Annotated in this window: 65 protein-coding genes, 1 rRNA gene, 1 pseudogene and 1 other annotated feature (2 of these 68 running past the window's edge); of the genes and pseudogenes, 64 read left to right on the plus strand and 3 right to left on the minus strand. The window is 44.6% G+C overall.

The window, feature by feature from the left end; all coding sequences use genetic code 11:
- From cysS to NYE62_RS00910, 59 genes and pseudogenes are all read left to right on the plus strand, one after another.
- On the plus strand, window positions 1-58 hold the 3' end of the coding sequence (gene cysS / locus NYE62_RS00620; RefSeq protein ID WP_064107494.1) for a cysteine--tRNA ligase. 1,343 nt of this gene lie to the left of the window's left edge; the window shows 58 of its 1,401 coding nt (coding positions 1,344-1,401); its start codon lies beyond the left edge, outside the window; the stop codon is at window positions 56-58.
- Between the two features lie 4 nt (window positions 59-62).
- Window positions 63-494: a Mini-ribonuclease 3 gene (locus NYE62_RS00625; RefSeq protein WP_003156412.1), complete on the plus strand. Its 432-nt coding sequence runs from the start codon at window positions 63-65 to the stop codon at window positions 492-494.
- Window positions 478-1,227: a 23S rRNA (guanosine(2251)-2'-O)-methyltransferase RlmB gene (gene rlmB / locus NYE62_RS00630; RefSeq protein ID WP_003156413.1), complete on the plus strand. Its 750-nt coding sequence runs from the start codon at window positions 478-480 to the stop codon at window positions 1,225-1,227. Before NYE62_RS00625 ends, rlmB begins: the two co-directional genes overlap by 17 nt.
- A gap of 6 nt (window positions 1,228-1,233) precedes the next feature.
- Window positions 1,234-1,746, plus strand: a complete 513-nt coding sequence (rae1, locus tag NYE62_RS00635) for a ribosome-dependent mRNA decay endonuclease Rae1/YacP (protein WP_003156414.1) — start codon at window positions 1,234-1,236, stop codon at window positions 1,744-1,746.
- A 62-nt stretch (window positions 1,747-1,808) separates the two neighbouring features.
- A complete protein-coding gene (gene sigH / locus NYE62_RS00640) occupies window positions 1,809-2,465 on the plus strand; it encodes an RNA polymerase sporulation sigma factor SigH (protein WP_003156415.1) in 657 nt (218 codons plus the stop codon).
- A gap of 85 nt (window positions 2,466-2,550) precedes the next feature.
- Entirely contained in the window at window positions 2,551-2,700 is a 150-nt protein-coding gene (rpmG, locus tag NYE62_RS00645; protein WP_003156421.1) for a 50S ribosomal protein L33, read from the plus strand.
- A gap of 32 nt (window positions 2,701-2,732) precedes the next feature.
- Entirely contained in the window at window positions 2,733-2,912 is a 180-nt protein-coding gene (gene secE / locus NYE62_RS00650) for a preprotein translocase subunit SecE (RefSeq protein WP_003156422.1), read from the plus strand.
- Between the two features lie 167 nt (window positions 2,913-3,079).
- Window positions 3,080-3,613: a transcription termination/antitermination protein NusG gene (gene nusG, locus NYE62_RS00655; RefSeq protein ID WP_003156423.1), complete on the plus strand. Its 534-nt coding sequence runs from the start codon at window positions 3,080-3,082 to the stop codon at window positions 3,611-3,613.
- 167 nt (window positions 3,614-3,780) lie between these two features.
- Window positions 3,781-4,206 carry a 50S ribosomal protein L11 gene (gene rplK / locus NYE62_RS00660; RefSeq protein WP_003156430.1) on the plus strand — a complete coding sequence of 142 codons (426 nt, stop codon included), beginning with the start codon at window positions 3,781-3,783 and terminating at the stop codon, window positions 4,204-4,206.
- Window positions 4,207-4,300: 94 nt separating this feature from the next.
- Entirely contained in the window at window positions 4,301-4,999 is a 699-nt protein-coding gene (gene rplA / locus NYE62_RS00665; protein WP_003156431.1) for a 50S ribosomal protein L1, read from the plus strand.
- 48 nt (window positions 5,000-5,047) lie between these two features.
- Window positions 5,048-5,190, plus strand: a sequence feature (ribosomal protein L10 leader region).
- Between the two features lie 63 nt (window positions 5,191-5,253).
- Entirely contained in the window at window positions 5,254-5,754 is a 501-nt protein-coding gene (gene rplJ, locus NYE62_RS00670; protein WP_014416746.1) for a 50S ribosomal protein L10, read from the plus strand.
- A 41-nt stretch (window positions 5,755-5,795) separates the two neighbouring features.
- A complete protein-coding gene (rplL, locus tag NYE62_RS00675; RefSeq protein WP_003156436.1) occupies window positions 5,796-6,167 on the plus strand; it encodes a 50S ribosomal protein L7/L12 in 372 nt (123 codons plus the stop codon).
- A 91-nt stretch (window positions 6,168-6,258) separates the two neighbouring features.
- Window positions 6,259-6,864, plus strand: coding sequence for a class I SAM-dependent methyltransferase (locus NYE62_RS00680; protein ID WP_025284098.1), 606 nt, complete (start codon window positions 6,259-6,261; stop codon window positions 6,862-6,864).
- A 244-nt stretch (window positions 6,865-7,108) separates the two neighbouring features.
- Window positions 7,109-10,690, plus strand: coding sequence for a DNA-directed RNA polymerase subunit beta (gene rpoB, locus NYE62_RS00685; protein ID WP_003156440.1), 3,582 nt, complete (start codon window positions 7,109-7,111; stop codon window positions 10,688-10,690).
- Between the two features lie 62 nt (window positions 10,691-10,752).
- Window positions 10,753-14,352, plus strand: a complete 3,600-nt coding sequence (gene rpoC / locus NYE62_RS00690) for a DNA-directed RNA polymerase subunit beta' (protein WP_007410398.1) — start codon at window positions 10,753-10,755, stop codon at window positions 14,350-14,352.
- 168 nt (window positions 14,353-14,520) lie between these two features.
- On the plus strand, window positions 14,521-14,769 hold the full coding sequence (locus NYE62_RS00695; protein WP_003156443.1) for a 50S ribosomal protein L7ae-like protein: 249 nt from the start codon (window positions 14,521-14,523) through the stop codon (window positions 14,767-14,769).
- A gap of 115 nt (window positions 14,770-14,884) precedes the next feature.
- Window positions 14,885-15,301 carry a 30S ribosomal protein S12 gene (gene rpsL, locus NYE62_RS00700; protein WP_003156445.1) on the plus strand — a complete coding sequence of 139 codons (417 nt, stop codon included), beginning with the start codon at window positions 14,885-14,887 and terminating at the stop codon, window positions 15,299-15,301.
- 39 nt (window positions 15,302-15,340) lie between these two features.
- On the plus strand, window positions 15,341-15,811 hold the full coding sequence (gene rpsG / locus NYE62_RS00705) for a 30S ribosomal protein S7 (RefSeq protein WP_003156447.1): 471 nt from the start codon (window positions 15,341-15,343) through the stop codon (window positions 15,809-15,811).
- A gap of 52 nt (window positions 15,812-15,863) precedes the next feature.
- Window positions 15,864-17,942, plus strand: coding sequence for an elongation factor G (gene fusA / locus NYE62_RS00710; protein WP_007410399.1), 2,079 nt, complete (start codon window positions 15,864-15,866; stop codon window positions 17,940-17,942).
- Window positions 17,943-18,061: 119 nt separating this feature from the next.
- On the plus strand, window positions 18,062-19,252 hold the full coding sequence (gene tuf, locus NYE62_RS00715; RefSeq protein WP_007410400.1) for an elongation factor Tu: 1,191 nt from the start codon (window positions 18,062-18,064) through the stop codon (window positions 19,250-19,252).
- Between the two features lie 103 nt (window positions 19,253-19,355).
- Entirely contained in the window at window positions 19,356-20,321 is a 966-nt protein-coding gene (locus tag NYE62_RS00720) for an alpha/beta hydrolase (RefSeq protein ID WP_007410401.1), read from the plus strand.
- Window positions 20,322-20,569: 248 nt separating this feature from the next.
- The gene (rpsJ, locus tag NYE62_RS00725) at window positions 20,570-20,878 is read left to right on the plus strand and encodes a 30S ribosomal protein S10 (protein WP_003156464.1); all 309 of its coding nucleotides are present in this window, start codon (window positions 20,570-20,572) and stop codon (window positions 20,876-20,878) included.
- A gap of 39 nt (window positions 20,879-20,917) precedes the next feature.
- Window positions 20,918-21,547, plus strand: coding sequence for a 50S ribosomal protein L3 (gene rplC / locus NYE62_RS00730; protein ID WP_007410402.1), 630 nt, complete (start codon window positions 20,918-20,920; stop codon window positions 21,545-21,547).
- A gap of 27 nt (window positions 21,548-21,574) precedes the next feature.
- Entirely contained in the window at window positions 21,575-22,198 is a 624-nt protein-coding gene (gene rplD / locus NYE62_RS00735) for a 50S ribosomal protein L4 (RefSeq protein WP_007615239.1), read from the plus strand.
- Entirely contained in the window at window positions 22,198-22,485 is a 288-nt protein-coding gene (gene rplW / locus NYE62_RS00740; RefSeq protein WP_003156467.1) for a 50S ribosomal protein L23, read from the plus strand. The genes rplD and rplW overlap by 1 nt, the downstream gene beginning before the upstream one ends.
- Window positions 22,486-22,516: 31 nt before the next feature.
- Window positions 22,517-23,350, plus strand: a complete 834-nt coding sequence (rplB, locus tag NYE62_RS00745; RefSeq protein ID WP_003156470.1) for a 50S ribosomal protein L2 — start codon at window positions 22,517-22,519, stop codon at window positions 23,348-23,350.
- Between the two features lie 57 nt (window positions 23,351-23,407).
- Window positions 23,408-23,686, plus strand: a complete 279-nt coding sequence (gene rpsS / locus NYE62_RS00750) for a 30S ribosomal protein S19 (RefSeq protein ID WP_003156472.1) — start codon at window positions 23,408-23,410, stop codon at window positions 23,684-23,686.
- Window positions 23,687-23,702: 16 nt separating this feature from the next.
- On the plus strand, window positions 23,703-24,044 hold the full coding sequence (gene rplV / locus NYE62_RS00755) for a 50S ribosomal protein L22 (protein WP_003156475.1): 342 nt from the start codon (window positions 23,703-23,705) through the stop codon (window positions 24,042-24,044).
- Between the two features lie 3 nt (window positions 24,045-24,047).
- Complete coding sequence (gene rpsC, locus NYE62_RS00760; RefSeq protein WP_003156476.1) at window positions 24,048-24,704, plus strand: 30S ribosomal protein S3; 657 nt, start codon at window positions 24,048-24,050, stop codon at window positions 24,702-24,704.
- 1 nt (window position 24,705) lies between these two features.
- On the plus strand, window positions 24,706-25,140 hold the full coding sequence (gene rplP / locus NYE62_RS00765) for a 50S ribosomal protein L16 (protein ID WP_003156478.1): 435 nt from the start codon (window positions 24,706-24,708) through the stop codon (window positions 25,138-25,140).
- Window positions 25,130-25,330: a 50S ribosomal protein L29 gene (gene rpmC, locus NYE62_RS00770; RefSeq protein WP_003156482.1), complete on the plus strand. Its 201-nt coding sequence runs from the start codon at window positions 25,130-25,132 to the stop codon at window positions 25,328-25,330. Before rplP ends, rpmC begins: the two co-directional genes overlap by 11 nt.
- Window positions 25,331-25,352: 22 nt before the next feature.
- Complete coding sequence (rpsQ, locus tag NYE62_RS00775; protein WP_003156484.1) at window positions 25,353-25,616, plus strand: 30S ribosomal protein S17; 264 nt, start codon at window positions 25,353-25,355, stop codon at window positions 25,614-25,616.
- A gap of 40 nt (window positions 25,617-25,656) precedes the next feature.
- Window positions 25,657-26,025 (plus strand): 50S ribosomal protein L14, encoded by a 369-nt coding sequence (gene rplN / locus NYE62_RS00780; RefSeq protein WP_007410404.1) that lies wholly within the window; start codon window positions 25,657-25,659, stop codon window positions 26,023-26,025.
- Between the two features lie 36 nt (window positions 26,026-26,061).
- The gene (rplX, locus tag NYE62_RS00785) at window positions 26,062-26,373 is read left to right on the plus strand and encodes a 50S ribosomal protein L24 (RefSeq protein WP_003156486.1); all 312 of its coding nucleotides are present in this window, start codon (window positions 26,062-26,064) and stop codon (window positions 26,371-26,373) included.
- A 26-nt stretch (window positions 26,374-26,399) separates the two neighbouring features.
- On the plus strand, window positions 26,400-26,939 hold the full coding sequence (gene rplE, locus NYE62_RS00790; RefSeq protein ID WP_003156487.1) for a 50S ribosomal protein L5: 540 nt from the start codon (window positions 26,400-26,402) through the stop codon (window positions 26,937-26,939).
- Window positions 26,940-26,961: 22 nt separating this feature from the next.
- A complete protein-coding gene (gene rpsN / locus NYE62_RS00795; RefSeq protein WP_003156488.1) occupies window positions 26,962-27,147 on the plus strand; it encodes a 30S ribosomal protein S14 in 186 nt (61 codons plus the stop codon).
- A gap of 31 nt (window positions 27,148-27,178) precedes the next feature.
- Window positions 27,179-27,577 carry a 30S ribosomal protein S8 gene (rpsH, locus tag NYE62_RS00800; protein WP_003156489.1) on the plus strand — a complete coding sequence of 133 codons (399 nt, stop codon included), beginning with the start codon at window positions 27,179-27,181 and terminating at the stop codon, window positions 27,575-27,577.
- 30 nt (window positions 27,578-27,607) lie between these two features.
- Window positions 27,608-28,147, plus strand: a complete 540-nt coding sequence (rplF, locus tag NYE62_RS00805; protein ID WP_003156490.1) for a 50S ribosomal protein L6 — start codon at window positions 27,608-27,610, stop codon at window positions 28,145-28,147.
- Between the two features lie 34 nt (window positions 28,148-28,181).
- A complete protein-coding gene (rplR, locus tag NYE62_RS00810) occupies window positions 28,182-28,544 on the plus strand; it encodes a 50S ribosomal protein L18 (RefSeq protein ID WP_003156492.1) in 363 nt (120 codons plus the stop codon).
- Between the two features lie 24 nt (window positions 28,545-28,568).
- Entirely contained in the window at window positions 28,569-29,069 is a 501-nt protein-coding gene (gene rpsE / locus NYE62_RS00815) for a 30S ribosomal protein S5 (RefSeq protein ID WP_003156493.1), read from the plus strand.
- Between the two features lie 13 nt (window positions 29,070-29,082).
- On the plus strand, window positions 29,083-29,262 hold the full coding sequence (gene rpmD, locus NYE62_RS00820; protein ID WP_003156497.1) for a 50S ribosomal protein L30: 180 nt from the start codon (window positions 29,083-29,085) through the stop codon (window positions 29,260-29,262).
- Window positions 29,263-29,292: 30 nt separating this feature from the next.
- On the plus strand, window positions 29,293-29,733 hold the full coding sequence (gene rplO / locus NYE62_RS00825) for a 50S ribosomal protein L15 (protein WP_007410405.1): 441 nt from the start codon (window positions 29,293-29,295) through the stop codon (window positions 29,731-29,733).
- Between the two features lies 1 nt (window position 29,734).
- Window positions 29,735-31,030, plus strand: a complete 1,296-nt coding sequence (secY, locus tag NYE62_RS00830) for a preprotein translocase subunit SecY (protein WP_007410406.1) — start codon at window positions 29,735-29,737, stop codon at window positions 31,028-31,030.
- A gap of 51 nt (window positions 31,031-31,081) precedes the next feature.
- Window positions 31,082-31,735, plus strand: a complete 654-nt coding sequence (locus tag NYE62_RS00835; RefSeq protein WP_007410407.1) for an adenylate kinase — start codon at window positions 31,082-31,084, stop codon at window positions 31,733-31,735.
- Window positions 31,732-32,478, plus strand: coding sequence for a type I methionyl aminopeptidase (map, locus tag NYE62_RS00840; RefSeq protein WP_007410408.1), 747 nt, complete (start codon window positions 31,732-31,734; stop codon window positions 32,476-32,478). The genes NYE62_RS00835 and map overlap by 4 nt, the downstream gene beginning before the upstream one ends.
- A 64-nt stretch (window positions 32,479-32,542) precedes the next feature.
- A pseudogene (locus NYE62_RS00845) lies at window positions 32,543-32,825 on the plus strand (RNA-binding protein).
- Entirely contained in the window at window positions 32,803-33,021 is a 219-nt protein-coding gene (gene infA, locus NYE62_RS00850; RefSeq protein WP_003156508.1) for a translation initiation factor IF-1, read from the plus strand. Before NYE62_RS00845 ends, infA begins: the two are co-directional and overlap by 23 nt.
- Before the next feature lie 33 nt (window positions 33,022-33,054).
- Window positions 33,055-33,168 (plus strand): 50S ribosomal protein L36, encoded by a 114-nt coding sequence (gene rpmJ, locus NYE62_RS00855; RefSeq protein WP_003156543.1) that lies wholly within the window; start codon window positions 33,055-33,057, stop codon window positions 33,166-33,168.
- Between the two features lie 22 nt (window positions 33,169-33,190).
- The gene (gene rpsM / locus NYE62_RS00860; protein ID WP_003156545.1) at window positions 33,191-33,556 is read left to right on the plus strand and encodes a 30S ribosomal protein S13; all 366 of its coding nucleotides are present in this window, start codon (window positions 33,191-33,193) and stop codon (window positions 33,554-33,556) included.
- 20 nt (window positions 33,557-33,576) lie between these two features.
- Entirely contained in the window at window positions 33,577-33,972 is a 396-nt protein-coding gene (gene rpsK, locus NYE62_RS00865) for a 30S ribosomal protein S11 (RefSeq protein ID WP_007410409.1), read from the plus strand.
- 176 nt (window positions 33,973-34,148) lie between these two features.
- On the plus strand, window positions 34,149-35,093 hold the full coding sequence (locus NYE62_RS00870) for a DNA-directed RNA polymerase subunit alpha (protein ID WP_003156549.1): 945 nt from the start codon (window positions 34,149-34,151) through the stop codon (window positions 35,091-35,093).
- Window positions 35,094-35,170: 77 nt separating this feature from the next.
- The gene (gene rplQ / locus NYE62_RS00875; RefSeq protein WP_003156550.1) at window positions 35,171-35,533 is read left to right on the plus strand and encodes a 50S ribosomal protein L17; all 363 of its coding nucleotides are present in this window, start codon (window positions 35,171-35,173) and stop codon (window positions 35,531-35,533) included.
- A gap of 131 nt (window positions 35,534-35,664) precedes the next feature.
- Window positions 35,665-36,510: an energy-coupling factor ABC transporter ATP-binding protein gene (locus NYE62_RS00880; protein WP_007615256.1), complete on the plus strand. Its 846-nt coding sequence runs from the start codon at window positions 35,665-35,667 to the stop codon at window positions 36,508-36,510.
- A complete protein-coding gene (locus NYE62_RS00885) occupies window positions 36,486-37,355 on the plus strand; it encodes an energy-coupling factor ABC transporter ATP-binding protein (protein ID WP_032870977.1) in 870 nt (289 codons plus the stop codon). Before NYE62_RS00880 ends, NYE62_RS00885 begins: the two co-directional genes overlap by 25 nt.
- Window positions 37,352-38,149 (plus strand): energy-coupling factor transporter transmembrane protein EcfT, encoded by a 798-nt coding sequence (locus tag NYE62_RS00890; protein ID WP_007410412.1) that lies wholly within the window; start codon window positions 37,352-37,354, stop codon window positions 38,147-38,149. The genes NYE62_RS00885 and NYE62_RS00890 overlap by 4 nt, the downstream gene beginning before the upstream one ends.
- Before the next feature lie 12 nt (window positions 38,150-38,161).
- Window positions 38,162-38,905, plus strand: coding sequence for a tRNA pseudouridine(38-40) synthase TruA (gene truA / locus NYE62_RS00895; RefSeq protein WP_033575233.1), 744 nt, complete (start codon window positions 38,162-38,164; stop codon window positions 38,903-38,905).
- Window positions 38,906-39,064: 159 nt separating this feature from the next.
- Entirely contained in the window at window positions 39,065-39,502 is a 438-nt protein-coding gene (rplM, locus tag NYE62_RS00900) for a 50S ribosomal protein L13 (RefSeq protein WP_003225844.1), read from the plus strand.
- A 20-nt stretch (window positions 39,503-39,522) separates the two neighbouring features.
- Window positions 39,523-39,915 (plus strand): 30S ribosomal protein S9, encoded by a 393-nt coding sequence (gene rpsI / locus NYE62_RS00905; RefSeq protein ID WP_003225846.1) that lies wholly within the window; start codon window positions 39,523-39,525, stop codon window positions 39,913-39,915.
- A 137-nt stretch (window positions 39,916-40,052) separates the two neighbouring features.
- The gene (locus tag NYE62_RS00910) at window positions 40,053-40,820 is read left to right on the plus strand and encodes a class I SAM-dependent methyltransferase (protein WP_007410414.1); all 768 of its coding nucleotides are present in this window, start codon (window positions 40,053-40,055) and stop codon (window positions 40,818-40,820) included.
- Window positions 40,821-40,833: 13 nt separating this feature from the next.
- Here the strand turns inward: NYE62_RS00910 and NYE62_RS00915 are convergent, their stop codons facing one another.
- On the minus strand, window positions 40,834-41,307 hold the full coding sequence (locus NYE62_RS00915; RefSeq protein WP_053573811.1) for a DinB family protein: 474 nt from the start codon (window positions 41,305-41,307) through the stop codon (window positions 40,834-40,836).
- Window positions 41,308-41,437: 130 nt separating this feature from the next.
- Here NYE62_RS00915 and NYE62_RS00920 point away from each other — a divergent pair, with 130 nt between their 5' ends.
- The 3 genes from NYE62_RS00920 to NYE62_RS00930 all read left to right on the plus strand — a co-directional run bounded on the left by NYE62_RS00920 (window position 41,438) and on the right by NYE62_RS00930 (window position 43,787).
- Entirely contained in the window at window positions 41,438-41,881 is a 444-nt protein-coding gene (locus NYE62_RS00920) for a DUF2521 family protein (RefSeq protein ID WP_061861089.1), read from the plus strand.
- A gap of 60 nt (window positions 41,882-41,941) precedes the next feature.
- Entirely contained in the window at window positions 41,942-42,655 is a 714-nt protein-coding gene (gene cwlD, locus NYE62_RS00925) for an N-acetylmuramoyl-L-alanine amidase CwlD (protein WP_007410417.1), read from the plus strand.
- A 79-nt stretch (window positions 42,656-42,734) separates the two neighbouring features.
- Window positions 42,735-43,787 carry an Mrp/NBP35 family ATP-binding protein gene (locus NYE62_RS00930; RefSeq protein ID WP_007410418.1) on the plus strand — a complete coding sequence of 351 codons (1,053 nt, stop codon included), beginning with the start codon at window positions 42,735-42,737 and terminating at the stop codon, window positions 43,785-43,787.
- A gap of 32 nt (window positions 43,788-43,819) precedes the next feature.
- Here NYE62_RS00930 and gerD read toward each other — a convergent pair whose 3' ends face one another.
- A complete protein-coding gene (gerD, locus tag NYE62_RS00935; RefSeq protein ID WP_007410419.1) occupies window positions 43,820-44,377 on the minus strand; it encodes a spore germination lipoprotein GerD in 558 nt (185 codons plus the stop codon).
- A 107-nt stretch (window positions 44,378-44,484) separates the two neighbouring features.
- Between gerD and kbaA the strand changes: the two genes are divergently transcribed.
- Window positions 44,485-45,081 (plus strand): KinB-signaling pathway activation protein, encoded by a 597-nt coding sequence (kbaA, locus tag NYE62_RS00940; protein ID WP_007410420.1) that lies wholly within the window; start codon window positions 44,485-44,487, stop codon window positions 45,079-45,081.
- On the opposite strand, the gene pdaB is transcribed toward kbaA, so the two are convergent.
- Entirely contained in the window at window positions 45,082-45,846 is a 765-nt protein-coding gene (pdaB, locus tag NYE62_RS00945; RefSeq protein ID WP_011996204.1) for a polysaccharide deacetylase family sporulation protein PdaB, read from the minus strand.
- A 339-nt stretch (window positions 45,847-46,185) separates the two neighbouring features.
- Between pdaB and NYE62_RS00950 the strand changes: the two genes are divergently transcribed.
- Window positions 46,186-47,157: ribosomal RNA gene (locus NYE62_RS00950) — 16S ribosomal RNA — on the plus strand; it runs 578 nt beyond the window's last position.

Below are 47,157 nucleotides of genomic sequence, written 5' to 3' on the forward strand. Positions count from 1 at the left end.
TATGAATATCATTCTTGAAGATACGGCCCAGGGAACTCGCTGGAAGCGGGGAGAGTAAGCGGATGCTTCAATTTGAACAAATCAAAGATTCAAAGCAGTTAAACGGTCTTGCGCTTGCTTATATGGGTGATGCCATTTTTGAAATATACGTCCGGCATCACCTGCTTAAGCAGGGCTTTACGAAACCGAATGACCTTCATAAGAAGGCGAGCCGGATTGTATCGGCAAAATCACAGGCAGACATATTGTTCCGCCTTCAGGACGAATCCTTTTTCACGGAGGAAGAGGAAGCCGTGCTGAGAAGAGGCAGAAACGCGAAATCAGGGACGACGCCTAAAAACACAGATGTACAGACGTACCGCCATAGTACAGCTTTTGAGGCTTTACTCGGATACCTTTTTCTTGAGAAAAGAGAAGAAAGACTGAATCAGCTGATTGCTGAGGCTATACAAGTCGGGACGTCAGGGAGGAAAACAAATGAGTCAGCAACATGATTACGTCATAGGAAAAAACGCGGTGATTGAGACGTTAAAGTCAGATCGCAAGCTGTATAAGTTATGGATGGCGGAAAACACAGTAAAAGGACAGGCCCAGCAAGTTATGGAGCTTGCTAAAAAGCGCGGCGTCACCATTCAATTTGTACCGAGGAAAAAACTCGATCAGATGGTGGAGGGTCAGCATCAGGGTGTTGTCGCCCAGGTGGCGGCATATGAATATGCACAATTAGACGAATTATATAAAAGAGCGGAAGAGAGAAACGAACAGCCTTTCTTTCTCATATTGGACGAGCTGGAAGACCCTCATAATCTCGGTTCCATCATGAGAACGGCTGACGCTGTCGGTGCACACGGCATCGTGATTCCGAAACGCAGAGCGGTCGGACTGACTTCGACGGTCGCAAAAGCTTCGACCGGTGCGATTGAACACATTCCCGTCGTGAAGGTGACCAACCTTGCCCGGACACTTGATGAAATGAAGGAGCGGGGGATTTGGGTCGTCGGAACGGATGCATCCGCCCGGGAAGACTACCGCTCTATGGACGGCAAGATGCCTTTGGCGCTCGTTATCGGAAGCGAAGGCAGAGGAATGGGCCGGCTTGTGAAAGAGAAATGTGATTTTCTCATTAAGCTTCCGATGGCCGGAAAAGTCACTTCTCTGAATGCGTCGGTAGCGGCCGGCCTTCTCATGTATGAAGTCTACCGGAAGCGCAATCCTTTAGGGGAATGAAGACAGATGGACATCCTGTTAGTAGACGGATACAACATGATTGGAGCTTGGCCGCAGCTAAAGGATTTAAAAGCGAACAGTTTTGAAGAAGCGAGAGATGTACTGATCCAGAAGATGGCGGAATATCAGTCCTACACGGGAATCAGAGTCATTGTGGTGTTTGATGCACACCTGGTAAAAGGCATAGAGAAAAAACAAACGAATCACAGAGTCGAAGTGATTTTCACACGGGAGAATGAAACGGCGGATGAGCGGATCGAGAAGCTTGCCCAGGCGCTGAATAATATTGCGACACAGATTCATGTCGCAACCTCCGATTATACGGAGCAGTGGGCGATTTTCGGACAAGGGGCTCTCCGCAAATCCGCCCGGGAGCTCCTGAGGGAAGTGGATACGATAGAACGCCGGATTCAAAGGCGGGTTTCAAAGATCACTTCTGAAAAACCACCGGGTAAAATCGAGCTGTCCGAAGAGGTTTTGAAAACGTTTGAAAAGTGGCGCCGAGGCGGTCTGGATTAGGTTGACGCTTTTTCGCCCATTAATGTATAATATTTCTATCTACGTGCGCCGGGGGGATCGCAGTGAATCTACAGAACAGCAAGGGAAAGTTCAACAAAGTGCAATTTTGCCAGTTGGAGGACGAGCAGGTCATTGAAAAGGTTCATGTTGGGGATAGTGATGCGTTAGATTACTTGATTACGAAGTACCGTAATTTTGTACGGGCGAAAGCAAGGTCTTATTTTTTAATAGGGGCCGACAGAGAAGATATTGTACAGGAAGGGATGATAGGCTTATATAAGTCTATCCGAGACTTTAGAGAGGACAAGCTTACTTCATTTAAAGCTTTTGCAGAATTATGCATTACCCGCCAGATTATTACCGCAATAAAGACAGCTACCCGTCAGAAACACATTCCTTTAAATTCCTATGTTTCTTTAGACAAACCTATTTTTGATGAAGAATCTGACAGAACACTGCTTGATGTCATTTCAGGCGCTAAAACGTTAAATCCTGAAGAGATGATTATTAATCAGGAAGAATTTGATGATATCGAAATGAAAATGGGAGAACTGCTGAGCGATCTGGAGAGAAAGGTGCTTGTTTTGTACTTGGACGGAAGAAGTTACCAAGAGATTTCAGATGACTTAAACCGACACGTAAAATCAATCGATAATGCCCTGCAGCGCGTGAAGCGCAAGCTTGAAAAGTATTTAGAAATAAGAGAGATCAGCCTGTAGCAGGTTTCTGTGTCATATTGACAGAATTTTTCTGACTGTGCTATTTTATTAAGATAAATGAATGTTTAGGAAAAGGTGTAACGACATGAGAAAAAAGATTACGCTGGCATGCAAAACATGCGGAAATCGTAATTATACGACAATGAAAAGCTCTGCATCAGCGGCTGAGCGGTTAGAAGTTAAGAAGTACTGCAGCACTTGCAATTCACATACAGCTCATTTAGAAACAAAATAGTGTTCGCTTTTTAAATTGTGGAGGTCTTTTACATGCGCATGATGAGTTTCTTTAAAGATGTTGGGAAAGAAATGAAAAAGGTTAGCTGGCCTAAAGGCAAAGAGTTAACGCGCTATACGATCACGGTGATTTCAACGGTTATCTTTTTTGTTATCTTTTTTGCCCTCCTTGATACAGGAATTTCTCAATTAATTCGTTTAATAGTTGAATAATGATCAGCAATACGTGCTATAATAGATCATAATATCGTTTGCCAAAACCCGTTCAGCGGGTTTTTTATTGTGTTGTTGAAAAAAGGATTCATAGGCCCTGAGCCTATTTTTTGTTTTACACTTCATTTTTAAATGCGGGGAGGGAAGGACTGCAGAGTCCTGATAGAATGGAAAAGAATTGGTATGTTGTTCATACGTATTCCGGTTATGAAAACAAAGTAAAAGCAAACCTTGAAAAACGTGTGGAATCAATGGGAATGCAGGATAAAATTTTCCGCGTTGTCGTCCCTGAAGAAGAAGAGACTGATATTAAGAACGGCAAGAAAAAAGTAGTCAAAAAGAAAGTGTTCCCGGGTTATGTGCTTGTTGAAATCGTCATGACTGATGATTCCTGGTATGTGGTCCGCAACACGCCGGGCGTTACCGGATTCGTCGGATCAGCCGGTTCAGGCTCAAAGCCGACTCCGCTTCTTCCTGGCGAAGCGGAAACCATCTTAAAACGCATGGGCATGGATGAGCGGAAAACCGACATTGATTTTGAATTGAATGAGACAGTCAAAGTCATAGACGGACCTTTCGCCAACTTTACAGGATCAATTGAAGAGATTGATTATGATAAGAGCAAAGTGAAAGTATTCGTTAACATGTTCGGCCGTGAAACGCCGGTTGAACTGGAATTTACCCAGATCGACAAATTGTAATGTGAAAAAACTTGAAATTGCTATATATTAATGATAATATAGCAAAGGTACGTCTTGGACTAATCCAAGGCAGCTAGCTTGATATTTCGTCATTCATATAAAGAATGAAACCTTGAGTGGGAGGGTTTACCCTATTACCACATCACGGACTTAAGGAGGTGTGTCTCGTGGCTAAAAAAGTAGTAAAAGTTGTAAAATTGCAAATTCCTGCTGGAAAAGCTAACCCAGCGCCGCCAGTTGGACCTGCACTAGGTCAAGCCGGTGTAAATATCATGGGATTCTGTAAGGAGTTTAACGCTCGTACAGCTGACCAAGCTGGTTTAATCATTCCTGTTGAAATTTCGGTTTACGAAGACCGTTCATTTACATTTATTACAAAAACTCCGCCTGCTGCAGTATTGCTTAAAAAAGCAGCTGGAATTGAGTCTGGTTCTGGTGAACCAAACCGTAATAAAGTGGCAACCGTTAAGCGCGATAAGGTTCGCGAAATCGCTGAAACGAAAATGCCTGACTTAAACGCAGCAGACGTTGAAGCGGCAATGCGCATGGTTGAAGGTACTGCCCGCAGTATGGGTATCGTTATCGAGGATTAATTTGTTTCTTGTCGGGTTGCGAGTTTTCACAAGTTCGCAACCCTTATTCGTGGGAGGTTATTCCGCTATAACCACATAAGGAGGAAATTTTAAAATGGCTAAAAAAGGTAAAAAGTACGTTGAAGCTGCGAAGCTTGTAGACCGTGCGAAAGCTTACGACGTCGCTGAAGCAGTGGCGCTTACTAAAAAAACAAACACAGCTAAATTCGACGCTACAGTTGAAGTTGCTTTTCGTTTAGGGGTTGACCCTCGTAAAAACGATCAGCAAATCCGCGGTGCAGTTGTACTTCCTAACGGAACTGGTAAAACTCAGCGCGTGCTTGTATTCGCTAAAGGCGAAAAAGCAAAAGAAGCTGAAGCTGCCGGTGCAGACTACGTTGGCGATTCTGATTACATCGCGAAAATCCAGCAAGGCTGGTTCGAATTCGATGTAATCGTTGCGACTCCTGACATGATGGGTGAAGTCGGTAAAATCGGCCGTGTGCTTGGACCAAAAGGTCTTATGCCAAACCCTAAAACAGGAACTGTTACATTCGAAGTGGAAAAAGCAATCGGCGAAATCAAAGCTGGTAAAGTAGAATACCGCGTTGACAAAGCTGGTAACATCCATGTTCCGATCGGAAAAGTTTCTTTCGAGGATGAAAAACTTGTTGAGAACTTCACAACAATGTATGATACAATCCTGAAAGCAAAACCGGCTGCGGCTAAAGGTGTTTACGTGAAAAACGTTGCCGTTACTTCTACTATGGGCCCTGGTGTCAAAGTAGACGCTTCTACTTTCAACGTAAAATAATATTTGACTTTAGATCAGCATTCTGATATGATTCAAAATGTTGTAAAATATAATATGTCATTTATACCGTAGACAGCAGGGGCCGTTGAGGCTTAATATCCTGCCGAGGTGTATATATATCACAGCTATTACGTTACGTATGCTTGTATATACAGCCTCCATGTCCACATGGAGGCTTTTTATATGAAATCGTCGTCACAGTCGTGATCACCTAGCGGTATAAGTGTTACACAAAATCTACAGGAGGTGTAACCATGAGCAGCGCAATTGATACAAAAAAAGTTGTTGTTGAAGAGATTGCTTCCAAACTGAAAGAAAGCAAATCAACGATCATCGTTGACTACCGCGGACTTAACGTTTCTGAAGTAACTGAACTCCGTAAACAGCTTCGCGAAGCTAACGTAGAGTTCAAAGTGTACAAAAACACAATGACTCGCCGTGCGGTTGAACAAGCTGAACTTGATGGTTTGAATGATGTCTTAACTGGACCGAATGCGATCGCATTCAGTACTGAAGATGTTGTCGCTCCGGCAAAAGTTCTTAACGAGTTCGCGAAGAATCACGAAGCTCTGGAAATCAAAGCGGGCGTTATCGAAGGAAAAGTATCTTCTGTTGAAGAAGTGAAAGCTCTTGCTGAACTTCCTTCACGCGATGGCTTACTTTCTATGTTGCTTAGCGTACTTCAAGCTCCAGTTCGCAACCTTGCACTTGCAGCTAAAGCAGTTGCAGAACAAAAGGAAGAACAAGGCGCTTAATCTGATTTTACCCTAAAATAAAACAAATGGAGGAATTTCAAATGGCTTTAAATATCGAAGAAATCATTGCTTCCGTTAAAGAAGCAACTGTACTTGAATTGAACGACCTAGTAAAAGCAATCGAAGAAGAATTTGGCGTAACTGCTGCTGCTCCTGTAGCTGTAGCTGGCGGAGCTGCTGCTGGCGGAGCTGCTGAAGAGCAAAGCGAATTCGACCTTATCCTTGCTGGTGCAGGTTCTCAGAAAATCAAAGTTATCAAAGTTGTTCGTGAAATCACTGGTCTTGGCTTGAAAGAAGCTAAAGAACTTGTTGACAACACTCCAAAACCACTTAAAGAAGGTATTGCGAAAGAAGAAGCTGAAGAGCTTAAAGCTAAACTTGAAGAAGTTGGCGCTTCTGTAGAAGTTAAGTAATCTTCACTTGCCTGTAGGGGAAGCTCGCTTTTATGAGGCGGGCTTTTTCTTTGCTTTTCTTTAAGTGCCATTATAAAAGGAGGTTCTAATAATGAGTGATCACTATTATTCAGAAAAACCTTCAGTTAAAAGCGATAAACAGACATGGTCATTTACACTGCGGAACAGATCTTATACATTCACAAGTGACAGCGGCGTTTTCTCGAAAAAGGAAGTTGATTTCGGTTCGCGTGTCTTAATTGAAGCATTTGAAGAGCCGGAGATCGATGGTGACTTCCTGGATGCAGGCTGCGGTTACGGCCCGATCGGTCTGTCACTCGCCGGTGCATTTACAGACCGGACCGTGCACATGATTGACGTGAATGAAAGAGCCGTAGAGCTGTCAAATGAAAATGCAGAAAAAAACGGAATAAAAAACGTTCGAATTTATCAGAGTGATTTATTTTCAAATATTGATTCTGCTCAAACATTTGCTTCTATTATTACAAACCCCCCAATCCGCGCCGGAAAAAAAGTTGTCCATGCCATTTTTGAAAAAAGCGCTGAGCATTTAAGGGCTTCAGGTGAATTGTGGATCGTTATACAGAAAAAACAGGGCGGGCCTTCTGCCATTGAAAAACTGAAGGAGCTTTTTGACGAAGTTTCTGTGGTTCAAAAAAAGAAAGGCTATTATATCATAAAAGCAAAAAAAGTTTGACTTGAATTTTCAGCTATGTTAATATTGTAAAATGCCAATGTATATATTTTGCATGATATGCTGAAATAATCATAGTGCATGTATAAATTATACAAACATGGAAATGCTAATAAAATCGGTATTTGTTTTTGGATGTGGTTTTCTTAATTAGAAACCCTTTTTTCTTTTGTCTTGTAAAAGTATTTCTTTATCGTAAGAGATGCTTATTACACATATAATACGCATGATTTGAGGGGTGAATCAGTTGACAGGTCAACTAGTTCAGTATGGACGACACCGCCAGCGCAGAAGCTATGCTCGCATTAGCGAAGTGTTAGAATTACCAAATCTCATTGAAATTCAAACCTCTTCTTATCAGTGGTTTCTTGATGAGGGTCTTAGAGAGATGTTTCAAGACATATCACCAATTGAGGATTTCACTGGTAACCTCTCTCTAGAGTTCATTGACTACAGTTTAGGAGATCCTAAGTATCCCGTTGAAGAGTCAAAAGAACGTGATGTGACTTACTCAGCTCCGCTGAGAGTGAAGGTTCGTTTAATTAACAAAGAAACTGGAGAGGTAAAAGACCAGGATGTCTTCATGGGTGATTTCCCTATTATGACAGATACCGGTACTTTTATCATCAACGGTGCAGAACGTGTTATCGTATCTCAGCTTGTTCGGTCTCCAAGTGTATATTTCAGTGGTAAAGTAGACAAGAACGGTAAAAAAGGTTTTACCGCGACTGTCATTCCAAACCGTGGCGCATGGTTAGAATACGAAACTGATGCGAAAGATGTTGTGTATGTCCGCATTGATCGCACACGTAAGTTGCCGGTTACGGTTCTTTTGCGTGCTCTCGGCTTCGGTTCCGACCAAGAGATTCTCGATCTCATTGGTGAGAACGAATATCTCCGCAATACACTGGATAAGGACAACACTGAAAACAGTGACAAAGCGCTTCTTGAAATCTATGAGCGCCTTCGTCCCGGAGAGCCGCCTACAGTAGAAAACGCAAAAAGCTTGCTGGATTCCCGCTTCTTTGATCCGAAGCGATACGATCTTGCGAATGTAGGACGCTATAAAATTAATAAAAAGCTTCATATCAAGAACCGCCTGTTTAACCAGCGCCTTGCAGAAACACTGGTGGATCCGGAAACCGGTGAAATTCTCGCTGAAAAAGGGCAGATTCTTGACAGAAGAACACTTGATAAAGTACTGCCATACTTAGAAAATGGAATCGGCTTCAGAAAACTTTATCCTAACGGCGGCGTCGTCGAGGATGAAGTGATGCTTCAATCCATTAAAATCTATGCTCCTACCGATGCAGAAGGAGAGCAGACGATCAATGTGATCGGCAATGCTTACATCGAAGAGGCGATTAAAAACATTACGCCTGCTGATATTATTTCTTCTATCAGCTACTTCTTCAACCTCCTGCACGGAGTGGGCGACACTGATGATATCGACCATCTCGGAAACCGCCGTCTGCGTTCTGTAGGTGAGCTCCTGCAAAACCAATTCCGTATCGGTTTAAGCCGGATGGAACGTGTCGTACGTGAAAGAATGTCTATTCAAGACACGAATACAATTACGCCGCAGCAGCTGATTAACATCAGACCTGTTATTGCGTCTATTAAAGAGTTCTTCGGAAGCTCACAGCTTTCTCAATTCATGGATCAGACGAACCCGCTTGCTGAATTGACGCACAAACGCCGTCTGTCAGCTCTCGGACCGGGCGGTTTGACACGTGAGCGCGCAGGTATGGAAGTACGTGACGTTCACTACTCTCACTATGGCCGTATGTGTCCGATTGAAACGCCTGAGGGCCCGAACATCGGTTTGATCAACTCATTGTCATCATTTGCGAAAGTAAACCGCTTTGGTTTCATTGAGACGCCATACCGCCGCGTTGATCCTGAAACAGGAAAAGTAACGCCTAGAATCGACTACCTGACTGCTGATGAAGAGGATAACTATGTCGTAGCCCAAGCGAATGCTAAGCTGAGCGATGACGGTTCTTTCTTGGATGACAGCATCGTAGCGCGTTTCAGAGGGGAAAACACCGTTGTAGCCCGCAACCGCGTGGATTACATGGACGTATCTCCTAAACAGGTTGTATCTGCTGCGACAGCATGTATTCCGTTCTTGGAAAACGATGACTCGAACCGTGCCCTCATGGGAGCGAACATGCAGCGTCAGGCTGTGCCTTTGATGCAGCCGGAAGCTCCGATCGTCGGAACGGGTATGGAATACGTATCCGGTAAAGACTCCGGTGCAGCCGTTATTTGTAAACACCCTGGTATCGTTGAACGGGTGGAAGCGAAAAACGTATGGGTGCGCCGCTATGAAGAAATTGACGGCCAAAAAGTAAAAGGCAACCTGGATAAGTACAGCTTGCTGAAATTTGTCCGCTCCAACCAAGGTACGTGCTACAACCAGCGTCCGATCGTCAGTGTCGGCGATGAAGTAGTCAAAGGAGAAATCCTTGCTGACGGACCTTCAATGGAGCTTGGTGAACTTGCTCTCGGCCGCAACGTAATGGTCGGCTTCATGACATGGGATGGTTACAACTATGAGGATGCCATCATCATGAGTGAACGCCTTGTGAAAGATGATGTATACACATCTATTCACATTGAAGAATATGAATCAGAAGCACGTGATACAAAGCTTGGGCCGGAAGAGATCACCCGCGATATTCCAAACGTAGGGGAAGACGCGCTTCGCAATCTTGATGACCGCGGAATTATCCGTATCGGCGCGGAAGTCAACGACGGAGACCTTCTCGTAGGTAAAGTAACGCCTAAAGGTGTAACTGAGCTTACGGCTGAAGAACGCCTTCTGCATGCGATCTTTGGAGAAAAAGCGCGTGAAGTCCGTGATACTTCTCTCCGTGTGCCTCACGGCGGCGGCGGAATTATCCACGACGTAAAAGTCTTCAACCGTGAAGACGGCGACGAACTTCCTCCGGGAGTGAACCAGCTTGTACGCGTATATATCGTTCAGAAACGTAAGATTTCTGAAGGTGATAAAATGGCCGGACGTCACGGAAACAAAGGGGTTATCTCGAAGATTCTTCCTGAAGAAGATATGCCTTACCTTCCTGACGGCACGCCGATCGATATCATGCTTAACCCGCTGGGTGTACCATCACGTATGAATATCGGTCAGGTATTAGAACTTCACATGGGTATGGCTGCCCGCTACCTCGGCATTCACATCGCGTCACCTGTATTTGACGGCGCGCGTGAAGAAGATGTGTGGGAAACACTTGAAGAAGCAGGCATGTCAAGAGACGCTAAAACAGTTCTTTATGACGGCCGTACGGGAGAACCGTTCGACAACCGTGTATCAGTCGGAATCATGTACATGATCAAACTGGCGCACATGGTTGATGATAAACTTCATGCCCGTTCTACAGGTCCTTACTCACTTGTTACGCAGCAGCCTCTCGGCGGTAAAGCCCAATTCGGCGGACAGCGTTTCGGTGAGATGGAGGTTTGGGCGCTTGAAGCTTACGGCGCAGCTTACACGCTTCAAGAAATCCTGACTGTGAAGTCCGATGACGTGGTCGGACGTGTGAAAACATATGAAGCCATCGTCAAAGGCGACAATGTTCCAGAGCCTGGTGTTCCGGAATCATTCAAAGTATTGATCAAAGAGCTTCAAAGCTTAGGTATGGACGTAAAAATCCTTTCAGGCGATGAAGAAGAAATAGAAATGAGAGATCTAGAAGACGAGGAAGATGCGAAACAAGCTGACGGCCTTGCATTATCAGGTGATGAAGCGCCGGAAGAAACAGCATCTCCAGACGTTGAACGTGACGCAGTAACGAAAGAATAGTCTCTGATTGATAAAGGCAAGTGACATCGGTTAATCCGAAGATAAAAAGGGAGGTAGGCCCCTTGCTAGATGTGAACAATTTTGAGTATATGAACATCGGTCTTGCTTCACCGGATAAAATCCGTTCATGGTCTTTTGGTGAAGTGAAAAAGCCTGAAACGATAAACTATCGTACATTGAAACCTGAAAAGGACGGCCTGTTCTGCGAACGCATTTTCGGACCGACTAAGGACTGGGAATGTCATTGCGGCAAGTACAAGCGGGTTCGTTATAAAGGCGTAGTTTGTGACCGTTGCGGAGTTGAAGTAACGCGGGCTAAAGTCCGTCGTGAGAGAATGGGGCATATTGAACTGGCTGCCCCGGTTTCTCACATTTGGTATTTCAAAGGTATTCCGAGCCGTATGGGTCTTGTATTGGATATGTCACCGCGTGCGCTGGAAGAAGTTATTTACTTTGCTTCTTACGTCGTAACTGACCCGGCCAATACACCGCTCGAAAAGAAACAGCTTTTATCTGAAAAGGAATACCGTGCGTATCTGGATAAGTACGGAAACAAATTCCAAGCCTCTATGGGTGCGGAAGCCATTAATAAACTTCTGCAGGACATCGACCTTGTCAAAGAAGTTGATATGTTAAAAGAAGAGCTGAAGACTTCTCAAGGACAGCGCCGTACACGTGCGATCAAACGCCTTGAAGTGCTTGAAGCCTTCCGTAATTCAGGAAACAAGCCGTCTTGGATGATCCTCGACGTGCTTCCGGTTATTCCGCCTGAATTAAGACCGATGGTTCAGCTTGACGGCGGACGTTTCGCAACGTCTGACCTGAACGACCTTTACCGTCGTGTCATCAACCGTAATAACCGTTTAAAACGTCTGTTAGACCTCGGCGCGCCAAGCATCATCGTTCAGAACGAAAAACGTATGCTTCAGGAAGCAGTCGATGCTCTGATTGACAACGGACGCCGCGGCCGTCCGGTTACCGGACCGGGTAACCGTCCGCTTAAATCTCTTTCTCACATGCTGAAAGGGAAACAAGGGCGTTTCCGTCAGAACCTTCTCGGTAAACGTGTAGACTACTCAGGACGTTCCGTTATCGTCGTAGGTCCGCATCTGAAAATGTATCAGTGCGGTTTGCCGAAGGAAATGGCGCTTGAGCTCTTCAAGCCTTTCGTCATGAAAGAGCTTGTTGAAAAAGGCCTTGCTCACAATATCAAGAGCGCAAAACGCAAAATCGAACGCGTGCAGCCTGAAGTATGGGATGTACTTGAATCTGTCATTAAGGAGCATCCGGTCTTACTGAACCGTGCCCCTACTCTTCACAGATTAGGTATCCAGGCTTTCGAACCGACGCTTGTTGAAGGACGCGCCATCCGTCTTCACCCGTTAGTATGTACAGCTTATAACGCTGACTTTGACGGTGACCAAATGGCGGTTCACGTACCTTTATCAGCTGAGGCTCAAGCTGAGGCGCGCATTCTGATGCTTGCGGCCCAAAACATCTTGAACCCTAAAGATGGTAAACCGGTTGTTACGCCGTCTCAGGATATGGTATTAGGAAACTACTACCTGACGCTTGAGCGCGCTGGAGCAGTCGGCGAGGGTATGGTTTTCAAAAATACGGACGAAGCGCTTCTTGCTTATCAAAACGGTTATGTTCACCTTCATACGAGAGTTGCTGTTGCAGCGAACTCCCTTAAGAATGTGACATTTACTGAAGAACAGCGTTCAAAATTGTTAATTACAACTGTCGGTAAGCTCGTCTTCAATGAAATTCTTCCGGAATCATTCCCTTACATGAATGAACCAACGAAGAGCAACATTGAAGAGAAGACACCTGACCGTTTCTTCTTAGATAAAGGTGCTGACGTAAAAGCTGTGATTGCTGAGCAGCCGATCAACGCACCGTTTAAAAAAGGCATTCTCGGTAAAATCATCGCGGAAATCTTTAAACGATTCCATATCACGGAAACGTCTAAAATGCTTGACCGCATGAAAAACCTCGGTTTCAGATATTCAACGAAAGCCGGCATCACAGTAGGGGTTTCTGATATCGTCGTTCTCGATGACAAACAGGAAATCCTTGAAGAAGCACAAAGCAAAGTTGATAATGTCCTGAAACAGTTCAGACGCGGTTTAATCACCGAAGAAGAACGTTATGAAAGAGTCATTTCAATTTGGAGTTCAGCGAAAGATGTTATCCAAGGCAAACTGATGAAATCATTAGACGAAGTCAACCCGATCTACATGATGAGTGACTCAGGAGCCCGTGGTAACGCATCTAACTTTACACAGCTTGCGGGTATGCGCGGTCTGATGGCCAACCCGGCTGGACGAATCATTGAATTGCCGATTAAATCAAGTTTCCGTGAAGGTCTGACAGTATTGGAGTACTTTATCTCCACTCACGGTGCGCGTAAAGGTCTTGCCGATACCGCCCTGAAAACAGCTGACTCAGGTTACCTTACACGCCGTCTTGTTGATGTTGCGCAGGATGTTATCATTCGTGAAACAGATTGCGGAACAGACCGCGGTATTCTTGCAAAACCGCTCAAAGAAGGCACGGAAATCATCGAGCGTCTGGAAGAGCGTCTGATCGGACGTTTCGCCAGAAAACAGATCAAACATCCTGAAACGGGTGCTGTGCTCATTAACGAAAATGAATTGATCGATGAAGATAAAGCGCTGGAAATCGTTGAAGCCGGAATCGAAGAAGTGTGGATCCGTTCCGCGTTCACATGTAACACTCCTCATGGTGTATGTAAACGATGCTACGGACGTAACCTTGCAACCGGAACTGATGTTGAAGTCGGCGAAGCAGTAGGTATTATCGCCGCTCAATCTATCGGTGAGCCTGGAACACAGTTAACAATGCGTACGTTCCACACAGGCGGGGTTGCCGGAGACGATATCACACAAGGTCTTCCGCGTATCCAAGAGCTTTTCGAAGCGCGTAATCCGAAAGGTCAAGCGACGATTTCTGAGATTGACGGTACAATTGCCGAAATCAATGAAGTCCGCGACAAACAGCAGGAGATTGTTGTTCAGGGCGCTGTTGAGACACGTTCATACACGGCACCTTACAACTCACGCCTGAAAGTGGCTGAGGGTGATCAGATTACCCGCGGTCAAGTGCTGACAGAAGGTTCTATCGATCCGAAAGAACTTCTTAAAGTCACTGACCTGACAACGGTTCAGGAATATCTTCTGCATGAGGTTCAGAAGGTTTACCGTATGCAGGGGGTTGAAATCGGCGATAAACACGTAGAAGTAATGGTTCGCCAGATGCTTCGCAAAGTCCGTGTGATCGATGCCGGAGATACTGATGTTCTCCCTGGCACATTGCTAGATATTCACCAATTCACAGAAGCGAACAAAAAAGTGCTGCTTGAAGGCAATCGACCTGCTACAGGCCGTCCTGTCCTTCTCGGTATCACAAAAGCTTCACTCGAGACGGATTCATTCTTGTCTGCCGCATCATTCCAAGAAACAACACGCGTTCTTACAGATGCTGCGATTAAAGGCAAGCGCGATGAACTTCTCGGCCTGAAAGAGAATGTTATCATCGGTAAACTGGTTCCGGCCGGTACCGGTATGATGAATTACAGAAAAGTAAAACCTGTTTCAAACGTTCAGCCTTCGGAAGATATGGTTCCGGCTGAATAACAGAAACTGCTGCAGGAAAGGCTGTTTCGACAGCTTTTCCTCAGTATTACAATTATTCTGGCGGTGGACTGCACTAAAAAATGTCATACGTTGTTGACATCCGTCCCGCAGAGTGATAATATAACCAAGGTGCTCGAAATAAAACCTGTTACTTTGGAGGATATGTTTATGTCTTATGATAAAGTATCACAGGCCAAATCAATTATTATTGGTACGAAGCAAACAGTGAAAGCTCTAAAACGAGGTTCAGTGAAGGAAGTCGTCGTGGCAAAAGACGCGGATTCAGTTCTTACAGCTGGCGTTATCCAGCTTGCAAAGAACCAAAATACCGCTGTCTGTATGGTGGATTCCATGAAAAAGCTCGGCAAAGCCTGCGGAATTGAAGTGGGAGCAGCAGCTGTTGCCATTATGTTATAGCGTACTTTTTGTTTTTATATAAGATATCAATCTTGTGTAAAGACATTGTTTTTTGCCTAATGATGAACCACCTGGGTATGTGGGTTATAAAACGTAATGAAGGGAGGAACACAACATGCCTACAATTAATCAGCTAATTCGCAAGGGACGCGTGAGCAAAGTTGAAAACTCTAAGTCACCTGCACTAAACAAAGGATACAACAGCTTTAAAAAAGAGCACACTAACGTATCTTCTCCACAAAAACGCGGGGTATGTACTCGTGTGGGTACAATGACACCGAAAAAACCGAACTCAGCACTTCGTAAATATGCTCGTGTTCGTTTGACTAACGGAATCGAGGTTACTGCCTACATTCCTGGTATCGGTCACAACCTGCAAGAGCACAGCGTTGTACTGATCCGCGGCGGACGTGTAAAAGACTTACCGGGGGTACGCTACCACATCGTTCGTGGCGCACTTGATACTGCCGGAGTTGAAAACCGTGCGCAAGGCCGTTCTAAATACGGTACGAAACGTCCTAAAGCAAAGTAATCAAATAAATCATTAAAACTATGAAGGGAGGATATTCAGATGCCACGTAAAGGTCCTGTAGCAAAAAGAGATGTTTTACCTGATCCGCTTTACAACTCTAAGCTGGTATCCCGCCTGATCAACAAAATGATGATCGACGGTAAAAAAGGTAAATCTCAAACAATCCTATACAAGTCATTCGATATCATTAAAGAACGCACTGGCAATGATGCAATGGAGGTTTTCGAACAAGCATTGAAAAACATCATGCCTGTACTTGAAGTAAAAGCACGCCGTGTAGGTGGAGCTAACTACCAAGTGCCTGTAGAAGTTCGTCCTGAACGCCGTACAACTCTTGGTCTTCGCTGGTTGGTTAACTATGCGCGTCTTCGCGGAGAAAAAACAATGGAAGAGCGCCTGGCTAACGAAATTCTTGATGCAGCTAACAACACTGGTGCTGCCGTTAAGAAACGTGAAGACACTCACAAGATGGCAGAAGCGAACAAAGCATTTGCTCACTACCGCTGGTAGGATTCATATAATCAAAATAATAATTCCCTAATAAGGAAGGAGAAATTACCCAATGGCAAGAGAGTTCTCCTTAGAAAAAACTCGTAATATCGGGATCATGGCTCACATCGATGCCGGTAAAACGACTACTACAGAACGGATCTTGTTCTACACAGGCCGTATCCACAAAATTGGCGAAACTCACGAAGGTGCTTCGCAAATGGACTGGATGGAGCAGGAACAAGAACGCGGTATTACAATCACTTCTGCAGCAACGACTGCACAGTGGAAAGGTTACCGTGTAAACATCATCGATACACCGGGACACGTAGACTTCACAGTTGAAGTTGAACGTTCACTCCGTGTACTTGATGGTGCGGTTGCCGTACTTGATGCTCAATCAGGTGTTGAGCCTCAGACAGAAACAGTATGGCGCCAAGCAACAACTTACGGAGTGCCGCGCGTTGTATTTGTCAACAAAATGGACAAAATCGGCGCAGACTTCCTTTACTCTGTAGGCACTTTAAGAGACCGTCTTCAAGCTAACGCTCACGCAATTCAATTGCCGATCGGCGCTGAAGACAACTTCGAAGGTATCATCGACTTAGTAGAAAACGTTGCGTATTTCTACGAAGATGACCTTGGAACTCGTTCAGATGCGAAAGAAATCCCTGAAGAGTACAAAGAGCAAGCTGAAGAGCTTCGCAGCAGCCTGATTGAAGCTGTAGCTGAGCTTGATGAAGAGCTTATGGAAAAGTACCTTGAAGGTGAAGAAATCACTATCCCTGAACTGAAAGCTGCTATCCGTAAAGGTACACTGAATGTTGAATTCTACCCTGTACTTGTTGGATCTGCTTTCAAAAACAAAGGTGTTCAGCTTGTACTTGATGCTGTTCTTGACTACCTTCCTGCGCCAACTGATGTTGCTGCAATCAAAGGTGTACGTCCTGACACAGATGAAGAGATCGTTCGTCATTCTTCTGATGAAGAGCCATTCTCTGCACTTGCATTTAAAGTTATGACTGACCCTTATGTCGGTAAGCTGACATTCTTCCGCGTATATTCCGGTACACTTGATTCCGGTTCATATGTAAAGAACTCTACAAAAGGCAAGCGTGAGCGCGTAGGACGTATCCTTCAAATGCACGCTAACAGCCGTGAAGAGATCTCTACTGTTTACGCTGGAGACATCGCAGCTGCTGTAGGTCTAAAAGATACTTCTACTGGAGATACTCTATGTGATGAGAAGGATCTTGTAATCCTTGAATCAATGGAATTCCCAGAGCCTGTTATCGACGTAGCGATTGAGCCTAAATCAAAAGCTGACCAAGATAAAATGGGTATCGCTTTAGCGAAACTTGCTGAAGAAGATCCTACATTCCGTACACAAACAAACCCTGAAACGGGTCAAACAATCATCTCTGGTATGGGTGAGCTTCACCTTGATATCATTGTTGATCGTATGAAGCGTGAGTTCAAAGTTGAAGCTAACGTTGGTGCTCCTCAAGTTGCGTACCGTGAGACATTCCGTACCGGTGCAAAAGTTGAAGGTAAATTCGTACGTCAATCAGGCGGACGCGGTCAGTTCGGTCACGTTTGGATCGAATTTGAACCGAACGAAGAAGGCGCTGGCTTTGAATTCGAAAACGCAATCGTCGGTGGTGTTGTTCCTCGTGAATACATCCCAGCCGTACAAGCAGGTCTTGAAGACTCTCTTGAAAATGGTGTCCTAGCCGGATTCCCGCTAATCGACATCAAGGCGAAACTTTTTGATGGATCTTACCATGATGTTGACTCAAACGAAATGGCGTTTAAAGTCGCTGCTTCTATGGCATTGAAAAATGCAGTCAGCAAATGTAACCCAGTTCTTCTTGAACCAATCATGAAAGTTGAAGTTGTTATTCCTGAAGAATACATGGGAGACATCATGGGTGATGTTACTTCTCGTCGCGGACGCGTAGAAGGTATGGAAGCTCGCGGTAACGCTCAAGTTGTGCGTGCGATGGTACCTCTTGCTGAAATGTTCGGTTACGCTACTGCCCTTCGTTCTAACACGCAAGGACGCGGTACGTTCACAATGTTCATGGATCACTACGAAGAAGTGCCGAAGAGCATCGCTGAAGAAATTATCAAAAAAAATAAAGGCGAATAATTGATTTTGCCACTTAACTCAAGTATAACTACTATTGTAAGATGAGGAAGTGAGAGCTTGCTTTCACTTTCTATCACTCTATACATTACTAATTAAAAGCTCTTAAGGAGGATTTTAGAATGGCTAAAGAAAAATTCGACCGTTCCAAATCACATGCCAATATCGGTACAATTGGACACGTTGACCATGGTAAAACAACATTAACTGCTGCTATCTCAACAGTACTTCATAAGAAATCTGGTAAAGGTACAGCTATGGCGTACGATCAAATTGATGGTGCTCCAGAAGAACGTGAGCGCGGTATCACAATCTCTACTGCACACGTTGAGTACGAAACTGACACTCGTCACTATGCACACGTTGACTGCCCAGGACACGCTGACTATGTTAAAAACATGATCACTGGTGCTGCGCAAATGGACGGAGCTATCCTTGTAGTATCTGCTGCTGATGGCCCAATGCCACAAACTCGTGAGCACATCCTTCTTTCTAAAAACGTTGGTGTACCATACATCGTAGTATTCCTTAACAAATGCGACATGGTAGACGACGAAGAGCTTCTTGAGCTTGTTGAAATGGAAGTTCGCGATCTTCTTAGCGAATACGACTTCCCTGGTGATGATGTACCAGTTGTTAAAGGTTCTGCTCTTAAAGCTCTTGAAGGTGACGCTGAGTACGAAGAAAAAATTCTTGAACTTATGGCTGCAGTTGACGAGTACATCCCAACTCCAGAACGCGACACTGACAAACCATTCATGATGCCGGTTGAGGACGTATTCTCAATCACTGGTCGTGGTACAGTTGCTACTGGCCGTGTAGAACGCGGACAAGTTAAAGTCGGTGACGAAGTTGAAATCATCGGTCTTCAAGAAGAAAACAGCAAAACAACTGTTACAGGTGTTGAAATGTTCCGTAAGCTACTTGACTATGCTGAAGCTGGAGACAACATCGGTGCGCTTCTTCGCGGTGTAGCTCGTGAAGACATCCAACGTGGACAAGTACTTGCTAAACCAGGTACAATCACTCCACACAGCAAATTCAAAGCTGAAGTTTACGTTCTTTCTAAAGAAGAGGGTGGACGTCATACTCCATTCTTCTCTAACTACCGTCCTCAGTTCTACTTCCGTACAACTGACGTAACTGGTATCATCAATCTTCCAGAAGGCGTAGAAATGGTTATGCCTGGAGATAACACTGAAATGATCGTTGAACTTATCTCTACAATCGCTATCGAAGAAGGAACTCGTTTCTCTATTCGTGAAGGCGGACGTACAGTTGGTTCAGGCGTTGTTTCTACAATCACTGAGTAATCGACTCGTTCATTAATGCGGGGTCCCTTATGGGGCCTCGTTTTTTTGTTTCCCCGTTGATTCCATGTATAATAGAACGTATACAAATTTTAGGAGCAGAGCGATGAACGATAACTTCAAGAAAACCAATCGTATTTCAATGCTTCAGCAATTGCTGATTAATGGCAGTGAACAAACCATTATGATTAATGGTGATGACAGGAGTAATCCGCTGCTTTTGTTTTTGCACGGCGGTCCCGGCACGCCCCAAATCGGCTATGCGAGAAAATACCAGAATAAGCTGGAAAAGCATTTCACCGTTGTGAACTGGGATCAGAGAGGGGCGGGTCTCTCTTATTCAAAGGAAATTCCGGGTTCATCTATGACCTTGGATCAGCTGACAGCCGATACCATTCATTTGACCGAACGCTTATGCAAGCAATTCAGCAGGCAAAAAATATATATCGCCGGTTATTCGTGGGGTTCAGTTCTGGCGCTTCATGTTCTTCAAGAGAGACCTGATTTGTATTATGCGTATATCGGTATCAGTCAGGTGGTTAATATTCAAAAGGAAGAAACGGAAGCTTACCGGCTGATGATGGAATGGAGCAGGCGACGCAAACATTTCCTGCTGGAAAAGACGCTTAGCTTTATCGGAGCACCTCCATGGGAGAAACAGCTGCAGCGAACGTTGTTTCTGCTTTGTATCGAGATGAGGGGAGGGGGCTTTACCCATCATCCGATCGGTGCTCTTAAAGCAGGGGGGCGAATGCTGTTTGGTGAACCGTACGGTGTGAGAGGGAGTTTCTTAGCCGCGAGGGGACAAATGTTCAGCCTGAAACACCTGTGGGAGGATCTCATTTTCTTTGATGCCGGGGAATCAGTTTCTTCTATTATAATACCGTGCTGTTTTATGTCAGGGAGATACGATTTGACGGTCCCGGGGACGACGTCTTATGAATATTATCAGAAGGTTGATGCGCCGTATAAAGAATGGCATTGGTTTGAGAACTCAGCCCATTCGCCTCACTTGGAGGAACCGGATCGCTTTGCCGAAGTTGTCAGCCGGTTCGCATCGTTCCATCTCTGAAAGAAAACAGGCATATCCTTGATTAATCATGGTATCACCTGTATAATAATCAAAGTGTGAAAACCACAAGGTTCTTTAAATAAACCTTGCAACATACGTCTATTTTCTGTATAATAGTGTATGTTGGTCTTTGACTGCGATGAAGTGAGAGGTTGCTGACACACCCGGCCGCTTTGCCATGGCAAGGTGATCAGGTTTTTCTCACGGAGAACTGTCTAACGTGATGTAGGCGAAAAGGAGGGAAAATAATGGCAAAACAAAAAATTCGTATTCGTTTAAAAGCATATGATCATAGAATCCTTGATCAATCTGCAGAGAAGATTGTTGAAACGGCAAAACGTTCTGGTGCCAGCGTATCTGGTCCGATTCCGTTGCCAACTGAAAAATCAGTTTACACAATCCTTCGTGCGGTGCACAAATACAAAGATTCTCGTGAGCAATTTGAAATGCGTACACATAAACGTTTAATCGACATTGTGAACCCAACACCACAAACTGTTGATGCTCTCATGCGATTAGACTTACCATCTGGTGTCGATATCGAAATCAAACTTTAATTCTAAAATATAGAATGATCTTAATAGGAGGTGTGACGAATGACCAAAGGAATCTTAGGAAGAAAAATTGGTATGACGCAAGTATTCGCAGAGAACGGTGATCTTATCCCGGTAACTGTTATTGAAGCAGCTCCAAACGTTGTTCTTCAAAAGAAAACAGCTGAAAATGATGGCTATGAAGCGATCCAGCTTGGTTTTGACGATAAGCGTGAAAAGCTTTCAAACAAACCGGAAAAAGGACACGTTGCAAAAGCGGAAACTGCTCCTAAGCGCTTCGTTAAAGAATTACGCGGCGTGGATATGGATGCGTATGAAATTGGTCAGGAAGTCAAGGTTGAAATTTTCTCTGCAGGAGAAATCGTAGATGTAACAGGAGTATCTAAAGGTAAAGGTTTCCAAGGTGCAATCAAGCGCCACGGACAATCTCGCGGACCTATGTCTCACGGTTCACGCTACCACCGTCGTCCTGGTTCAATGGGACCTGTAGATCCTAACCGTGTATTCAAAGGTAAACTATTACCTGGACGCATGGGCGGAGATCAAATCACTGTCCAAAACCTTGAAATCGTAAAAGTAGATGCTGAGCGCAATCTTCTTTTGATTAAAGGTAACGTACCTGGTGCGAGAAAAACTTTAATCACTGTTAAAAGTGCTGTTAAATCTAAATAAGTCTCTTAGGAAAGGAGGAAATTGATCATGCCAAAAGTAGCATTATACAACCAAAACGGTTCTACTGCTGGTGATATCGAATTAAACGCGTCTGTATTTGGAATTGAGCCAAATGAGAGCGTAGTATTCGACGCTATTCTTATGCAAAGAGCTTCCTTACGTCAAGGATCTCACAAAGTAAAAAATCGTTCTGAAGTACGCGGCGGAGGTCGCAAACCATGGCGTCAAAAAGGTACAGGTCGTGCCCGTCAAGGTTCAATCCGTTCACCGCAATGGCGCGGAGGTGGTGTCGTATTCGGCCCAACACCACGCAGCTATTCTTACAAATTACCTAAAAAAGTTCGCCGCTTGGCAATCAAATCAGTATTGTCTTCTAAAGTGAACGACAACAACATTATTGTTCTTGAAGATCTTACTCTTGATACGGTTAAAACAAAAGAAATGGCAGCTATCCTTAAAGGATTATCTGTTGAGAAAAAAGCTTTAATCGTAACTGCGGATGCAAACGAAGCAGTATCTCTTTCTGCACGCAACATCCCTGGAGTTACAGTTGTTCAAGCTAACGGAATCAACGTGTTAGACGTTGTCAACCACGAGAAGCTTCTGATTACAAAAGCTGCGGTTGAAAAAGTAGAGGAGGTGCTTGCATAATGAAAGATCCTCGTGATGTTCTTAAGCGCCCCGTCATTACTGAACGTTCTGCTGATTTAATGACTGAAAAGAAATATACTTTTGAAGTTGATGTAAGAGCTAATAAAACAGAAGTGAAAGATGCAGTTGAAAGTATCTTTGGAGTGAAAGTTGACAAAGTCAACATCATGAACTACAAAGGGAAATCAAAACGTGTCGGCCGCTACACTGGTATGACTAGCCGTCGCAGAAAAGCGATCGTAAAACTTACTGCAGACAGCAAAGAAATCGAAATTTTTGAAGCTTAATTATCTGTAAAAAGAAGGAGGGAAATTCAAAATGGCGATTAAAAAGTATAAACCGACCTCTAACGGACGTCGTGGCATGACAACTTCAGATTTTGCTGAAATCACGACTGACCAGCCGGAAAAATCCTTGCTTGCGCCCCTTCACAAAAAAGGCGGACGTAACAACCAAGGTAAATTGACTGTACGTCACCAAGGTGGCGGACACAAACGCCAATACCGTGTTATCGACTTCAAACGCGATAAAGATGGTATACCTGGACGCGTTGCTACAGTTGAGTACGATCCAAACCGTTCAGCTAACATTGCACTAATCAACTATGTAGACGGAGAAAAACGTTACATTCTTGCACCAAAAGGAATTCAAGTAGGTACTGAAATCATGTCCGGCCCTGAAGCTGACATCAAAGTAGGTAACGCACTTCCGCTTATCAACATCCCTGTTGGTACAGTTGTGCATAACATTGAATTAAAACCTGGTAAAGGCGGACAGCTTGTACGTTCAGCTGGTACATCTGCTCAGGTTCTTGGTAAAGAAGGCAAATACGTTCTTGTACGTCTTAACTCTGGTGAAGTTCGCATGATCCTTTCTGCTTGCCGCGCTTCTATCGGTCAAGTAGGTAACGAGCAACATGAACTTATCAACGTTGGTAAAGCAGGACGCTCTCGCTGGAAAGGCATCCGCCCTACAGTACGCGGTTCTGTAATGAACCCTAACGATCACCCGCACGGTGGTGGTGAAGGTCGCGCGCCAATCGGACGCAAATCACCAATGTCTCCTTGGGGCAAACCGACTCTTGGATTCAAGACACGTAAGAAAAAGAACAAATCTGATAAATTTATCGTACGTCGTCGTAAAAATAAATAACGGGGTTGTCTACGGTTCATTTCGGACCGTAGTGCAATCACGAAGGGAGGTTCCAAAATGGCTCGCAGCTTGAAAAAAGGACCATTTGTCGATGGACACTTGATGACAAAAATCGAGAAATTAAATGAAACGGACAAGAAACAAGTTGTAAAAACTTGGTCTCGCCGTTCAACTATTTTCCCACAATTTATCGGTCACACTATCGCAGTATATGACGGACGTAAACACGTGCCTGTATTCATTTCTGAAGACATGGTAGGCCACAAGTTGGGCGAATTCGCACCGACTCGTACTTACAAAGGCCACGCCAGTGACGATAAAAAAACAAGACGCTAAGAGAGGAGGCTTTTAAATGCAAGCTAAAGCTGTTGCAAGAACAGTCCGTATTGCTCCTCGTAAAGCACGTCTAGTAATGGACCTGATTCGAGGTAAGCAAGTAGGCGAAGCAGTATCTATCCTGAACTTAACTCCGAGAGCTGCTTCTCCGATCATCGAAAAAGTTTTAAAATCTGCTATCGCAAATGCTGAGCACAACTACGAGATGGACGCTAACAATCTGGTTATTTCTCAGGCATTTGTTGACGAAGGCCCAACGTTAAAAAGATTCCGCCCGCGTGCTATGGGACGTGCGAGCCAAATCAACAAACGTACGAGCCACATTACAATCGTTGTATCAGAAAAGAAGGAGGGATAAGTAGTGGGTCAAAAGGTAAATCCAGTCGGTCTTCGTATCGGAGTCATTCGTGATTGGGAATCTAAGTGGTACGCTGGTAAAGATTACGCTGACTTCCTGCACGAAGATTTAAAAATTCGTGAATTCATTAGCAAACGCCTTTCTGACGCTTCTGTTTCTAAAGTAGAAATCGAGCGCGCAGCAAACCGCGTTAACATTACGATCCACACTGCTAAGCCTGGTATGGTAATCGGTAAAGGCGGATCTGAAGTTGAAGCACTTCGTAAAGCCCTTAACAGCCTTACTGGCAAGCGTGTACACATTAACATTCTTGAAATCAAAAGAGCAGATCTTGATGCTCAGCTTGTAGCTGACAACATCGCTCGTCAACTAGAAAACCGTATTTCTTTCCGCCGTGCGCAGAAACAACAAATCCAACGCACTATGCGTGCTGGAGCACAAGGTGTGAAAACAATGGTTTCCGGCCGTCTTGGCGGAGCTGACATTGCTCGTTCTGAATACTACAGTGAAGGAACTGTTCCATTGCACACTTTACGTGCTGACATCGACTATGCAACATCTGAAGCTGACACAACTTACGGTAAGCTTGGTGTAAAAGTCTGGATCTATCGTGGAGAGGTTCTTCCTACTAAGAAGAAAACTGAGGAAGGAGGAAAATAATATGTTATTACCAAAACGCGTTAAATATCGCAGAGAGCATCGCGGAAAAATGCGCGGTCGCGCTAAAGGCGGTACTGAAGTACATTTTGGTGAGTACGGTATCCAGGCTCTTGAAGCTTCTTGGATCACAAACCGCCAAATCGAAGCTGCACGTATTGCGATGACTCGTTACATGAAACGTGGCGGTAAAGTTTGGATTAAAATTTTCCCTTCAAAACCTTACACTGCTAAACCGCTTGAGGTACGGATGGGTTCCGGTAAAGGGGCTCCTGAAGGCTGGGTAGCTGTTGTAAAACCGGGCAAAGTTTTATTTGAAATTTCTGGTGTGTCTGAAGAGGTAGCTCGTGAAGCTCTTCGTCTTGCATCTCACAAATTGCCAATTAAAACGAAGTTCGTAAAACGTGAAGAAATTGGTGGTGAATCAAATGAAAGCTAATGAAATTCGTGACCTTACCACTGCTGAAATTGAACAAAAAGTAAAGTCTCTTAAAGAAGAACTTTTCAATCTTCGCTTTCAATTAGCGACAGGACAACTTGAAAATACTGCTCGCATTCGTGAAGTGCGCAAAGCTATCGCGCGCATGAAAACTGTGATTCGTGAAAGAGAAATTGCTGCCAACAAATAATCACTGAGGGGAGGTCGTGAGCATGAGCGAACGTAACCAACGCAAAGTTTACCAAGGCCGTGTTGTTTCTGACAAAATGGATAAAACCATCACTGTTGTTGTTGAAACATACAAAAAGGATCCTATTTACGGTAAACGCGTAAAATACTCAAAGAAATTCAAAGCACATGATGAAAATAACCAAGCTAAAATCGGAGACATCGTAAAGATCATGGAAACTCGTCCATTATCTGCAACTAAGCGTTTTCGTCTAGTAGAAGTTGTCGAAGAAGCTGTTATTATCTAATAAAGTTCGGAATTCTTTTTCCGAAGGGAGGTAACAAATAATGATTCAACAAGAGACTCGTTTAAAAGTTGCTGACAACTCCGGTGCGCGTGAGGTACTTACTATTAAAGTTCTTGGCGGTTCTGGACGTAAAACGGCTAACATTGGTGATGTAATTGTTTGCACGGTTAAACAAGCAACACCAGGAGGCGTTGTCAAAAAAGGTGAAGTCGTAAGAGCTGTTATCGTTCGCACAAAAAGCGGAGCACGCAGAACTGACGGATCATACATCAGCTTCGATGAGAATGCATGTGTTATCATCCGTGACGACAAGAGCCCGCGTGGAACTCGTATCTTCGGACCGGTTGCCCGTGAATTACGTGAAAACAACTTCATGAAAATTGTTTCTCTGGCTCCAGAAGTTATCTAATGAAATAAATGCCTTACTCAAGGAGGTGCGATCAGGATGCATGTGAAAAAAGGCGATAAAGTAATGGTTATCTCTGGTAAAGATAAAGGCAAACAAGGTACGATCCTTGCTGCTTTCCCTAAAAAGGACCGCGTTCTAGTTGAGGGCGTAAACATGGTGAAGAAGCACTCTAAACCAACTCAAGCAAACCCTCAAGGCGGTATTTCTAATCAAGAGGCGCCAATTCATGTATCAAACGTTATGCCGCTCGATCCTAAAACAGGTGAAGTGACTCGCGTAGGATACAAAGTGGAAGATGGCAAAAAAGTTCGTGTTGCAAAAAAATCTGGGCAAGTCTTAGATAAATAGTATTTAAAGGAAGGGAGGTCTATCTCATGAACCGCCTTAAAGAAAAGTACAATAAAGAAATTTCACCTGCTTTAATGACGAAGTTCAACTACGACTCTGTTATGCAGGTGCCAAAAATCGAAAAAATCGTAATCAACATGGGTGTCGGTGATGCTGTTCAAAACGCAAAAGCAATCGACAGTGCTGTTGAAGAATTAACGTTTATCGCAGGTCAAAAACCTGTCGTTACTCGTGCGAAGAAATCAATTGCTGGATTCCGTCTTCGTGAGGGAATGCCTATCGGTGCGAAAGTAACTCTTCGCGGAGAGCGCATGTATGATTTCCTTGATAAACTTATTTCTGTATCTTTACCGCGTGTACGTGACTTCCGCGGGATTTCTAAGAAATCTTTCGACGGTCGCGGAAACTACACTCTTGGTATTAAAGAACAGTTAATCTTCCCTGAAATTGACTACGATAAAGTAACAAAGGTTCGCGGAATGGACATCGTTATCGTAACGACTGCTAACTCTGACGAAGAGGCTCGTGAGCTATTAACTCAAGTAGGTATGCCGTTCCAGAAATAATCAATGAAAGGGAGGCGAAATCGTGGCTAAAAAGTCAATGATTGCGAAACAACAACGTACACCAAAGTTTAAAGTGCAAGAGTACACTCGCTGTGAACGCTGCGGACGTCCGCACTCAGTCATTCGTAAATTTAAACTTTGCCGTATTTGTTTCCGTGAGCTTGCATATAAAGGACAAATTCCTGGCGTGAAAAAAGCCAGCTGGTAATCCCCAAGAATGGGAAGGAGGTAATTATATAATGGTTATGACAGATCCAATTGCAGATATGCTGACTCGTATTCGCAATGCAAACATGGTACGTCATGAGAAGCTTGAAATTCCTGCTTCTAAATTGAAAAGAGAAATTGCTGACATTTTAAAGCGTGAAGGTTTCATTCGTGACGTTGAGTTCGTAGAAGACAGCAAACAAGGTATCATCCGCGTTTTCTTGAAATACGGACAAAACAACGAGCGCGTTATCACTGGTCTTAAAAGAATCAGCAAACCAGGTTTGCGTGTATACGCTAAATCAAATGAAGTACCTCGCGTACTTAACGGTCTTGGAATCGCGATTATTTCTACATCACAAGGTGTTTTAACGGACAAAGAAGCCCGTGCAAAACAAGCTGGTGGAGAAGTTCTAGCATACGTTTGGTAAGAAGTTTAACAAGAATGGAGGTGTTTTAGTATGTCTCGTGTAGGTAAAAAACTGCTTGAGATCCCTTCTGGAGTTACAGTAACGCTGAACGAAGGCAACACTGTAGCTGTAAAAGGACCAAAAGGAGAATTAACTCGTACTTTCCATCCTGATATGGAAATCAAAATTGAGGACAACGTGCTTACAGTTACTCGTCCTTCTGATCACAAAGAGCACCGTGCACTGCATGGTACGACTCGCAGTCTGCTTGGAAACATGGTTGAAGGCGTATCTAAAGGATTTGAAAGAGGTTTGGAATTAGTCGGTGTCGGTTATCGTGCGGCTAAATCCGGAAACAAACTTGTTTTAAACGTTGGATACTCTCACCCTGTTGAGATCGTTCCTGAAGAGGGCATCGAAATCGAAGTTCCTTCTCAAACTAAAGTAGTTGTAAAAGGTACAGACAAAGAGCGTGTAGGAGCTATCGCTGCTAACATCCGCGCTGTACGTTCTCCAGAGCCTTACAAAGGTAAAGGAATCCGCTACGAAGGTGAAGTTGTTCGCCGTAAAGAAGGTAAATCTGCTAAGTAAGACCGCTTAAAGTGAAGAAAGGAGTGACCTAAGGATGATTACGAAAACTAGCAAAAATGCTGCTCGTCAAAAAAGACATGCCCGTGTTCGTGCTAAACTTTCAGGCACAGCTGAAAGACCTCGTCTGAATGTGTTCCGTTCAAACAAACACATTTATGCTCAAATCATCGATGATGTAAATGGCGTTACACTTGCTAGTGCCTCTACTCTCGATAAAGATTTGAACGTGGAAAGCACTGGTGACAGCGCTGCTGCTGCTAAAGTCGGTGAACTCGTTGCGAAACGCGCTTCTGAGAAAGGTGTTTCTGACGTAGTATTTGACCGCGGCGGATACTTATACCATGGACGTGTAAAAGCTCTGGCCGATGCAGCTCGTGAAGCCGGACTGAAATTTTAATAAAAAAAGGAGGGACACATGATTATGCGTCGTATTGACCCAAGCAAATTAGAGTTAGAAGAACGTTTAGTTACGGTTAACCGCGTAGCGAAAGTTGTTAAAGGTGGTCGTCGTTTCCGTTTCGCAGCTCTAGTCGTTGTCGGTGACAAAAACGGTCACGTAGGTTTCGGTACTGGTAAAGCACAAGAAGTACCTGAAGCAATCCGTAAAGCTGTTGAAGATGCGAAAAAGAATTTGATTGAAGTACCAATGGTTGGAACTACGATTCCACACGAAATCATCGGACGTTTCGGTGCAGGCAATATCTTGTTGAAACCTGCTTCTGAAGGTACTGGAGTTATCGCTGGAGGCCCTGTACGTGCGGTACTTGAGCTTGCTGGCGTTGCTGATATCCTTTCTAAGTCTTTAGGTTCTAACACACCGATCAACATGATCCGTGCAACACTTCAAGGTTTAAGTGAGCTTAAACGTGCTGAAGAGGTTGCGAAGCTTCGTGGAAAATCTGTAGAAGAACTGTTAGGATAAGGAGGGAACATTAATGGCTAAATTAGAAATTACCCTCAAACGCAGTGTAATCGGTCGCCCGGAAGATCAGCGCGTTACTGTAAGAACACTTGGTTTAAAGAAAACAAACCAAACTGTCGTTCATGAAGATAACGCTGCGATCCGCGGTATGATTAATAAAGTATCTCATCTAGTTTCTGTTAAAGAACAATAAAAATAAATTATAGGCTAAGGAGGTGTCCTAATGAAACTTCATGAATTAAAGCCTTCAGAAGGTTCACGTAAAGTACGCAATCGCGTAGGTCGTGGTATTGGTTCTGGTAACGGTAAAACAGCTGGTAAAGGTCACAAAGGTCAAAACGCTCGTTCTGGCGGCGGTGTACGCCCTGGATTCGAGGGGGGACAAATGCCTTTATTCCAACGTCTTCCTAAACGCGGTTTTACAAACATCAACCGTAAGGATTACGCTATTGTGAACGTAGACAAATTGAACGGTTTTGCGGAAGGAACGGAAGTCACTCCTGAACTTCTTCTTGAGACTGGTGTTATTAGCAAACTTAATGCAGGAGTAAAGATTCTTGGCAACGGTAAATTAGAGAAAAAATTAACTGTAAAAGCCAATAAATTCTCTGCTTCTGCGAAAGAAGCTGTTGAAGCTGCTGGCGGTACAGCTGAGGTGATCTAACTTGTTTAAGACAATCTCCAACTTTATGCGTGTGAGTGATATTCGGAATAAAATCATTTTTACATTACTCATGCTTATCGTCTTTCGCATAGGTGCGTTTATCCCTGTGCCATATGTAAATGCTCAGGCGTTGCAGACACAAAGTTCGATGGGGGTTTTTGATCTCCTTAACACATTTGGCGGCGGTGCGCTTTATCAGTTCTCCATTTTTGCGATGGGAATTACGCCTTACATCACTGCTTCAATCATCATTCAGCTGCTTCAGATGGATGTTGTGCCGAAGTTTACCGAGTGGTCTAAGCAAGGTGAAGTCGGCCGCCGTAAATTAGCTCAGTTCACGAGATATTTTACGATTGTGCTTGGTTTTATCCAGGCATTAGGTATGTCTTACGGGTTTAACAACCTGGCAAACGGTATGCTGATTGAAAAATCCGGCATATCGACATATCTGATTATTGCTTTAGTACTCACTGGAGGAACTGCTTTTTTAATGTGGCTGGGAGAACAAATTACTTCCAATGGAGTAGGTAACGGAATTTCGATCATCATCTTCGCGGGGATTGTGGCTAGTATTCCGAAAACTGTTGGGCAGATTTATGAGACTCAATTTGTCGGCAGCAGCGATCAGCTGTTTATTCATATTGTAAAAATCGCTTTACTGGTGATTGCGATTTTGGCCGTTATTGTTGGTGTTATTTTCATTCAGCAGGCCGTACGCAAAATCGCGATTCAATATGCAAAAGGGCAAGGTCGTTCACCTGTTGGCGGAGGCCAGTCAACTCACCTTCCGCTTAAAGTGAATCCGGCAGGGGTTATTCCGGTAATCTTTGCGGTTGCGTTTCTTATTACGCCGCGTACTATCGCGTCATTTTTCGGAGAGAACGATGTGACAAAGTGGATTCAAGCCAACTTTGACAATACACATCCGGTGGGCATGGCGGTTTATGTCGCATTAATTATCGCCTTTACGTACTTCTATGCTTTTGTGCAGGTAAACCCTGAACAAATGGCTGATAACCTTAAAAAACAGGGTGGCTATATCCCGGGGGTTCGTCCAGGGAAAATGACTCAAGATAGAATTACGAGCATTTTGTATCGACTTACGTTTGTGGGTTCTATATTCTTAGCCGTGATTTCCATTCTTCCTATCTTTTTCATTCAATTCGCTGGATTGCCTCAAAGTGCACAGATTGGCGGAACATCATTGTTAATTGTCGTCGGGGTAGCCTTGGAGACAATGAAGCAGCTGGAGAGCCAGTTAGTGAAACGTAATTACCGAGGATTTATGAAAAATTAGAGGACTGGTTTTAACCATTCCTCTAAATAAGAGAGGACGGGGGAAATCCGAATGAACTTAGTCTTAATGGGACTTCCTGGAGCCGGTAAAGGCACACAGGGAGAACGAATTGTTGAGGATTATGGGATACCTCATATCTCAACGGGAGATATGTTCCGTGCTGCTATGAAAGAAGAAACACCACTCGGACTCGAAGCAAAGTCTTATATTGATAAAGGCGAGCTCGTACCGGACGAAGTCACAATCGGCATTGTCAAAGAAAGACTCGGCAAAGATGATTGTGAAAGAGGTTTTCTTCTGGACGGATTTCCGCGAACAGTCGCTCAGGCTGAAGCTCTTGAAAACATTCTTGAGGAATACGGCAAGCCGATTGATTATGTCATTAACATTAAAGTAGACAAAGACTCTTTAATGGAACGTTTGACTGGACGCAGAATTTGCAGTGTTTGCGGCACAACCTACCATTTGGTTTTCAATCCGCCGAAAACGCCGGGTGTTTGTGATAAAGACGGAGGAGACCTTTATCAACGGGCAGATGATAATGAGGAAACCGTCTCAAAACGGCTTGAGGTCAACATGAAGCAGACTCAGCCTTTACTCGATTTTTATTCTGAGAAAGGGTATCTTGTCAACGTCAATGGCCAGCAGGACATTAACGACGTGTACAAAGATGTGAAAGAGCTTCTTGGAGGATTGAGCAAATGATTATCTGTAAGACCCCTCGTGAGCTTGGCATCATGCGGGAAGCAGGGCGAATCGTGGCTTTGACTCATGAAGAGATGAAAAAGCACATTAAACCAGGAATCTCGACAAAAGAATTGGATCAAATTGCCGAACGTTTTATTGAGAAGCAGGGTGCAATCCCATCTTTTAAGGGGTATAATGGGTTTCGCGGGAGCATCTGTGTATCAGTTAATGAAGAACTCGTTCACGGAATTCCCGGTAAAAGGGTTTTGCGTGACGGTGACATTATCAGCATTGATATCGGTGCTAAATTAAATGGTTATCATGGTGACTCTGCTTGGACATATCCGGTAGGAAACATCAGTGATGATGATAAACGACTGCTGGAAGTGACAGAGGAGTCTTTATATAAAGGCTTGAAGGAAGCAAAACCAGGTGAACGTTTGTCGAATATTTCCCACGCAATACAAACGTATGTCGAAAATGAGCAGTTTTCAGTTGTTAGGGAGTATGTCGGACATGGTGTTGGTCAAGACTTGCATGAGGATCCGCAAATTCCTCATTACGGTCCGCCAAACAAAGGACCTAGGCTGAAGCCTGGTATGGTTCTCGCTATAGAACCGATGGTTAACGCTGGCAGCCGATATGTGAAAACATTGGCTGATAACTGGACGGTTGTAACGGTAGATGGGAAAAAGTGTGCTCATTTTGAACATACGATTGCGATTACGGAAACGGGTTTTGATATACTGACAAAAGTCTAGATGATGAAATGAATTCCATGACACATGTTTTTCATTCCGCACCTGGGCAGATTGTAGGTTTACAATTGGTCGGAAGAAAAACCGGCTAGCTGCTGTCACCGGAATGAAGATTCATCATCGTGTACTAAAGCAGACGGAGAAAAGCGTACATTTCATTCTCCTTAGAAATAGAATATCAATCATTCACCCTTTATGATTGCGTATCTCCGGAAGTTCAGAACAGTATAAACGAAACAGGGCGTGTGACAAACGGATAACTGAGATTTTCTCTTTTGAAATTTGTCAGAGAGCAAGTTACTGATTTGAAGAAGGGAGAACACTTGAATGGCGAAAGACGATGTAATTGAAGTGGAAGGTACGATTGTCGAAACACTGCCAAACGCGATGTTCAAAGTTGAACTCGAAAATGGCCATACGGTTTTGGCTCACGTATCTGGTAAAATCCGCATGCACTTCATTCGCATTTTACCTGGAGACAAAGTTACGGTAGAATTATCTCCATATGACTTAACTCGTGGCAGGATTACGTACCGTTACAAATAAAGCACTCCGGAAACTGAAGGAGGTTGGAAACACATGAAAGTGAGACCATCAGTTAAACCAATCTGCGAGAAATGTAAAGTTATTCGCAGAAAAGGAAAAGTAATGGTGATCTGTGAAAATCCAAAGCATAAACAAAAACAAGGATAATTAATAAGGAGGTGCCCAGAGAATGGCTCGTATTGCTGGTGTAGATATCCCACGTGACAAACGTGTTGTTATTTCTTTAACATATGTCTTCGGAATTGGCCGCACAACGGCTCAGCAAGTCTTGAAAGAGGCTGGTGTTTCTGAAGATACTCGTGTGCGTGATCTTACTGAAGAAGAACTTGGTAAAATCCGTGATGTTATTGACAAACTGAAAGTAGAAGGTGACCTTCGCCGTGAAGTTTCTCTTAACATCAAGCGTCTGATCGAAATCGGAAGCTACCGCGGAATCCGCCATCGCAGAGGTTTGCCTGTTCGCGGACAAAACTCTAAAAACAATGCGCGTACTCGTAAAGGTCCGCGTCGTACTGTAGCTAACAAGAAAAAATAAGTAAGGGAGGTACCTAAACAATGGCTGCTGCTCGTAAACAAAACACGCGTAAACGTCGCGTGAAAAAGAATATTGAGTCAGGAATCGCTCATATTCGTTCAACTTTCAACAACACGATCGTTACGATCACTGATACTCATGGTAATGCTCTTTCTTGGTCAAGTGCCGGAGCTCTAGGATTCAGAGGTTCTCGTAAATCTACTCCTTTTGCTGCGCAAATGGCTGCTGAAACAGCTGCTAAAGGTTCAATCGAACACGGACTTAAAACTCTTGAAGTAACTGTTAAAGGACCAGGTTCTGGCCGTGAAGCTGCAATCCGTGCTTTACAAGCTGCCGGACTTGAAGTTACAGCTATCAGAGACGTAACTCCTGTTCCTCATAATGGATGCCGTCCACCAAAACGTCGCCGCGTGTAATTTGTTTGTATAGATTTTGTGTCCCTGTCAATAATGGGTTATGATACAGTTATTTATGAAACGAATGCACCGACTCGTTGCCTGAGCACATACGGGACTAAACAATGGGGAATTTCGGATGGAATCTCATATGATTCTATTCGAGGTTTCGACGTTTTGAAGGAGGGTTTTAAGTAATGATCGAGATTGAAAAACCAAAAATCGAAACGGTTGAAATCAGCGACGATGCCAAATTTGGTAAGTTTGTCGTAGAGCCGCTTGAGCGTGGATATGGTACAACTCTGGGTAACTCCTTACGTCGTATCCTCTTATCCTCACTCCCTGGTGCCGCTGTAACATCGATCCAGATAGATGGTGTACTGCACGAATTCTCGACAATCGAAGGCGTTGTGGAAGATGTTACAACGATAATCTTGCACATTAAAAAGCTTGCATTGAAAATCTACTCTGATGAAGAGAAGACGCTTGAAATTGATGTACAGGGCGAAGGAACTGTCACAGCAGCTGATATTACACACGACAGCGATGTTGAAATCCTTAATCCGGATCTTCATATTGCGACTCTTGGTGAGAATGCGAGTTTCCGAGTTCGCCTTACTGCACAAAGAGGACGTGGGTATACACCTGCTGATTCGAACAAAAGAGACGATCAGCCAATCGGCGTGATTCCGATCGATTCAATCTTTACGCCAGTTTCTCGTTTATCTTATCAGGTAGAAAACACTCGTGTAGGCCAGGTTGCAAACTATGACAAACTTACACTTGATGTTTGGACTGACGGAAGCACTGGACCGAAGGAAGCAATTGCTCTCGGTTCAAAGATTTTAACTGAACACCTTAATATATTCGTTGGTTTAACTGACGAAGCTCAGCATGCTGAAATCATGGTTGAAAAAGAAGAGGATCAAAAAGAAAAAGTTCTTGAAATGACGATTGAGGAACTTGACCTTTCTGTCCGTTCTTACAACTGCTTGAAGCGTGCGGGCATTAACACGGTTCAAGAACTTGCGAACAAGACGGAAGAAGATATGATGAAAGTTCGCAACCTGGGACGCAAATCACTTGAAGAAGTGAAAGCGAAACTAGAAGAACTTGGACTCGGCCTTCGCAAAGACGATTGATCTAGTTTCCATGTGAACTAGGATTTTCGTGTGTTTTTTATTTAGAAACAGCATTCCATTAAAGGAGGGGACATCACATGTCATACAGAAAACTAGGACGTACGAGTTCACAGCGTAAAGCTATGCTTCGTGATCTTACAACAGATTTGATCATCAACGAAAGAATTGAAACAACTGAAACACGTGCGAAAGAACTTCGCTCTGTTGTTGAAAAGATGATCACTCTTGGTAAGCGCGGTGACTTGCATGCTCGTCGTCAAGCAGCTGCATACATTCGCAACGAGGTTGCTAATGAAGAAAATAACCAAGATGCACTTCAAAAATTATTCTCTGACATTGCAACTCGTTACGAGGAGCGCCAAGGCGGATACACACGTATTATGAAGCTTGGTCCTCGCCGTGGTGACGGTGCACCAATGGCAATCATCGAATTGGTTTAATCACATATTTTTGTGTATCTAAAGAAGGGCGGGACAGTTTCTAACTGGATCTATGCCCTTTTTTTAGATATCAGAACTTTTGATCATGAGACAGAAAAGCAGAGCTATAGCTGAGAGGAGGTCAGGCGCCCGTGGATCAAAAACAGCTTATATCCGTAAAAGACATTCTATTCCGTTACCGCAAAGATGCAGAAAGACCGGCGCTGGACGGTGTGAGTCTGGAGGTATACGAAGGAGAATGGCTTGCTATCGTAGGCCACAACGGTTCAGGGAAGTCGACTTTGGCCAGAGCGCTGAACGGGCTGATTTTGCCCGAGGCCGGAGAAATTGAAGTCGGCGGCATCAAACTGACTGAGGATACCGTGTGGGATGTGCGAAAAAAAATAGGGATGGTCTTTCAGAATCCCGATAACCAATTTGTCGGAACGACTGTTCGCGATGATGTGGCTTTTGGTTTAGAAAACAATGGTGTTCCGCGCGAAGAAATGATTGAGAGAGTAGATTGGGCTGTCACACAAGTCAATATGCAGGATTTTCTTGATCAAGAGCCGCACCATCTCTCCGGAGGTCAAAAACAAAGAGTGGCGATCGCGGGGATTATTGCCGCGCGTCCTGATATTATGATTTTGGATGAAGCGACATCCATGCTTGACCCGATTGGGAGAGAAGAAGTCCTTGATACTGTCAGACGCTTAAAAGATCAGGGCATGGCCACCGTCATTTCGATAACACATGACCTGGAAGAAGCCGCAAGGGCGGACAGGATCATTGTGATGAACGGCGGCAGGAAATATGCAGAGGGCACGCCTGAAGAGATTTTTAAATTAAACGAAGACTTGGTTCGCATCGGTCTTGATTTGCCTTTCTCATTCCAGCTCAGCCTGCTTTTGAAAGAAAGCGGACTGGCGTTAACGAAAAACCATCTGACTCAGGAAGGGCTGGTGAATGAGCTGTGGACATTAAAATCAAAGATGTAGAACACCGCTATCAAATGAAGACACCGTTTGAACGGCTGGCTCTGTATGATATCAATGCCGTGATAAAAGAGGGCAGCTACGTTGCCGTCATCGGGCATACAGGGTCGGGCAAATCGACGCTCCTGCAGCATTTAAACGGTTTGCTGAAACCGACTAAAGGACAGTTTGAACTCGGGAGTACGATTCTGGCAGCCGGTAAAAAGAATAAAGACCTTAAGACTTTGCGAAAAAAAGTCGGAATCGTTTTCCAATTTCCCGAACATCAGCTGTTTGAAGAGACTGTGCTGAAGGACATCGCATTTGGACCGATGAATTTTGGTGTAAAAAAAGAAGACGCTGAACGGAAAGCAAAAGAAATGCTGGGGCTTGTGGGCCTTCCGGAAGACATTTTGGATCGTTCACCATTTGAGCTCAGCGGCGGCCAGATGCGCAGAGTGGCGATTGCCGGCGTTCTCGCGATGGAGCCGGAAGTGCTGGTTTTGGATGAACCGACGGCCGGTCTTGATCCGAGAGGGCGCCAGGACATTATGGACATGTTCTATGCGCTTCATCAGCGGGGAAACCTGACTACCGTTCTCGTCACCCACAGCATGGAGGACGCCGCCCGCTATGCTGACGAAATGATTGTCATGCACAAAGGAACCATTAAAGCGACGGGGAGTCCGCGTGACTTGTTTGTAAAAGGTGAAGAGATGGCCGAAATGGGACTGGATCTTCCTGAATCGGTGAAGTTTCAGAGACGGCTTGAGAAGGCTCTCGGAGTCAAGTGTGAAAAACCCATGCTGACCCTGCAGGATGCCGCCAGTGAAATTAAGGCTTTCTTTCAGGAGGAAAAGGACCAATGATGGACAGCATGATTATCGGAAAGTATGTTCCCGGATCATCGCTTATTCACCGATTGGACCCGCGAACAAAACTTGTCAGCATTTTTCTTTTTGTATGTATCGTCTTTTTGGCAAACAACGTACAGACGTATGCTTTGCTCGGTTTGTTTACATTCGGGGTGATCGCCTTGACTCGCGTGCCGTTCAGCTTTTTGCTGAAGGGGCTTAAGCCGATTATCTGGATTGTGGCGTTTACCTTTTTATTACACATTTTCATGACGCATGAAGGATCTGTCATTTTTCAGCTTGGCTGGTTTAAAGTGTATGAGGGCGGACTTATACAGGGTATTTTTATCTCCCTCCGTTTCGTTTACCTTATCTTTATGACGACGCTGCTGACGCTGACAACAACGCCGATTGAAATAACGGATGGAATGGAGCAGCTCCTGAATCCTTTTAAAAAGGTGAAGCTGCCCGTACACGAACTCGCATTGATGATGTCGATATCATTGCGATTTATCCCGACATTGATGGAAGAGACAGATAAAATCATGAAGGCGCAAATGGCGAGGGGTGCGGACTTTACAAGCGGCCCGGTGAAAGACAGAATCAAAGCGGTTGTTCCGCTGCTTGTCCCGCTGTTTGTCAGCGCCTTTAAACGCGCGGAAGAGCTCGCGGTCGCCATGGAGGCGAGAGGCTACCAGGGCGGTGAGGGGAGAACGAAATACAGAAAGCTCGTCTGGACCGGAAAGGATACCGGAGCTATTCTGCTCATCATGGTATTAGCCGTGTTATTGTTTTTCTTAAGAAGTTAGAGGTGCTGCTGAATGAGAGTGAAATGTACCATTGCTTATGACGGGCATTTATTTAACGGATATCAGGTTCAGCCTGGAAAGCGGACCGTTCAAAGTGAATTGGAAAAAGCGCTGGCCGTCATCCATAAAACGGACGGCAGAGTGCCTGTCATCTCATCCGGCCGCACGGACAGCGATGTTCATGCTGCCGGGCAGGTCATTCATTTTGATACGCCGCTGTCCATCCCGGCTGAGAAATGGCCGTTTGCGCTCAATGCCCTGCTGCCTGATGATATTGCCGTCAAAACAGCAGAGATTGCGGATGATGGGTTCCATGCACGATTTAGCGCGGTCCAAAAGGAATATCGCTACTTTGTATATACGGAGAAACACCCGGACGTATTTAAACGACATTACGCTTACCATTTTGCATATCCGCTTAATGTGCAGAAAATGAGGGAAGCTTCAAGGCACCTCGTCGGGACACATGATTTCACAAGCTTTTGCGCGGCTGATACCGCGGTTCAGGATAAAGTCAGAACAATTTACGAGCTGGATTGGACTGAGACCGGAGACGGCCTGCAGATGCGGATCACCGGAAACGGTTTTCTCTATAATATGGTCAGAATCATTGCTGGAACGTTATTGGATACAGGAGCTGGAAAATTTTCTCCCGATGATGTAAAAGCAATGCTCGAAGCGAAGGATCGTGAAGCCGCGGGGCGCACCGCACCGGGGCACGGGCTGTATTTATGGAGCGTTTGCTATGACAACTAAACCAGGTGTAACATTTTCTTGACAGAGTCTGCATAAAGTTATAAGATATCATATGGTATGTATTTCAACCCCACGATAAGCCCCGGAACTTATTGTGTTGTGAAATAGAACGTAATCGAAGATTATTGAAAATGACAGATCATTTAGGAGGGAAATTCAATGCGTACAACACCTATGGCTAACGCAAGTACTATTGAACGCAAGTGGTTAGTTGTTGATGCTGCTGGCAAGACTTTAGGACGTCTTTCTACAGAAGTTGCATCTATCCTTCGCGGGAAACACAAACCGACTTACACACCGCACGTTGATACTGGAGATCATGTGATCATCATCAACGCTGAAAAAATCGAGTTAACTGGTAAAAAGTTAACTGACAAAATCTACTACCGTCACACTCAACATCCAGGCGGATTAAAATCAAGAACTGCTCTTGAAATGCGTACAAACTACCCTGAGAAAATGCTTGAGCTTGCTATCAAAGGCATGCTTCCAAAAGGTTCTCTAGGTCGTCAAATGTTCAAGAAATTGAACGTATACCGTGGTTCTGAGCATCCACATGAAGCACAAAAACCTGAAGTTTACGAACTTCGCGGTTAATTAAAAAGGAGGTTACCAATTTGGCACAGGTTCAATATTACGGTACTGGCCGTCGTAAAAGTTCTGTAGCGCGTGTGCGCTTAGTTCCAGGTGAAGGTCGTATCGTCGTTAATAATCGTGAAATCAGCGAGCACATTCCATCTCCAGCTCTAATCGAAGATATCAAACAACCATTAACTTTAACTGAAACAGCTGGTACTTATGATGTTTTAGTAAACGTACATGGAGGCGGCTTATCTGGTCAAGCTGGAGCAATCCGTCATGGTATCGCTCGTGCTTTGCTTGAAGCAGATCCAGAATACCGTGCAACACTTAAACGTGCTGGTCTTCTGACTCGTGACGCTCGTATGAAAGAACGTAAAAAATACGGTCTTAAAGGCGCTCGTCGTGCACCTCAGTTCTCAAAACGTTAATCGTTTTGGATGGCAAAAACCACAACTTCTTGGTTGTGGTTTTTTTGTATTTTTTTCTCATATTCAAGAGGTTATCCGATGTTTTTCTAGAATTGTTTGTTATACTCTATTCATTACCAATAAGGAGCGCAGTTATAATGAATAAGTTAGTCATACATAACAGCAAGGCATGGGATAAAAAAGTCGAAACAGGCAATGAATGGACGGTTGCGGTTGATTCTCATACGATTGGTGAAGCGAAAAAAGGCAATTGGAGCATCAGAATGACCCCCGGAAAAGATGTGCCGGCGGATTGGTTTCCGCCCATAGACGGTCTGAAGGTTCTTTGTCTCGCTTCAGGAGGAGGACAGCAAGGGCCGGTCCTTGCTGCTGCAGGAGCGGACGTGACCATCTTTGACAATTCGGAAAAACAGCTTGCGCAAGACAGAATGGTTGCCGAGCGGGACGATCTTACGCTTCGCACTGTCAAAGGCAGCATGAATGATCTGAGCTGTTTTGATGATGAGTCATTTGATTTTATCGTGCACCCGGTATCGAATTGCTTTGTTGATACGGTTCTTCCGGTATGGAAAGAAGCTCATCGCGTATTGAAAAAAGGCGGGTCTTTAGTCTCCGGTTTTGTAAATCCCGTCGTGTTCTTATTTGATATGGATTTAGAGCAGGAAGGCGTACTAAAAGTAAAGTATTCCATTCCGTTTTCGGATGAAAAGGATCTGAGTAAGAAAAAGGTAAAGGAACTTATTGATAATCATGAAGCGCTTGAATTCGGTCATACGCTGGAGGATCAAATTAAAGGTCAGATTGACGCAGGCTTCATGGTTGCCGGTTTTTACGAAGACAAAGGCGGCCTCGTGCTGGATGAATACATTAATACATACTCCGTAACAAGAAGCATTAAAATATAAAAACGGCATCCCGTCAGAGGTGCTGTTTTTTTGCGGCTTTTTCCTGCGGACGGCTGATCACATTAGCCGAAACCGGTTCTATTCCAATTTCTCTGGCCCAAACCGACAGTTGTCCCATATGGTGAATCTCATGCGCAAGGATGTGGCGGAGAATATCTTCTTTAGGAAAGGTTTGGTCCATCCATTCCGGCTTAACAAGATCCGGTCCTTTGCGGGAGACCGCATGAATGACATCCTTCCGATATTGTTCAGACAGCTTTCTGAGATCCTGAATGCTCGTATAGTCAGACTCAGCAGGTAAAACATCATCTTTACCTAAAATGGCACGAGCCCAGCTGATCTCGACATCAATGATATGAAATAAAGTGCGCAAGATGCTCTTCATTCCGCCCGTCCGGGTTTTCGTCAGTTCCTCCCGGCTCAGCTTTTCACATATCATAAACCACTCGTCACGCACCGTCCAATTGTATTGAAACAGCTTTTTCATAACGTCACCTCAGCTCTTTATTCTTCCAGTTAACATAAAACTCCTTCATTTGGGAGGATTTCCACTATCAACAAAGCATGCTTTTTCCCTTTTCCTTTCAAAATAACAGTAAAAAGGAGCGTGGCTGACAATGGCAGAAGTATTATCTTTTTCAGACGTGAAACGGCAGAAGGATTTTGAGCTTGAGAAGAGTTTACTAAAGGAGCTGTCACTGACGCAGATCATTCAGTCCGTAAAAGCATGTCTTACCCCTTTGTTTCCCTTTCTTCAAGACGAAAACGGCATTCTGAGTGAAGGATGCATAGATTTTGCAATTGAAGCGTATTTATTAGGCGGCCGGTTCGGCGTCTTTGGCTATTATGGTGAGTCCTTGCAGAGGGCAAACGCCCGTTCGGCAGAAGAAGAGGAAGAACTGACGGCCGATTTTTTTGAATATCTTTGCAATTGGACGCATGAGCAATATTCTTCCGTTGAACAAAAAGAAATCTATGAAGCGTCCTGCCGGTTTATCAACAGCTGGTGGACGGAAGGATTTCTGCAAAGAGAAAAACAATGTAAGCTCCGCATGAGGTAATCATAATTTCTTCCCTTGTCCCATATTTATTAATAACGGGGACAAGCGGGAGGGAAAGGTATGACAAAAAAGCTGAAATGGCTCGGTTTTTTACTTGGCTTTATCATATTATTGTGTTTATTCCGGTTTCAATTCCATAATGATGATTCCTGGCGGCCGTGGAGTCTGCCGCTGAGCGGGAAAATCATCTATCTCGATCCGGGACACGGCGGACCGGACGGAGGCGCCACGGGAGGCAGTCACCTTGAAAAGGACATTACTCTCGAAGTGGCCTCCAGGGTCAGAGACTATTTGCAGGAGCAGGGAGCTTTGGTCATTATGACGCGGGAGACGGATACTGATTTAGCTCCTGAAGGGACGAAAGGCTACAGCAGACGCAAAGCGGAAGATCTGAGAAAGCGCGTGGAAATCATCAACCGTTCAGAGGCGGAGCTTTATATCAGCATTCATCTGAACGCCATACCGTCACCGAGATGGAGCGGCGCCCAAAGCTTCTACTATGGAAAATACGAAGAGAATGAAAAAGTAGCAAAATATATACAGGACGAATTGAGAATCAATTTGGAGAATACAACGAGAAAGGCGAAACGGATACACGGCATTTACTTAATGCAGAATGTAACCAAACCGGGCGCGCTGGTGGAGATCGGATTTCTGTCCAATCCCGCGGAAGCGAAAAGGCTCGGCCAGCCCAAATATCAGGACAAAATCGCTTCTTCCGTGTATAAGGGCGTATTGAGATACTTCACAGAGAAAGGAGACCCTCCCGAGTAAGGAGGGTTTTTCGCCGATTCTATGTTTAATATATGGTATAATACCATTTGTAAACGAATACACAAAGGGTGAGGGTTCGATGATAAGAGAAGATGAAGTAAGAAATATAGTCGGAAACATGCGCGAACCTTTTCTTCATAGACCGCTGGGAGAATTGGATGCCATTAAAGAAGTAAAGATCAAGCCGGAAAAACGGCATGTCAGTGTGAAAATTGCATTGGCAAAAACGGGGACGGCTGAACAGATGGGTATTCAGCAGGAAATCGTATCCGTTCTGAAAGAAGCGGGTGCGGAAACTGTGGGACTGCGGTTTGAAGAGCTGCCGGAAGAAACATTGGCGAAATTCAGCCGGCCGGCTGCTGAAAGCGAAACCCTGCTGAATAGGAAACATCCGCCGGTCTTTCTTGCGGTGGCAAGCGGAAAAGGCGGTGTCGGCAAATCAACGGTTTCCGTCAACCTGGCCATTTCTCTTGCGCGGCTCGGAAAAAAAGTCGGCTTGATCGACGCGGATATATACGGGTTCAGCGTGCCGGACATGATGGGTATTACAGTCCGCCCGACAGTAGAAGGAGAAAAACTGCTTCCTGTCGAAAGATTTGGAGTAAAGGTTATGTCGATGGGCTTTTTCGTCGAAGAAAACGCTCCGGTTGTGTGGAGAGGGCCGATGCTGGGCAAGATGCTGAATAACTTCTTCCATGAGGTTGACTGGGGAGAGGTTGACTATATCGTTCTCGATCTGCCGCCCGGCACGGGTGATGTGGCGCTCGATGTACACACGATGCTTCCGAGCTGCAAAGAGATTATCGTATCAACGCCGCACCCTACAGCTGCATTTGTAGCGGCGAGAGCGGGTTCTATGGCGATTAAGACCGATCATGAAGTTGTAGGGGTCATTGAAAATATGGCTTACTATGAAAGTGCAAAAACCGGCGAGAGAGAATATGTGTTCGGTCAAGGCGGGGGAGATAAGCTTGCAGAGGAATTGCAAGTGCCGCTGCTTGGCAGAATTCCTTTAAAACAGCCTGATTGGGACAAGGATCAGTTTGCGCCTTCTGTCTATGACAGAAGTCATCCGATCGGGGAAATTTATATGGGGATCGCCCAGAAAGTCATTGAAAAAACAGCTGAATAAAAAAGGGGCCGGGATCAACACGGCCCGGCCTTTTATTGGCTTTCTTTTTCAGAGCTTGAAGCTGCTTTTTTCAATTCATCCTCGAATTGCTTTTTGAAAAGCGGGCTGGAAAGTGTCTCTGTAATTACATCTTCTAAGTAACTGCGGAACTTTTGGCTTTTCACCAGCTCATAGTATTTTTTATCCATGCCGGGGTCCTGCATGATCTGCATAAAACTTTTCTGATAATCAGGGTCTTTCATCAGTTTTTTTATGATTTTTTCATGCTCGGGCTGAAGAGTTTTTGCAAAGCTCTCGGCGAATTTTGAGTCTTCAAAGATGGTTTTCCAGAACTCCGCCCCTTTTTTAGAGGTGAGGGTTTTCTCTATTGTGCCTTTAATGGCATTTTGATCAATCACCAATGCCTCATTCATCGCATCATCATTTAATATTTCCTTAATTGCCTTTTTTCCATCATCGGTCTTTAATATATCAACAACCATTTTTTTAGTCTGGTCATAATCCATATCCGCTGCTTGGTCTTTTGGAGCACAAGCTGTTACAGATAATAAAACAAAACAGCTTATCAATAGCGTTTTGGCTTTTGACATGCATAAGCTCCTTCCTTACTTGTACTTATTTTTAATATGATTCATCGGAATGGATTTATACATAACAAAATATCGCTGAACGCGATTGTCAGGGGGATGAATAAGAGATGAAAAGCCGCGGGCTTGTTCGATTTTTCTTTTCGATTTTAGCTGTGGGCGCTCTTATTACAAGCGTCGTGGGATTTGCTCTGAAGTGGGGGGAGTACAAGGGGTTCTTTCTGAATTTTGAGGCCGGTCAGATTTTCTCCGTTCTGATCTGGTTTATCGGGGTAGGCATGATTTTCAGTGTGATCAGCCAGATGGGATTCTTCGTTTTTCTGACGGTGCACCGGTTTGCCCTTGAAATTCTCAGATCAAGCTCGCTTTGGAATCTGCTTCAGCTGTTTATCATTTTGTTTGTCGCTTTTGATTTAATGTACGTCAGATTTTTGTTTTTCGGAGAGCGGGATGACTCGATTGCAGGGTTTGTCTGGCTGCCGCTGGCTTTGCTTGCCGTCGGCCTGTTGACGGCATATATAAAACAAAAGCAGTCCTCAAAAAATACGTTCGTTTCATCATTATTTTTAATGGTCGTTATTACAGCGCTTGAATGGGTTCCTGCGCTACGAGTGAATAATGAGGACTGGCTTTATTTGATGCTGATTCCGCTGATGGGCTGCAATGCGTTTCAGCTGCTAATGCTGCCGAAGTTTGCCCAGAGGTAATTATTTCACTTCTGATGACTTGACGTCAGTATTTGCGATCAGGTCGCCGACGGTCACGTTTTTCAGTCCTTTTTGCTTTAAATTGTGAATGATGGCGGGGAGCGCTTCTTCAGTCTGTGTTGCTGAATCAGAGGCGTGCAGCAGAACAATGTCGCCGCCTTTTATATGACTGTTTACATTTTCAATGATTTTATCAGGGCCGGGATTTGTCCAATCCTGCGAGTTAACGCTGTAATGAACCACTGAATAGTGGTACTGCTGTGCAATGGTAAGAACCTTTTTATTAAATTGTCCGGTCGGCGGGCGGAGTAAATGAACATTCTTCACACCCAGCTTTTTAAATGCAGTCTGGGCCCGGAGGATATCTTTTTTTATTTCATTGTCCTCTAGGTTGGTATAATTCTTATACGCATATCCCATGCTGCCGATTTGATGTCCGTCTTTTACCATACGTTCAACTGTGTCCGGGTGCCGTTCCGCCCAAGAAGCTGACAGAAAAAAAGTAGCGTTTTTAATACCGTTTGCTTTTAGCGCGTTCAGAATCGGAACCGCCTTTTCATCGCCCCAGCTGATATCGAATGTTAATGCGACTTCCCCCGCTTTCGTCTCCCCTTTTGAAATAGCCTTCGGGCCGCTATCAGTTAAAAATACAGGAAGGGGGACTGCTCTCTGTATATAAAAAAAGCTGGCTGCTGCAAATGCGGCAATGATAATAATAAGCAGCTGTTTTATCCTTCTGATGTGCCACACGTAGAAGTGATTCACTGATGACGCCTCCTTATCTTGTCCATGCTTGATTACATCGTATGCCGCGTCGGAGATGAACATACCGAAATCCGTTTTAAAAAAATGAAAAAAACACTTGCTAAATTCAGCGAATGCATGGTATATTATTAAACGTCGCTGATGAACAGCAGACAACAACAAAAAGCTTCGGAAACAACTTAAAAAAAGTTGTTGACATAAAAGAAGCTGAGTGGTAAGATAATAAAGCTGCTTCAACAAGCGGTAATGATCTTTGAAAACTAAACAAGACAAAACGTACCTGTTAATTCAAAGTTTTAAATAAATCGCACAGCGATGTGCGTAGTCAGTCAAACTACTTTATCGGAGAGTTTGATCCTGGCTCAGGACGAACGCTGGCGGCGTGCCTAATACATGCAAGTCGAGCGGACAGATGGGAGCTTGCTCCCTGATGTTAGCGGCGGACGGGTGAGTAACACGTGGGTAACCTGCCTGTAAGACTGGGATAACTCCGGGAAACCGGGGCTAATACCGGATGGTTGTTTGAACCGCATGGTTCAGACATAAAAGGTGGCTTCGGCTACCACTTACAGATGGACCCGCGGCGCATTAGCTAGTTGGTGAGGTAACGGCTCACCAAGGCGACGATGCGTAGCCGACCTGAGAGGGTGATCGGCCACACTGGGACTGAGACACGGCCCAGACTCCTACGGGAGGCAGCAGTAGGGAATCTTCCGCAATGGACGAAAGTCTGACGGAGCAACGCCGCGTGAGTGATGAAGGTTTTCGGATCGTAAAGCTCTGTTGTTAGGGAAGAACAAGTGCCGTTCAAATAGGGCGGCACCTTGACGGTACCTAACCAGAAAGCCACGGCTAACTACGTGCCAGCAGCCGCGGTAATACGTAGGTGGCAAGCGTTGTCCGGAATTATTGGGCGTAAAGGGCTCGCAGGCGGTTTCTTAAGTCTGATGTGAAAGCCCCCGGCTCAACCGGGGAGGGTCATTGGAAACTGGGGAACTTGAGTGCAGAAGAGGAGAGTGGAATTCCACGTGTAGCGGTGAAATGCGTAGAGATGTGGAGGAACACCAGTGGCGAAGGCGACTCTCTGGTCTGTAACTGACGCTGAGGAGCGAAAGCGTGGGGAGCGAACAGGATTAGATACCCTGGTAGTCCACGCCGTAAACGATGAGTGCTAAGTGTTAGGGGGTTTCCGCCCCTTAGTGCTGCAGCTAACGCATTAAGCACTCCGCCTGGGGAGTACGGTCGCAAGACTGAAACTCAAAGGAATTGACGGGGGCCCGCACAAGCGGTGGAGCATGTGGTTTAATTCGA

Origin of the sequence: Bacillus sp. FSL K6-2861 (assembly GCF_038630725.1) — a bacterium.
In the GTDB taxonomy this organism is placed as follows: Bacteria; Bacillota; Bacilli; order Bacillales; family Bacillaceae; genus Bacillus; species Bacillus velezensis.

What these genes read in the sequence shown, in the direction of transcription:
- NYE62_RS00625 (WP_003156412.1), top strand. Translation starts at nt 63, where the DNA reads ATGCTTCAATTTGAACAAATCAAAGATTCAAAGCAGTTAAACGGTCTT.
- rlmB (WP_003156413.1), top strand. Translation starts at nt 478, where the DNA reads ATGAGTCAGCAACATGATTACGTCATAGGAAAAAACGCGGTGATTGAG.
- rae1 (WP_003156414.1), top strand. Translation starts at nt 1,234, where the DNA reads ATGGACATCCTGTTAGTAGACGGATACAACATGATTGGAGCTTGGCCG.
- rpmG (WP_003156421.1), top strand. Translation starts at nt 2,551, where the DNA reads ATGAGAAAAAAGATTACGCTGGCATGCAAAACATGCGGAAATCGTAAT.
- secE (WP_003156422.1), top strand. Translation starts at nt 2,733, where the DNA reads ATGCGCATGATGAGTTTCTTTAAAGATGTTGGGAAAGAAATGAAAAAG.
- nusG (WP_003156423.1), top strand. Translation starts at nt 3,080, where the DNA reads ATGGAAAAGAATTGGTATGTTGTTCATACGTATTCCGGTTATGAAAAC.
- rplA (WP_003156431.1), top strand. Translation starts at nt 4,301, where the DNA reads ATGGCTAAAAAAGGTAAAAAGTACGTTGAAGCTGCGAAGCTTGTAGAC.
- rplJ (WP_014416746.1), top strand. Translation starts at nt 5,254, where the DNA reads ATGAGCAGCGCAATTGATACAAAAAAAGTTGTTGTTGAAGAGATTGCT.
- rplL (WP_003156436.1), top strand. Translation starts at nt 5,796, where the DNA reads ATGGCTTTAAATATCGAAGAAATCATTGCTTCCGTTAAAGAAGCAACT.
- NYE62_RS00680 (WP_025284098.1), top strand. Translation starts at nt 6,259, where the DNA reads ATGAGTGATCACTATTATTCAGAAAAACCTTCAGTTAAAAGCGATAAA.
- NYE62_RS00695 (WP_003156443.1), top strand. Translation starts at nt 14,521, where the DNA reads ATGTCTTATGATAAAGTATCACAGGCCAAATCAATTATTATTGGTACG.
- rpsL (WP_003156445.1), top strand. Translation starts at nt 14,885, where the DNA reads ATGCCTACAATTAATCAGCTAATTCGCAAGGGACGCGTGAGCAAAGTT.
- rpsG (WP_003156447.1), top strand. Translation starts at nt 15,341, where the DNA reads ATGCCACGTAAAGGTCCTGTAGCAAAAAGAGATGTTTTACCTGATCCG.
- fusA (WP_007410399.1), top strand. Translation starts at nt 15,864, where the DNA reads ATGGCAAGAGAGTTCTCCTTAGAAAAAACTCGTAATATCGGGATCATG.
- tuf (WP_007410400.1), top strand. Translation starts at nt 18,062, where the DNA reads ATGGCTAAAGAAAAATTCGACCGTTCCAAATCACATGCCAATATCGGT.
- NYE62_RS00720 (WP_007410401.1), top strand. Translation starts at nt 19,356, where the DNA reads ATGAACGATAACTTCAAGAAAACCAATCGTATTTCAATGCTTCAGCAA.
- rpsJ (WP_003156464.1), top strand. Translation starts at nt 20,570, where the DNA reads ATGGCAAAACAAAAAATTCGTATTCGTTTAAAAGCATATGATCATAGA.
- rplC (WP_007410402.1), top strand. Translation starts at nt 20,918, where the DNA reads ATGACCAAAGGAATCTTAGGAAGAAAAATTGGTATGACGCAAGTATTC.
- rplD (WP_007615239.1), top strand. Translation starts at nt 21,575, where the DNA reads ATGCCAAAAGTAGCATTATACAACCAAAACGGTTCTACTGCTGGTGAT.
- rplW (WP_003156467.1), top strand. Translation starts at nt 22,198, where the DNA reads ATGAAAGATCCTCGTGATGTTCTTAAGCGCCCCGTCATTACTGAACGT.
- rplB (WP_003156470.1), top strand. Translation starts at nt 22,517, where the DNA reads ATGGCGATTAAAAAGTATAAACCGACCTCTAACGGACGTCGTGGCATG.
- rpsS (WP_003156472.1), top strand. Translation starts at nt 23,408, where the DNA reads ATGGCTCGCAGCTTGAAAAAAGGACCATTTGTCGATGGACACTTGATG.
- rplV (WP_003156475.1), top strand. Translation starts at nt 23,703, where the DNA reads ATGCAAGCTAAAGCTGTTGCAAGAACAGTCCGTATTGCTCCTCGTAAA.
- rplP (WP_003156478.1), top strand. Translation starts at nt 24,706, where the DNA reads ATGTTATTACCAAAACGCGTTAAATATCGCAGAGAGCATCGCGGAAAA.
- rpmC (WP_003156482.1), top strand. Translation starts at nt 25,130, where the DNA reads ATGAAAGCTAATGAAATTCGTGACCTTACCACTGCTGAAATTGAACAA.
- rpsQ (WP_003156484.1), top strand. Translation starts at nt 25,353, where the DNA reads ATGAGCGAACGTAACCAACGCAAAGTTTACCAAGGCCGTGTTGTTTCT.
- rplN (WP_007410404.1), top strand. Translation starts at nt 25,657, where the DNA reads ATGATTCAACAAGAGACTCGTTTAAAAGTTGCTGACAACTCCGGTGCG.
- rplX (WP_003156486.1), top strand. Translation starts at nt 26,062, where the DNA reads ATGCATGTGAAAAAAGGCGATAAAGTAATGGTTATCTCTGGTAAAGAT.
- rplE (WP_003156487.1), top strand. Translation starts at nt 26,400, where the DNA reads ATGAACCGCCTTAAAGAAAAGTACAATAAAGAAATTTCACCTGCTTTA.
- rpsH (WP_003156489.1), top strand. Translation starts at nt 27,179, where the DNA reads ATGGTTATGACAGATCCAATTGCAGATATGCTGACTCGTATTCGCAAT.
- rplF (WP_003156490.1), top strand. Translation starts at nt 27,608, where the DNA reads ATGTCTCGTGTAGGTAAAAAACTGCTTGAGATCCCTTCTGGAGTTACA.
- rplR (WP_003156492.1), top strand. Translation starts at nt 28,182, where the DNA reads ATGATTACGAAAACTAGCAAAAATGCTGCTCGTCAAAAAAGACATGCC.
- rpsE (WP_003156493.1), top strand. Translation starts at nt 28,569, where the DNA reads ATGCGTCGTATTGACCCAAGCAAATTAGAGTTAGAAGAACGTTTAGTT.
- rpmD (WP_003156497.1), top strand. Translation starts at nt 29,083, where the DNA reads ATGGCTAAATTAGAAATTACCCTCAAACGCAGTGTAATCGGTCGCCCG.
- rplO (WP_007410405.1), top strand. Translation starts at nt 29,293, where the DNA reads ATGAAACTTCATGAATTAAAGCCTTCAGAAGGTTCACGTAAAGTACGC.
- NYE62_RS00835 (WP_007410407.1), top strand. Translation starts at nt 31,082, where the DNA reads ATGAACTTAGTCTTAATGGGACTTCCTGGAGCCGGTAAAGGCACACAG.
- map (WP_007410408.1), top strand. Translation starts at nt 31,732, where the DNA reads ATGATTATCTGTAAGACCCCTCGTGAGCTTGGCATCATGCGGGAAGCA.
- infA (WP_003156508.1), top strand. Translation starts at nt 32,803, where the DNA reads ATGGCGAAAGACGATGTAATTGAAGTGGAAGGTACGATTGTCGAAACA.
- rpmJ (WP_003156543.1), top strand. Translation starts at nt 33,055, where the DNA reads ATGAAAGTGAGACCATCAGTTAAACCAATCTGCGAGAAATGTAAAGTT.
- rpsM (WP_003156545.1), top strand. Translation starts at nt 33,191, where the DNA reads ATGGCTCGTATTGCTGGTGTAGATATCCCACGTGACAAACGTGTTGTT.
- rpsK (WP_007410409.1), top strand. Translation starts at nt 33,577, where the DNA reads ATGGCTGCTGCTCGTAAACAAAACACGCGTAAACGTCGCGTGAAAAAG.
- NYE62_RS00870 (WP_003156549.1), top strand. Translation starts at nt 34,149, where the DNA reads ATGATCGAGATTGAAAAACCAAAAATCGAAACGGTTGAAATCAGCGAC.
- rplQ (WP_003156550.1), top strand. Translation starts at nt 35,171, where the DNA reads ATGTCATACAGAAAACTAGGACGTACGAGTTCACAGCGTAAAGCTATG.
- NYE62_RS00890 (WP_007410412.1), top strand. Translation starts at nt 37,352, where the DNA reads ATGATGGACAGCATGATTATCGGAAAGTATGTTCCCGGATCATCGCTT.
- truA (WP_033575233.1), top strand. Translation starts at nt 38,162, where the DNA reads ATGAGAGTGAAATGTACCATTGCTTATGACGGGCATTTATTTAACGGA.
- rplM (WP_003225844.1), top strand. Translation starts at nt 39,065, where the DNA reads ATGCGTACAACACCTATGGCTAACGCAAGTACTATTGAACGCAAGTGG.
- NYE62_RS00910 (WP_007410414.1), top strand. Translation starts at nt 40,053, where the DNA reads ATGAATAAGTTAGTCATACATAACAGCAAGGCATGGGATAAAAAAGTC.
- NYE62_RS00915 (WP_053573811.1), bottom strand. Translation starts at nt 41,307, where the DNA reads ATGAAAAAGCTGTTTCAATACAATTGGACGGTGCGTGACGAGTGGTTT.
- NYE62_RS00920 (WP_061861089.1), top strand. Translation starts at nt 41,438, where the DNA reads ATGGCAGAAGTATTATCTTTTTCAGACGTGAAACGGCAGAAGGATTTT.
- cwlD (WP_007410417.1), top strand. Translation starts at nt 41,942, where the DNA reads ATGACAAAAAAGCTGAAATGGCTCGGTTTTTTACTTGGCTTTATCATA.
- NYE62_RS00930 (WP_007410418.1), top strand. Translation starts at nt 42,735, where the DNA reads ATGATAAGAGAAGATGAAGTAAGAAATATAGTCGGAAACATGCGCGAA.
- gerD (WP_007410419.1), bottom strand. Translation starts at nt 44,377, where the DNA reads ATGTCAAAAGCCAAAACGCTATTGATAAGCTGTTTTGTTTTATTATCT.
- kbaA (WP_007410420.1), top strand. Translation starts at nt 44,485, where the DNA reads ATGAAAAGCCGCGGGCTTGTTCGATTTTTCTTTTCGATTTTAGCTGTG.